Here is a 53,230-nt window from a genome sequence, read left to right as displayed (position 1 = left end):
GCGCTCGGCGATGTCGCTGGCCGTCCGCCGGTGCAGGAAGTCCGCCGCGCCGAAGCCGGGCGCCGCGCGGTCGAGACGCTTGCGGTGCAAGGGGCGGTCGAAGAGGCGGGGGATCTCGGACATGGGCGCGGAAGATGGCCTCTTGCGCACGACTTTGAAACCGGGGCCGCGTGCAAAAGCTCTATGGCGCGGCGCGCTGGACATGATCTTCCCGCCAAGGTCCATCGACGGCGGGCCCGTGCTGGCGGGCGGTCTGTCGGCCGAAGCTTGGAGCCGGATCCACTTCCTGGACGGTCCCGTGTGCGACGGGTGCGGTGCGCCGTTCGAATTCGACCAAGGTCCCGGCGTGCGCTGCGCGGGCTGCATGGCCCGGCCCCGCGCGTTCGACGCAGCGCGGGCGGCGTGCCTCTATGACGAGACGTCCCGTGAGCCGATCCTGAAGCTGAAGCACGCAGACCGGCTGGACCTGGCGCCGCTGCTGGCCCGCTGGATCTCCCGTTCGGCCAGCGAGCTGCTGGAGCAGGCCGACGCGATCGCGCCGGTGCCTCTACATCCGGGCCGCCTGCTGCGCCGGCGCTTCAATCAGGCGGCGGAGATCGCCCGGCCGCTGTCCAGACTGTCGGGCGTGCCCTATTTGCCGGACGCCCTGGTGCGGCGTCGGGCCACCGACACCCAGGGCGGGAAGTCGGGCTCAGGGCGCCGGCGCAACGTGGCGGGCGCATTCGAGACGCCGGCTGGGCGGCGTCATCTGGTGGCGGACCGGCGCATCCTGCTGGTCGATGACGTGATGACCACCGGCGCCACTCTGGAAGGCTGTGCGCGGGCGTTGAAGCAGGCGGGCGCATCGCGTGTGGACGTGGCGGTGGTCGCCCGGGTTAAAGAAGCGGCCGGACTCACCATATGAAGCTTTCGCGTCCGGTCTTCGTTTAGAGCGCCATGGCCCAAGTCACCATCTACACCAAGCCCTACTGCCCCTACTGCGTGCGCGCGCTGTCGCTGCTGGAACAGAAGGGCGTGCCCTTCACCGAGATCGAGGCTGCTTTCGATCCGGACAAGAAGGCCGAAATGGTCCAGCGCTCCGGCCGCATGACCTTTCCGCAGATCTTCATCGGCGAGCAGCACATTGGCGGCTGCGACGACATGATGGCGCTGGAACGGGCCGGCAAGCTCGATCCGCTGCTGAACGCCGCCTGAGGCTTCGGCGGTCGCAGAGCGGGCGACCAATCCCTATATGCTGACCTCATGAAGGTCGGCCTGATCCAGACGCGCACGCCCGCCACGCCGCAGGCGGCTCTCTCGCATGTCCTGCCGCTGGTCCGCGAGGCGGCGGGGCAGGGCGCACGCCTGATCGTCACGCCCGAGGGCACGAACGTCCTGCAGCGTGACCGGTCCGTGCTGTGGCCGATGCTCCGGGCGCTTGAAGATGATCCTGTCGTGCGGGGGCTGCGTGAGGCCGCGTGCGAGTTGGGCGTCTGGATCCTGATCGGCTCGGCCCTGGTGCTGCGGGCGGACGGCAAGGCGGCCAACCGGGCGGCCTTGATCAGCCCTGATGGCGCGCTCATCGCCACCTACGACAAGATGCACATGTTCGACGTGGACCTGCCGACCGGGCAGAGGATCCGCGAGAGCGAAGCCTACGAGCCTGGCGATCGCGCGGTGGTGGTCCAGGCCGGCGACCTGAAGCTGGGTCTTTCCATCTGCTATGACCTCAGGTTCCCCGCGCTGTTCCGGGCGTTGGCGGCGGCCGGGGCTCAGGTGCTGACCGTTCCTTCAGCGTTCACCCGCCCGACTGGCGAGGCGCATTGGGAGGTGCTGCTGCGGGCCCGCGCCATCGAGACCGGCAGCTTCGTCCTGGCCCCCGCCCAAGGTGGAGAGCACGAGGACGGCCGCGCCACGTGGGGGCGCTCGATGATCGTCGGACCATGGGGCCAAGTGGTCGGCCATCTTGACCATGACGAGCCGGGCGTGCTTGTGGCCGCGCTTGACCTGGAAGACGTCGCCAAGGCGCGCCAGGCGATCCCGGCGCTGAAGAACGCGCGTGAATTCCAACTCCCATGATCCGATACGCGCTGACCTGTGATCACGCCCATGAGTTCGAAGGCTGGTTCGGCTCCTCCGGCGACTACGACGACCAGCTGGCCCGTGGTCTGCTGGAGTGCCCGGTTTGCGCCTCCAAGGCGGTTCGCAAACAGATCATGGCGCCGGCGGTTTCCGGCACAAAGAAAACGGCTCGCGTCGAGGCGCCTGAGGGCCAGACGCAGGCCATGATGATGGAAGCCTTGAGCCAGGTCCGGGCCTACGTCGAAGAGAACTTCGACGACGTGGGGGACGCCTTCGCAAGGGAGGCTCGCGCCATCCACGAGGGGCGGTCGGAGCAGCGCGGCATCTACGGCCAGGCGAGCCAAAAGGACGTGCGCGAGCTGGTGCAGGACGGCATCCCCGTGGCCCCCATGCCGCCTGAGGCGCCGAAAAAGACCGACGTGAACTGAGCCCGGCTTGCGCGGCCCGCACGTCGGCTCCTACCGTGGCTTTGAAGTTCGGGGGAGCTCGCCGATGATCCACAAACTGGCCGCCGCCGCGGCCGTGGCCCTGTTCGCAACGTCAGCCGCCGCCCAGCAGGCCGTTCCGAACTATCCGGGGCAGGCGCAGTTCCGGGCGCTCTATCAGGAGCTGGTGGAGACCAACACGACCCTGTCCTCCGGCTCGTGCACCGAAGCGGCGCAGAAGATGGCGGCGCGTCTCAAGGCGGGCGGCTATGGGGAGGGCGACATCCAGATCCTTGCGCCCGCCGAGCGGCCCAAGGACGGCGCCCTTATCGCCGTCCTGCGCGGCTCCGACTCCCGGCTGAAGCCCTTGCTGCTGCTGGCCCACGTGGACGTGGTGGAGGCCAAGCGCGAAGACTGGGTGCGCGATCCGTTCAAGCTGGTGGAGGAAGACGGCTACTTCTACGCCCGCGGGGCTAGCGACGACAAAGCCATGGCCGCGGCCTTTACCGACGCCATGATCCGCTACAAGTCGGAGGGCTTTCGGCCCAAGCGCACCATCAAGCTGGCGCTGACCTGTGGCGAGGAGACGCCGGACACTTTCAATGGCGTCAGCTGGCTGCTGGCCCACCATCCTGGCGCCCTGGACGCCGCCTTCGCGCTGAACGAGGGCGCCGGCGGGCGGCTGATGGGCGACAAGCGGGTCTACCTGGGCATCCAAGCGGGGGAGAAAGTCTATCAGGACTTCACCCTCGAGACGACGAACCCCGGCGGCCATTCCTCGCGGCCGGTGAAGGACAACGCCATCTACCGGCTGTCGGCCGCGCTTTCCCGCATCGGGACCTATGACTTCCCCGTGGCGCTGAACGAAGCCACGCGCCTGCACTTCGAGCGGATGAGCACCATCCTCGGCGGCGAGACCGGCGCGGCCATGAAGGCGGCGCTCGCCACGCCGACCCCGGCCGAAGCCGTCGCAAGCATCAGCCGTGACGCAGGTTACAACTCCATGATGCGCACCACCTGCGTGGCCACCATGGTGGACGCAGGCCATGCGCCCAACGCCCTGCCGCAGCGGGCGGCGGCCAACGTCAACTGCCGGATCCTGCCGGACGAAAGCGTCGAAGGCACGCTCCAGCGGCTGACCGAAGTCGTCGCCGACCCCGGCGTGAAGATCACCCTCGGCGGCGCAAAGAGCCCTGTGTCCAGGCCGCCGCCGCTGAGCCGCGACATTCTCGGGCCCGCCGAGCAGACGGCCGCGGAGCTGTGGCCCGGCGTGCCGCTGGTCCCCGCCATGGCCACAGGCGCAACCGATGGACGGTTTCTGCTCGCCGCCGGCATTCCGACCTATGGCCTGTCGGGCATGTTCAGCGAGCCGGACGGCAGCGGGGTGCACGGACTGAACGAGCGCATTCGCGTCCGATCGCTCTATGAAGGGCGCGAGTTCCTCTACCGGGTGGTGAAGCGCTACGCCGCCCGCTGAACGGCGGTCCAGGACGTGCGTTAGCGGTCCATGTCGATCCGCTACCGTGCCGACGAGATCAAGCGCTACAGCCTGGAGTTCTACGGGCCGGGCGGAGCCGAGGACCTGTTCTGGAAGGTCGACTCCGACGATCCATTCACGCCCATGAATCGGGGCGATCGCGTGCTGCCCATGGATGCGCCGGGCGCCCGCCCCGACGTGGTGCACGAGATTACCGACATCGAGCACCTGATCTGGACCGCCGGCGAGAAGGTCCGCTACGTGACCCGCATCTACACACGGCCCGCCACGCCCATCGGCTGAAACGAAAAGCGCCGCCTGAAGCGAACCCAGGCGGCGCTCTCGTGGCTGACCTCCCCGGAGGAAGCTCGGCTTAGAAGCTGGTGCGCAGGCCCAGCGACATCACATAGCCGGTGCCTTGCACCTCGCCACGCAGACGCGTGGTCGTGGCCGCGGCCGTGCCGCCGTAGAAGGTGGTGTCGTGGTGGATCTCGGAGTCCTTGAAGTTGATCACCGTGAACGCGGCGTCGACGCTCAAGCGGTCATTGACCTTGCCCGTGGCGCCCACCGAATAGAGGTAGCGGTCGCCGTCCGGCACGCGTGCGGTGCGCTCTTCGTCCCGGGTCGGGGTCGGGTCGTACTGCACGCCGGCGCGCAGGGTGACGCGGTCGTTGACGGCGTAGTCCACGCCCACGCCGCCCGAGGTCACGTCCTTGTAGTTCTGGGCCAGGGCCTGGGTCTGGACGCCCGCGGGCGTCTCCTGGTTGACCGTGATGGCGTCGAACTCGCCCCAGCCGATGCGCTGGACCTGGGCGTTCAGGGTCAGCTTGTCGTTGAGGGCATAGCGCAGGCCGGCGGTGGCGATCCACGGGGTGGTGAAGCTGGCTTGGCCGTAGAAGTCGCCGTTCACGCCGGCGAGCGGGCCCACCAGGCCGCCCACGATCACGCGGCCGTCTAGCTCATGCTCGATAGCCGAACGGTAGCTCGCGCCGAGGGTCAGGCGGTCGAAGTGCGCCTGGGCGCCGGCCGACCAACCCCAGTCGAGGCCTTCGCCGCTGAGCTGGGAGACGCCCGACGGAAGCAGCGGCGACAGGTTCGGGTAGGCGGTCGAAAGCTTCGCGTCGACGTACTGGCCGTCCACCGACACGCCCAGGTCCAGCCAGTCGGTGACACGCATGGCGCCGGTCAGCTGCACGTCGCCGCTGGTCAGACGCGACTCCAGTGCGTCAAACCGGGTCCAGGCGGTGTTGCGGTATTCGGTGGTGAAGTTGAACGGCGCGGCCACCGATAGGCCGACGGCGAAGCGGTCGCCCACCGGCAGGGCGACGGCGAAGTTGGGGGCCACGCCGTCGTTGATCGGGTTGAAGGCGCGCGGCTCGCCGCTGACCGGCAGGGTCACGCCGCCCGGATAGGTGATGGTCGAGCCGGTGTTGGTCACGTCGGCGTCGACGAAGATGGCATGGGCGCCCACGTAGGCCTCGCGACCGCTGCGGGCGATAGAGGCCGGGTTCCACCACAGCGACGCGACCCCCTGGTCCGCGACTTCGCCCGAAAAGGCGCGGCCGGCGCCGCGGGCGGACTGCTCCTGCAGGTAGAAACCGCCGGCTTGAGCTTGGGACGCAATGGTCAGCACCGCCGCGGAGGCGGCTGCGAAAGCCACAACTTTTTTCATGCTACTTACTCTCCCTGGGTCCTCGGGGGAGGAGACCCGATCGCCGCGCAGAACCCCGGAAACAGTCCTCGGTTGCGACAGCTTGGCGCTTATTTCGGGAGGTGTGGCGCCTCGGTCAACGCGGCTTCACCATTAAGAAACGGCGTTTTCAAACAACCGTTGGTCTCTCATCGCGTCTTTTAGCTGATCAATGATCAGCTTAGGCCCGCAACCGCACCGGGTGGCGCTGATGAGGCAAAGTCGGCCACCGGCTCTTGTGTGCCATTTGGGTCACACTACATCGGGTGAGGCTGGGGTTGTGCTTGATCAAGGCGACCTCGGCCAATCCGCCTCCAGAGGGGACCTGATGAACATCGACATCTACACCGACCGCGCCAAACAGGCGGTCCAATCTGCGCAGAGCCTGGCGCTCGCCCGGCGCCACCAGCAGTTCGCGCCCGAGCACCTCTTGAAGGTTCTGCTCGAGGAAAAGGATGGCTTGTCTCGTGCGCTGATCCAGAGCGCCGGCGGCAGGCCGGACGAAGCCGACCAGGCGGTGGACGCTGCGCTCGGCAAGCTGCCAAAGGTCGAGGGCGGCTCGGGCCAGCTCTACATGAAGCCGGAAGCGGCCCGCGTGTTCGCCGACGCCGAGCAGGGCGCCAAGGACGCCGGCGACGCCTTCGTCACCACCGAACGGCTGCTGATCGCCATCGCCAAGGAAGGCGGCGAGGCTGCCAAGGCGCTGAAAAGCGCTGGCGTCACCACTGCGGCGCTGGAAGACGCGGCGCAGGCGATCCGCAAGGGCAAGACCGCCGACAGCGCCTCGGCCGAAGAAGGCTACGACGCGCTGAAACGCTACGCCCGCGACCTCACCCAGGCGGCGAAAGACGGCAAGCTCGACCCGGTGATCGGCCGGGACGAAGAAATCCGCCGCACCATCCAGGTGCTGAGCCGCCGGACCAAGAACAACCCAGTGCTGATCGGCGAGCCCGGCGTCGGCAAGACGGCTATCGTCGAGGGCCTGGCCCTGCGCATCATCAACGGCGACGTGCCCGAGAGCCTCAAGGACAAGAAGCTCCTGGCGCTCGACATGGGCTCCCTGATCGCCGGCGCGAAATACCGCGGGGAATTCGAGGAGCGGCTGAAGGCGGTGCTGAATGAGGTGACCGCGGCCGAGGGCTCGATCATCCTGTTCATTGACGAGATGCATACCCTGGTGGGCGCCGGGAAGTCGGACGGGGCGATGGACGCCTCGAACCTGCTGAAGCCGGCGCTGGCGCGGGGCGAGCTGCACTGCGTGGGCGCCACCACGCTCGACGAGTATCGCAAGCATGTGGAGAAGGACGCCGCCCTCGCGCGTCGCTTCCAGCCGGTGTTCGTGCAGGAGCCGACGGTGGAGGACACCATCTCCATCCTGCGCGGCCTGAAGGAGAAGTACGAGGTGCACCATGGCGTGCGCATCTCCGACAGCGCCATCGTGGCCGCCGCGACCCTCTCGAACCGCTACATCGCGGACCGTTTCTTGCCGGACAAGGCGATCGACCTTGTGGACGAGGCGGCCAGCCGCGTGCGCATGGCTGTGGACTCCAAGCCCGAAGAGCTGGACGAGATCGACCGCCGCATCGTGCAGCTGAAGATCGAGCGCGAGGCCCTTTCCAAGGAAAGCGATCCCGCGTCCAAGGCGCGCCTTGAAAAGCTCGAGGACGAGCTGGACGATCTGGAAGGTCAGTCCGCCGAGATGACTGCCCGTTGGCGGGCCGAAAAGGAGAAGGTCTCCTCGTCGGCTCAGACCCGCGAGGCGCTGGACCGCCTGCGCGCGGAGCTGGTGAACGCCCAGCGGCGCGGCGACCTGCAGCGCGCGTCCGAGATCGCCTATGGCGAGATCCCGCCGCTGGAGAAGCGGCTCGCCGAAGCCGAGGCCGGTGAAAAGGACGCCAGCCCCGAGGTCGTGGACGCCGAGCAGATCGCGGCCGTGGTGTCCCGTTGGACCGGCCTTCCGGTCGAGAAGATGCTGGAAGGCGAGCGCGAAAAGCTGCTGCAGATGGAAGACAGCCTGCGTCAGCGGGTGGTCGGCCAGGAAGAAGCCCTGGTCGCCGTCTCCGATGCGGTGCGGCGCGCCCGCGCCGGCCTTAAGGACCCGAACCGGCCCATCGGCTCGTTCCTGTTCCTGGGGCCCACCGGCGTCGGCAAAACCGAGCTGACCAAGGCGCTGGCCGAGTTCCTGTTCGACGACGAGAGCGCCGTGACCCGCCTCGACATGAGCGAGTACATGGAGAAGCACTCGGTCAGCCGGATGATCGGCGCGCCTCCCGGCTACGTCGGCTATGACGAAGGCGGGGCGCTAACCGAAAGCGTTCGGCGCCGGCCCTATCAGGTCGTGCTGTTCGACGAGGTCGAGAAGGCGCACCCGGACGTCTTCAACGTGCTGCTGCAGGTGCTGGACGACGGTCGCCTGACCGGTGGCCAGGGCCGCACGGTCGACTTCCGCAACACCCTGATCATCATGACCTCCAACATGGGGGCGGAGTATCTGGCGAACCTTGCGGACGGCGATGACGTGGAGACCGCGCGGCCGATGGTGATGGACGCGGTGCGCCGCCACTTCCGGCCCGAGTTCCTCAACCGGATCGACGAGATCATCCTGTTCAAGCGGCTGGGTCGTGCGGACATGGACAACATCGTCACAATCCAGCTGAAGCGGGTGGAGAAGCTGCTCGCCGACCGGCGCATGACCTTGAGCCTGGACGATGCCGCCCTCCACTGGCTGGCGGAGCGCGGCTATGACCCGGTTTATGGCGCCCGGCCGCTGAAGCGGGTCATCCAGAAGGAGCTTGTCGACCCCATCGCCCGCAAGCTGCTGGCGGGCGAACTGGAGGACGGGCAGGTGATCGACGTCGGCTCGGCGGGCGACGGTCTCGCTATCGCCAGGGCCAAGGTCCACTAAGGCCAGCTGAGAAGAACGAGACGCCCGCCAGGTCCGCCCGGCGGGCGTTTTCGCATCAGGTGGGCCAACATTCCCGGCGCGTGACCTGGCCCCGGTAATAAGGATCGTAGCTGCGGCGCAGCTTGCATTTGATCCGACGGCCGTCGGGTCCGATCATGCCGTTCGGGTCGGGACCATAGCGGTCGTGAGGGACCCCGCTCCAGCCATAGCCAGACCCGTAGCCCGGATCGCCCAGAAGGGCGCCCAACACGGCGCCGGCGGCGCCGGCGATCGAGCTGTCGCCCGGGTAGCCGTCATAGCCGTTGTAGTAAGGGCGGCCGGGCACATAACGGCCGTAGGGATCATACGCCCGCGGGGGATCGTACCTGTAACCGTAGCCGCCGGGGCCGGTGTAGTAGCCGTAGGGCTGAGCCTCAGCCGCGCCGAGGGCCGATAGGGCGCCGGCGGCGACAAGGGCGGCCATTGCGGCGCTCGCCATCTTGCGCATCGAACTCTCCGTTCGGCATCCCGCGGCAGGGAAGGCGTAACGGGCCGCCCGGTTCCAAACCTCAGAGTTCGCAGCGGCGCGTCACGCCGGGACGCACCTGGATCCGGTCCGTTCGCCAGTTGTAGTTCGGGTAAGTCGCCAGGCAGTCGGAGATGCGGCGCGCGCGCTCCGAGTAGCCGTGGCCGCTTTCGACGTAGGCGGCGGGCTGGGCGAACCGCTCGGCCGAGACCGCCACCGGACGGCGCTGTTCGGGCTTCTTTTCGGATTGAGCCAGGGCGGACGTGGATGCGGCGGTCAGAGCCGTCAAGGCCAGGGTCACGCAAACGATCGGGCGCATGTCGAAGGTCTCCACCGGAGCGGCGTTCCCGCGCTCCTCTCGCGGAGGAAACCCTCGGATTCCCGGCTGGTTGCTGCAGCCGAGCTTAGAGCTCGACGTTCGCCACGCGCCCGTTGCGGACCACCACGCGGCGCATGAGCGCCATGGTCTGGCCTGAATGGGCGACCGGCCGGGCGGTGGTGATCACGTACCACGCGCCATCGGGCACGCCGGTGAAGCTGAAGCGATCGGTGCTGTCGCAGGTCGCCCGGCGCACGAAGGCCGAGTAGTCGTCCGAGGGCCCCGCGGGCGTGCGCGCCCGAACGGCTTCCACCGGCTGGGCCGCCCGTTCAGGAGACTGGTAAAGCATGATCATGCGCTGGCGGGTCCAGGGCGTCTCCGGGGTCAGTACGACGCTGGCTCCTGAGCAGCCGAAACGGACCTGGCCTTGTCGATAGGTGACCTGCCCGACCACCCCGCCGCGACCCGTCCCGGAGGACCAGGCGAAATCATCAGCCCGGAACGCGCCGCCCGATGCGGGGGGCGGCGGACCCATGCGGCCGCCCGGCGGCGGCGGTCCCATAGTCGGGGCGCAGGCGGCCACGGCGGCGGAAACGGCGACGACGGAGAGTAGGGCGCGGGACATGGACCTCACCATAGGCATGGGGCGGCGGCTGGGCCAGAGCATGCCCCAATACCGGGCAATGGGGCGAGCGTGTGGCGTGGCCGACTTTTGTCTTAACACGTCTAATCGAGCTTGGGTTTGCCCCGCATGGCCTTGACCCCCGAACGCTTCGACTTGCCATCCAGCCGTCGCAGCTTCGAGGCGTAGGTCGGCTTCGTCTTCTTGCGCGGCGGCGGCGGCGGCTTTGCCGCCTCGCGGATCAGGTCCACCAGACGTTCGATGGCTTCCTGGCGGTTCATCTCCTGGGAGCGCGAGCCTTGTGCGACCAGAACCAGCACGCCGTCCTGCGTCAGCCGGCTGCCGGCCAGGCGATAAAGGCGCGCACGCACCGGCTCGGGCAGGGCAGGCGAGGCGCGAACGTCGAACCGCAGCTCCACCGCCGTGGACGTCTTGTTGACGTGCTGTCCGCCAGGGCCGGATGCACGCACCGCCTTCGACTGGATCTCGTCGTCCTGCAGCTGGATCTGGGGCGTGACCTCGATCATGCCGGCCAAATGCCACGTTCCGGCGCAGGTTGCGACGCCGCAGCAGGCGATGCAGCGCACGGCTTCCCTTGACCTTTTGGCAAAAAACCGCTGGAAAGCCCCCGCTTTGCTGCACCGCCGTTGCGCGGACTCAGCGCTTCTAACCTGTTCAGGAGAACAATCATGCGCGTCTACTACGACCGCGACGCTGACATTTCCCGCATCCTGGACAAGAAGATCGCGATTGTAGGCTACGGCTCGCAAGGTCGCGCGCACGCGCTGAACCTTACCGATTCCGGCGCCAAGAACGTCGTGGTGGCCCTGCGTCCCGGCTCGCCGACCGCCAAGAAGGTCGAGGCCGACGGCCTGAAGGTCATGAGCGTGGCGGAAGCCGCCGCCTGGGCCGACGCCGTCATGGTGCTGGCGCCCGACGAGCTGCAGCGCGGCATCTACAATTCCGAGATCGCCCCGAACATCCGTGACGGCGCGGCCCTGCTGTTCGCTCACGGCCTGAATGTGCACTTCAACCTGATCGAGCCCAAGGACACCATCGACGTGCTGATGGTTGCGCCGAAGGGCCCGGGCCACACCGTGCGCGGCGAATACCAGAAGGGCGGCGGCGTCCCCTGCCTGATCGCGATCCACAAGGACGCGACCGGCGGCGCCATGGACCTCGGCCTGGCCTACGCCTCCGCCATCGGCGGCGGCCGGTCGGGCATCATCGAGACCACCTTCCAGGAAGAGTGCGAAACCGACCTGTTCGGCGAACAGGCCGTGCTCTGCGGCGGCCTGGTGGAGCTGATCCGCGCCGGCTTCGAGACCCTGGTGGAAGCCGGCTACGCGCCGGAGATGGCCTACTTCGAGTGCCTCCATGAGGTGAAGCTCATCGTGGACCTGATCTACGAAGGCGGCATCGCCAACATGAACTACTCGATCTCCAACACGGCCGAGTACGGCGAGTACGTTACCGGCCCGCGGATCGTCACGCCTGAGACCAAGGCCGAGATGAAGCGCGTGCTGGAAGACATCCAGTCCGGCCGCTTCGTCCGCGACTTCATGCAGGAGAACGCCGTCGGCGCCCCGTCCTTCAAGGCGACCCGCCGCCGGGGTTCCGAGCACCAGATCGAGGAAGTGGGCCAGCGCCTGCGCGCCATGATGCCCTGGATCACCAAGAACAAGCTGGTGGACCAAGCGCGCAACTAAGCCGTCGTCCGACAGCTCGAAAGCGAAGGCCCGGGTTCACGCCCGGGCCTTTTTCGTGGCTAGGATGCCGGCGGTCAGAACAAGAGAGTCGTCCCATGTCCGAGAGCCTGTCGGTTCACCAGAATGAAGGCGCGATGCGCTTCGAAGTCGTGTTGGGCGGCGAGACTGCCTACGCCGAATACCGGCTGCGGGACGACGTGGTGATCCTGCCGCACACCGTGGTGCCCGAGGCGTTCGAGGGACGGGGCGTCGGCAGCAAGCTCGCCCGCGCGGCTCTGGACTGGGCGCGCGAGCAGGGGCTGAAGGTGATCCCCAGCTGCCCCTTCATCAGCGCCTACGTCGCCAAGCATCCCGAGTATCACGACCTGGTCGACGACAGCTATCGCGAGCAGCTCGGCCTGGAGCGCTAGAGCCAGGGCAAGGCGGCCTCACCGCGCAGAATGGCCTCGGCTTCTGCGCTGTGCTTGCCGCCGGCACGGTCGTGCATGACGAGTGGCGGCAGCAGCCGCAAAGGCGCCCTGCCGGTCTTTATGGCGCGCACGATCACCCGCTTGGCAGGCTGGTCGGCGAAGGGATGCACCGGCCGAATCTGAAAGGATCCCGCTTTGGGCGCCAGCAGCGCCAGGATGTCGGCCAGCCTGTCGGCTCTGTGGATCAGGGTAATGGCGCCGCCTTCCCGCACGGCCTTGGACAGGAACGCCGTCCAGGCGCCCAGCCCATCGTCAGCCATCCACGCGCCCTGCTTCGCAAGCGCAGGCGCGCGCAGGGCGGCAGGGTCGTCGAAGAACGGCGGGTTGGACATCGCCGCGTCGAAGGGCGCCAGACCAAGACTGCGGAAGCCGCTGGCGACGTCGCCCTCAAGGATCTCCACGCGATCAGCCAGTTCGTTGAGGCTGGCGTTCTCGCGCGCCAAGGCGGCGGCCGATGCGCTGCGTTCCACGCCCGTGAAGCAGGCGCCCGGTCGGCGAACGGCGGCGGCCAGCAGCGCGCCGCCCGCGCCGCAGCCGGCCTCCAGCACACGCATTCCGGGTCCCGAGTCGCAGGCTGCCGCCAGGAGCGCGGCGTCCAGGCCGGCGCGATAGCCGCCGACGGGCTGGCGCAGGCGCACCCTGCCGTCCAGAACGCGGTCTTCGGTGATCTCGTCCATTCCCGCCGGGCTTGGTTTGTGGTTGAACGCCTGCGCGCTGCGGTCGCTTGACCGACCCCTAGCCCGTCACCATTGTCCGCCGCAATGTCGCCGCCCCCTTGCGGCCTCATCGCCGCCAGGAGAGCCGAAGCCGCGTGGACGCCGCCCGCACCGCCATCGCCGAGAAAGAGCCGCCGTCGTTGGACGGTCTGATCGCGCTTGCGGCCCCCGACATGGCGCGTGTCGACGGCCTGATCCGGGAACACATGGACAGCCCAGTGCCGGTGATCCCGGCCCTGGCGGACCACCTGATCGCCGGCTCGGCCAAGCGTCTGCGCCCGTTGCTCACCGTGGCGGCCGCCCGCCTGGCCGGCGGGCGCGACGACGCGTGCCTGAAGCTCGCCGCGGCCGTGGAGTTCATCCACACCGCGACCCTGCTGCACGACGACGTGGTGGACTCCTCCCAGCTGCGGCGCGGCCGGGTGGCCGCCCACCTGATCTGGGGCGCGCCCTCCAGCGTGCTCGTCGGCGACTTCCTGTTCGCGCGCGCCTTCGAGCTGATGGTGGCCGCCGGCTCCATGCCGGCCCTGGAAATCCTGGCCCGGGCCAGCCGCGTAATCGCGGAAGGCGAGGTCCTGCAGCTGACCCGCTCGCACGACATGCACCTGTCGCAGGAGCTCTATCTCGAGATCATCAGGGCCAAGACCGCCGAGCTGTTCGCCGCCGCCGCCGAGGCCGGCGCGATCTCGGCCGGCGCTTCGCCCGATCGGTGCCGGGCCCTTCGCCAGTACGGGCAAGATCTAGGCGTGGCCTTCCAGCTTGTGGACGACGCTCTCGACTATTCGGGCGAAGCCGGCACGCTGGGCAAGAACGCCGGTGACGACTTCCGCGAGGGCAAGGCGACCCTGCCGTTGCTGCTGGCTATCCAGCGCACCGGGGCTGCCGAGCGCAGCTTCTGGGACCGCACGGTGGATCGGCGCGAGCAGGACGAGGCCGACTTCGACCGTGTCCGCGACCTGATGCGCCAGACGGGCGCTCTCCAGTCCACGCTCGATCTCGCCTCTGACTACGCCGCCAGCGCCAAGGCGGCGCTGCAGGCTTTCGGGCCCAGCCCCTGGCGCGGGCCGCTCGAGGATCTGGCCGATTTCGCGGTGATCCGGCGCTCCTGACGCGACTTGGAACGCGCTCCAGCGCCTACGCTTTCAGCGCTGCGCTAGGAACCTGCACCGGTTTTGTGCGCTCCTTGGCGACAAGGAGCACCCATGACTTCAGGGCTGAAACTCGCGCGCCTTGGCGCGTTCACGACCGAATTCCCTGACGCCGAGGCCCTGCACAAGGGGTTGGCGCACTGGAACCACCGTCGTCTGTCGCCCGCCACGCCGTACGCGCAATGGCGGGCCGAGCTGGACGAAGACTGCCGCATGCTGCGCGTCGAGGGCGCCTTCGTGGAAGCCTTCCGCAAGGTGGTCGCGCCCATGGTTGCGGAAGTCCCGAGCGATCCCGACGGCTTCATCGCCTGGTTCGAGGGGCTGAAGGACAACGGCCCCGGCCAGTGGGACCCGCTGTTCGCCTGGCTGGAGAACGAGGCCACCCTCGACCAACTGAAGTGGTTCCTCACCCAGGAAGCGGCGGGCGAGGCGGGCTTTGACGACCTTGTGGCCTACACCCAGGTGAAGCTGCCGGCCCGCCCGAAGCTCGAGTTGGCCCGCAACTATTGGGACGAGATGGGCCGCGGCCACATGGGCGGCATGCACGGGCCGATGCTGGACCGCACGGTCCAGGGCCTGGGCCTGACGCCGTCCATCGACGAAACCTGCTGGGAAGCCCTGGCCCTGGCCAACACCCTGACGGCCTTCGCCACCACCCGCCGCTACGTCTACCACTCCATCGGCGCCCTGGGCGCGGTGGAGCTGACCGCGCCGACCCGCGTGGGCGCCGTGGCCGAGGGCCTGAAGCGCCTGGGCTGCCCGCCGGAGCAGCGCAAGTACTTCCAGCTGCACGCCCACCTGGACGTGGAGCATTCCAAGGCCTGGAACGCCGAGGCGCTGATCCCGCTGGTTACCGAGACGCCGGAATGCGCGCGCTTCATCGCGGAAGGCGCCCTGATGCGCCTGATCTGCGGCGAGCAGTGCTTCGAGACCTATCGCGCCCACCTCTGGGCCGACTCCGCCGTCGCCTACGCGGCGGAGTAGAAGCGCGGACCAACGAAGAAGGGCCCGGAGTTTCCTCCGGGCCCTTTGTCGTATCTGCAGGCCTGCGCACGCTTAGCCCGGGCTGAGCATGTTCTCGGGACGCACGATGGCGTCGAACTCGTCGTTGGTGACATAGCCGCCGCCGACCGCTTCCTCGCGAAGCGTGGTGCCGTTCTTGTGCGCCGTCTTGGCGATCTTGGCGGCGTTGTCGTAGCCGATCTTCGGCGCGAGGGCGGTGACCAGCATCAGCGAACGCTCGAGGTTCGCCTTGATGTTGTCTTCCCGCGCCTCGATGCCCGCCACCATGTTGTCGGTGAAGGAGATCGCCGCGTCGGACAGCAGGCGCGCCGACTGCAGGAAGTTGTAGGCCATCACCGGGTTGAAGACGTTCAGCTCGAAGTGGCCCTGGCTGCCGGCGACCGTGATGGCGGTCTGGTTGCCCATGATGTGGGCGCAGACCATGGTCAGGGCTTCGGCCTGCGTCGGGTTTACCTTGCCGGGCATGATCGAGGAGCCCGGCTCGTTCTCCGGCAGGGCCAGCTCGCCCAGGCCCGAACGCGGCCCCGAACCTAGGAAGCGGATGTCGTTGGCGATCTTGAACAGGGCCGCGGCGGCTGAGTTCAACGCGCCATGGCTGAACACCATGGCGTCGTGCGCCGCCAGGGCTTCGAACTTGTTGGGCGCGGTGATGAACGGCAGGTGGGTGATCAGGGCGATCTTCTCGGCCACCTTCTCGGCGAAGCCGACCGGCGCGTTGAGGCCGGTGCCCACGGCGGTGCCGCCCTGGGCCAGCTCATAAAGGCCGTAGAGGCTTTCCTTGATGCGCCGCACCGACATGGCGACCTGGTGCGAGTAGCCGCTGAACTCCTGGCCCAGGGTCACCGGCGTGGCGTCCTGGGTGTGGGTGCGCCCGATCTTGATGATGTGGGCGAACTGCTGGGTCTTCTTGTTCAGCGCTGCGTGCAGGTGCTCCAGCGCCGGCATCACGTGGCGCGCCACCTGCTCGGCGCAGGCGATGTGCATGGCCGTCGGATAGGTGTCGTTGGACGACTGGCTCATGTTGACGTGGTCGTTCGGGTGGATCGGCTTCTTGGAGCCCATCTCGCCGCCCAGCATCTCGATCGCCCGGTTCGAGATGACCTCGTTGGCGTTCATGTTCGACTGGGTGCCCGAACCTGTCTGCCAGACCACCAGCGGGAAGTGGTCGTCCAGCTTGCCGTCGATCACCTCCTGGGCGGCGGCGACGATCGCCGCGCCGATGGTGGGGTCAAGCCGGCCGAGCTCGACGTTCGCTTCGGCGGCGGCGCGCTTGACGATGCCCAGGGCGCGGATCACCGGCTGCGGCTGGCGCTCCCAGCCGATCTTGAAGTTCTGGATGCTGCGCTGGGTCTGGGCGCCCCAGTACCGGTCGGCGGGAACCTCGATGGGGCCGAAAGTGTCGGTCTCGGTGCGCGTCGCAGTCATGAGCAACCTTCTCCAGCTAAGTGCCGGGCCGGTTTAGCGAGACGGCGCGAGACTGCAAGGCGCATCGCCGCTAAACGCCTGACGATGAGCGACGGCTGGACCCAGCACGGCAAGGTGCGCGCCCGCGAGAACGACGGCTCCCTGATTGTGGAGGTCGACGGGCTCACCACCCAGTCCAAGTACTACAAGCCGCTGATCTACGAGTTCTTCCGCAAGGTGTGGCGCGGCTCGCGCCCGGCCTGGGGCGAGTTCGCCGTCGAGATCCGCATGGAGTACATCGGCGATCCGCCGTGGCTCGACCTCGACAACCTGGCCAAGGCGATCCTCGACGCCATCAAGGGCTACGCCTTCCATGACGACGCCCAGGTCGCCCGCCTGCTCGTGGAGCGCGCCCCCGGTGATCGCGAGCGGATCATCGTCACGGTGAACCGGCTGCCCGGCGCCGGCTTTGCGGGGCGGCCCTCCCATCCCTGACGCAAAAAGAAACCGGCCGCGCCCTGGAGGGTTGGCGCGGCCGGTGTTCGTAGTAACCCTCGGGGGAGGGCGGAGGTCTTAGCGGTACTGTTGGATCCGGGTCGTGCGCAGGCCGGCCATGCCGTGGCTGTCGATCGACTTCTGCCACGCGCCGAACTCCTCCGCGGTCAACGAGTAGCGCGCCAGCGCGTCGTCGAGCGAGAGCAGGCCGCCGCGAACAGCGGCGACGACTTCCGCCTTGCGACGGATGACCCAGCGGCCGGTGTTGGCCGGCGGCAGATCCTTCAGAGTGAGCGGAGCGCCCGTCGGGCCGATGACGTACGCTTCGCCCCGGCTGTTGGTGCGCGTCTGCTGTTGTTGCAACATGGCTTTACGCCTTTCCCACCATCACTGTTGATGGGGACGATAAGCCGCGGCTCCTAACAGCCGCTGAATCGCGATAGTAAAGAAACAGCTAACCATCTGCTCCCCCGTGTACGAAAACGATACAAGTCTTAACGGGCGGGAAGCTTAGACTTCTCACCCGTTAATCATCACCGCTTCATGTTGATGAGTTCTTCCAACATCTGATCGGCGGTGGTGATGATCTTCGAGGAAGCTGAGTAAGCTTTCTGGGTGGTGATCAGGCCGGTGAATTCGGCCGAGAGGTCCACCGTCGAAGCTTCCAGGCTTGAAGGAGAGATCAAGCCAGCGCCTGCGCCGGGGCGCTTGATCACCATCTCGCCGCTGGGAATCGTCGGCGTGTAGGCGTTGCCGCTGACAGCCTTCAATCCATCGGGGTTGGGGAAGGTGGCCAAGCCGATCCGAGCGATCTGCCGCACTTCGCTGTTGTCAAAGGTGACCGAGACGATCCCGTCATCGCTCACCTGCACGCCGTTGACCTGACCGGGCCCAGTCCCGTCCTGCGAGATAACGTCCACGGTGGAGTCTGATGGTCTCTGGGTGAGGTTTCGCAGGTCGAAATGCACGTCTTGCGGCTGTAGGCCGAGTGCGGCGTCCCACTGGATCTGGAAATCCTGCAGCCCCGCCGCCGTCGCGGTTAGATCGATGTTGCCGTCCCCATCAAAGACCACGGCGCCCGCGGCGATCGGATTGACCGTGACGTCCGAGGCGGGGATAGCCCGGATTTCCGCAGTCCAGTCGTTCGCACCGTTCGCGGTCAGCTGAAGGCTCAGGGTGTGCGAACCGCCCGAACTGTCGATGATCTGCATCTCGATCGGGGGCACCGTGCCGATGGGTGTGCTCAGGGCTGCGCGCTTGTCGATATTGGCCGTGATGCCGATGTTTCTGGTGCCGGCGACCGCAGTGCCGAGCGAGCGGACGTTGATCGGCTCAAGCTTGGACAGATCCGACGGGCTGAAGTCGAAGGTGCCGTCAGGCAGCATCGGCCAGCCCTGGAGGTAGAGTTTGGCATCGTTCACGAGATAGCCATCGGCATCAACGCTGAACGAGCCAGAGCGGGTGTAGAGCCGCTGGTCGTTAGGCGTGAGGCCGGTCGGCTTGGCCGTCGTGATGAAGAAGCCGTCGCCAGCGATCGCCAGGTCGGTGTTGGAGTTGGCGGTCTGCACCAGGCCCTGTTGGCCGATGTAGTGCCGGACCACGCCCTGCACGCCGCCCGCCGAGTAACGGCCAGCGACGGCTTGCGACGTCACGACGTTGGCGAAGTTCACCTGGGCGCGCTTGTAGGCGACCGTGTTCACGTTCGCGATGTTGTCCGAGATGGCGGCGAGGGCGGAGGAGTTGGTGATCAGCCCCGAGACGCCCGCGGCCATGGCCGAGTTGATGCTCATCTTGTCGTTCCGTTCTCTCTGTTAGCGGCTCGCATCCTGCGAGCGCTCGGCGGGCCTTAGGCCTGCGCCGGAGGCGACGTTTCGTCGTCTGGGTTGTTGGGGTCGGTGGTCGGATCCGTGGTGGATCCGCCTCCGGCGGTTTCGGTCGGCGGCGTGGTCGTGCCGCCGGTGTTGGTGGTCGGCGTGGTGATGGTGGTGACCTTGGTCCACTCCACCTTGCCGCCGTTGATGGTCAGCAGCGTTTGGCCGCCGCTCTGCTCGACGCCGGAGACGACGCCGCGCACATAGGTTGTGGTTCCCACGGTCTTGCCGTCGGAACCCTTGGCCGTGATCCGCAGGGTGTATTGCCCCTCGTTCGCGTTGGAGCCTTCGGCCGTCTTGCCGTCCCAGGTGAAGTTGTGTTCGCCCGCGGTCTTGCCGGCGCCTGAGCGGGCCGCCACGACGTTGCCTTTGGAGTCCAGGATCTCGAGCTTCACGTCCTTGGCTTCGGCATCGAGCTTGTAGGTCCAGGTGGCCTTGCCTCCCGACAGCGCCGTGGTGTCGGTGACCGCCTTCACGTCCTTGCCGATCAGGCTGACGGCCGCCTGGATGCCGGTCGCGGTGTTGCTGACCAACTGCTTCAGCAGGTCGTTGGTCTGCAGCTGCTGCTCCACGCCGGTCATCTGGACGACTTGTTGCGTGAACTGGTTGGAATCCATCGGCGAGAGCGGGTCTTGGTTCTTCATCTGCGTGGTCAGCAGGGTGAGGAACATCTCGAAGTTCTCGGCCAGCCGCGTACGGCTGGCGTTGTTCGTCGTCGCGGTGGTCTGCCCGGTGTTGGTGACGTCTGTGACAGCCATGGTTGACCTCAGATCCTCACGTCGACGCCTGACGCCGCGGCGCGACGCAGGTAGAGGGCGCTGTTCACGGCGGCCGAGGCCGCTTCGCCCGCATTGTTGAGAGCCGCCTCGAAGGCGCGGCCGCGGAAAGTTGCGCCGCCTTGGCCGCTCTGGTCCTGGTTCTGGGCCTGGCGACCGGATCCGTTGGGATCGCCCGCAACGTCGAACGACAGTCCGCCCGACAGGTCGAAGCCGGCCTGCTCGAGAACCTTCTGCAGCTCCGACGCTCGGGCCTTCAGCTCGGCGGCGGCTTGCGGATTGTCGAACGACATAGCCGCGCTGACCTGGCCCTGTGCGCCGATCTCCAGCCGCACGTCCACGCGGCCCAGCCCGAGCGGATCGAGCTGCAGGTCGAAGCGGGTTGTCCGTCCTTCCAGCTTCTTGATGACCTGAGCCGCAAGGTTGGCGACGGTCTCAGGCGAGCCGCGAACCGGCGCCGCGGTGGGCAGAACTTCGGCTTCCGGGTGCGCCGCGGAGGCTGTCGTCATAGGCGCCGAGGCGAGGGGCTCGCTGACCACGGGTTCCGGCGGGAGCTGGTCCGCGGCGAGCGCCGTCTGGTCGCGGCTGGAGCGAGCGGCGACAGCGTCCACGCTCGGCGCGTTCTCGATGCTGCCGGGGCGAAGCTGTGGACCGCCGAGCGAAGCTTCGGCCGCGTGAGCCTCAACCCGACCCGGATGAGCGCTCCTGTCCTTACCCTTGGCGGGCGCGGAGGAGGGGGCGACTGGCGACGCTTCAGTTTGACGGGCGGCGGGTTTCGCCGCGGGCGCTGCGGCTTGCGCCGCGATGGCCTGGACGGGGATCGGCGGCGTGGCCTCTGCCTGGGCCGCTGGAGCGGCGGGTGGCGGCGCGGGTTGCGTTTGCGCTTGTGCTTGCGGCGGGGCGGCGGCCGTCGTGACCTTCGGGGCCTCAGCCTTCATATTGGGCGAACGAACGTTGGCCGTATCGGCTGCAGGCTTGTCGATCGGCGGCTTGGCGCCGGGCGTTTCCAGAGCAAGCTCGGACGGGGCGGCTGCTTCCGAAGGCTGCAGCGCCGCAAGAACCGTTTGCTCAGGCTCAACAGGGGGTGGAACACGCCCGCTGAGCGCGACCTGCTGGGCGGCGGCGGTTGGCTCCGTCTGCTTGGACGCAGCCTGTCCGTCCAGGGCAGCCCGCGGCGCCAGGTCCGCTGACGTTGTGGGCTCCGCCAGCAGGGGCGAGGCCGGCTGAGATGCGCCGCCGCCGGCCGCGTCTTCCGACGAGACAGTCTTGACCGTGGTCGGCTGCGGCGAGACCGGAGCCGCTACTGCGCCGGACAGAACAGCCAGCATGGCTGCGTCGGGGCCGACCAGGGGCTGCTCGACAGCCGCCGCAGGTGCTTCGCCATCGGCCAGGGCGCCCTCAGGTTGGGGGGGCTCCATCTGAGCGTCCAGCAGAGAGCCCGAAGGCGCTGTCGCACCCGTTCCCAGGATCCCTGCAGCGAGAGTGGCTTGGCCAGCTTCGCCCTCCGCCTGCGCGAACAGACTGGCGAACATCGCGTCGAAAACGCCCAGCACGCCGCTGCCGGCTCCGGCTGCGGGGTTCTGCGCACCAAGGCCCTGTTGGCTGGCGAGCGGGTTGGTGATGGACGCGGTGACGGACACTGCTGGCTCAAATCTGAAGATGAGAGCGCATCCTGCGCCGGGCTCATTCGAACGTTCCGCAGCAACCTTCGCGCCAACCAATTAGCTGCTGTTTTCATTGGGTAATCCGGATGATCCGCTGGCAGGACTTCGCGGTCTCGGCGGTTTTTGCCGGGCCCCCGACGGTGTGCTCGGCGCAGAATGCCGAGCGATCCGGGAACCAATCCGCTCGAAGTGGCCCAGCTCTTGCGCCTGCTTGTTCGGGTCAGCGACGCTCAGAAGCGGCGTCATTGATTTCCAACGGTTTTCTCCCGCGCTTTGCGCATGCGTTCCCGAAAGTTCCCGGCAGAATCCGCCGGGCCGCGCAGGCTTTGCCGGGCTGAGGATTGGTCCCATGTCGCTCACAGCGACGCTGAAGACGGCGAACTCCGGCCTCATGGCGGCCCAGACCGGGCTACGCGCGGTCTCGGACAACATCGCCAACGTCAATACGCCTGGCTACGTCCGCAAGACGGTCAACCAGCGCCCGGTCGTGGTCAACGGGTCGGGCATGGGCGTCGAGGTCACTGGCCTCAGCCGCGTCACCGACCAGTACCTCCAGCTCGCCACCCTGGCCGCCGGCTCCGAAGCCTCGCGATGGGACGTCGTCTCCAAGTACCTGGACAACGCCCAGAGCCTGTTTGGCGACCCGTCCAGCGACACGTTCTTCTTCAGCCGTCTGGACGACATCTATTCGGCGTTCAGCGCGGCCAGCAACGATCCCGCCTCCAGCCTGCGCCGCGGTCAGGCGCTGAACAACGTCCAGGACATGCTGGCCGAGGCGAAGCGGATCAACGGCCAGCTGACGCAGATCGCCGGCACGCTGGACTCCCAAATCAAGTCGGACATCGCGCGCGCCAACGATCTGCTCAAGGAGATCAACCGGCTCAACGGCGACATCACCCGCGCCAAGCTGGTGGACCAAGACGCGTCGGGCTCGGAAAACATCCAGGCTCAGCTGGTGGACGAGCTCGCCACCATGATCGACATCAAGGTGTCGGGGCGCTCCCAGGGCGGGATCGAGATCCGCTCGGCCGAAGGGGTGAAGCTCAGCGGCGACGGCGCCGCCACCCTGAACTATGTGCGCAACGACGGCGCGCGCGGCTACATCTCCGTGACCTCGGCCAGCGGGGTCAGCACCCAGCCCATCCTGATCAAGAGCGGCGCGGTACGCGGGCTCCTCGATCTCCGCGACGTTCAGCTCCCGGCGATCTCCGATCAGCTCGGCGAGTTCATGACCCGCGCCACGGATCAGCTGAACGCTGCGCACAACGCCGCCAGCGCGGTGCCAGCGCCCGCAAGCCTGACGGGCCGAGATACGGGTCTCGACATCGACACCGCCGTGGGTGGCTTCACGGGCAAGACGACGGTCGCCATCGTCAACGCCGCGGGCGTCCTCCAGCGCCGGGTCGACATCGACTTCGACAACGGCACGATGAGCGTCGACGGCGGGCCGGCCACCGGCTTCAGCCCGGCCAGCTTCCTGAGCACCCTGGACGGCGCGCTTGGCGGCATGGGCACGGCGACCTTCTCGGCCGGCGCCCTCAGCATCAGCGCCAGCGGCGGGAACGGCGTGGCCATCGACGAAGGCACGTCGATGAAAGCCGGCCGTGCGTTCTCGCACTTTTTCGGCCTGAATGACCTGATCCGTTCGGATGGCATCACCAACTTCGACACTGGGCTGACGCTGGGCGACGCCCACGGCTTCAATGGCGGCGACCAGATTACCCTGCGGCTGGCGCAGCCGGACGGGAAGCCCATCTCCGACGTGACGGTCACCATTCCGTCCGGCGGCACCATGGCGGATCTGCTGAACGAGCTGAACAGCTCGTCCACGGGTGTCGGCCTCTACGGTCAGTTCAATCTGGATGCGGTCGGCGCACTGAACTTCTCAAGTGGGCCCCCGCTGAACGCCAATGTGTCGGTGCTGCGAGACGACACTCAGCGCGGCGCGAGCGGACCGGCCATGAGCCAGCTGTTCGGCATCGGCGCGGCCGTCCGTTCGGCTCGGGCGAACAACTTCAGCCTTGATCCCGCGATCGCCGCCAACTCGGCGAAGCTGGCGCTGGCCAAGCTGAACCTCAACGTCGCAGCCGGCGCGCCGGCCCTCACCCCCGGCGACGGGGACGGCGCTCGCCTGCTCGCGGCTTCGGGCGACGTGATCACCCAGTTCCAGTCGGCGGGCGTGCTTGCCGGCGGCAAGATGAGCGTCTCGCGCTACGCCAGCGAAATGGGCGGCGCCATCGGCCGAGAGGCCGCCGCCGCCGAAACGCGCGCCGGCAGCGCCAACGCGGTGAAGACTGAAGCCAACAACCGCCGCCAGTCCGTCGAAGGCGTGAACCTCGACGAGGAACTGGTCCGGCTCACCACCTATCAGCAGGCCTTCAACGCCTCCGCCCGCATGATCCAGGCGGCGAAGGAACTGTTCGATGTCCTGACGAACACCGTCTGAGGAAGCCTTCGATGGTCGCGCGCATCTCAACCACCTCGTCCTACAACACGGTGCTAGCGAACCTGATGGTCGCGCAGCAGAACCAGCTGGAGGCTGGCGAACAGGTCGGCACCCAGAAGAAGGGCAAGGACCTCAAGGACTTCGCCACCAGCGCCGAGATGCTCACGGCCATGCGGACCGTGCAGGCGCGGGTGAAGATGTACCAGGAGCAGAACTCCATCGTCGCCGACCGGCTGGCGACCCAGGACGCGGCCCTGAACCAGATCACCGACGCGGCGGGCACGACGCGGCAGTCGATCGCCGACGCCATCGCCGCCGGCCGCGCGGACGCTTTGATGGAGGACATCAAGGCGCAGCTGCGCAATGCGATCGACGGGTTGAACACCCGCTACAACGGCAAGTTCTTGTTCGCTGGCGGTCAAATCGAGACCAAGCCGGTGTCCGCCCAGAGCATGGCCGAGCTGACGAGCGGGCCGGTCGCCAGCTTCCTGCATAACGACGAATACAAGGCGCAAGCCAAGCTCGACGACTCCACCACCGTGGGAACCGGCTTCCTGGCGTCCGAGCTCGGAGAGGACCTGCTGGCGGCCTATCAGGCGATCCAAGCGTTCGAAGAGGGGCCGGACGGGCCGTTCAACGGCAAACTGACGACCGCGCAGTCCAACTTCCTGCAGAGCCAGCTCGCCACCTGGGACACGGTGCGGACGGACCTGACCGCGCTGACCGCCCAGAACGGCCTGGCCCAGAAGCAGGTCAAAGATGTCGCCGAGCGGCTGGTCACCCGCGACGATGCGGTCAAGGGCATGATCGGCGACGTCACGGATGCCGACATGGCCATGGCCGCCACCCAGCTGCAGATGGCGCAGATCGCCGTCCAGGCCTCGGCTCAGGTGTTCATGACGCTGCAGTCCAGCTCGTTGCTGAACCTGCTGAAGTAGCGGGCTCAGCCCAGGCGGAGTTCGCCGCCCAGGCGGCCCACAAGGCGCTCGCCGTCCCACACCTCCGCGGCGTACTGGCCGGCCGAGAGAGCCTCGGCCCGCTCGAGCGCGCGCCGGTCGTTCGGCAGATCCTCTTCCAGAGCATCGGCGATGCGATCCTGCCGGTTGAGCACGTAGATCCGATATTGGTTCATCATGGTCTGCTCCCCCGTTGAGCAGTGGCGGAGTGGAGCGTGCGGTGCGCATCTCCCTCGCCGGTACTCGCGGACGATGAGCGCAGTTTACAGCAGGACTGTGACGCCGAAGATCACGCTTTCGCCATGGTAGCGCTCGCACCTGCGACGGGCCTGACCCTCGCAATCGGCCATCCGTGACTATAAATAGCCCGCCATGACTGCGCCCTTCGCCCTCGCCGAGGCTGACGCCGACTTGTCCGACCGCCTGGTCCAGGCGGCGCGAGAGGCTGTCGGCCTGCCTGCGGGAACGCGCATCGTGGCGGCCATGTCCGGCGGGGTGGACTCGACCGTAACCGCGGCGCTGCTGGCCAAGGCCGGCTACGACGTGGTGGGCGTCACCCTCCAGCTCTACGACCACGGCGCGGCGATCCAGAAGAAGGGTGCCTGCTGCGCCGGCCAGGACATCCACGACGCGCGTACGGCGGCGGACGCCATCGGCATCCCGCACTACGTCCTGGACTACGAAAGCCGCTTCAAGCAGCAGGTCATCGAGGACTTCGCCGACAGCTACCTGCGCGGCGAGACGCCGATCCCGTGCATCCGCTGCAACCAGACGGTCAAGTTCCGCGACCTGCTGGACGTGGCCCGCGACCTGGGCGCCGAGGCCATGGCGACCGGGCACTACGTGCGCCGCGAGGTTGGGCCGAACGGGCCGGAGCTGCACCGGGCGCACGATCCGGCCCGGGACCAGAGCTACTTCCTGTTCGCCACCACACCTGAGCAGCTGGCGTTCCTGCGCTTCCCGCTGGGCGGCCTGCCCAAGCCGCTGGTGCGGGCGGCGGCGGCGGAGCTCGCCTTGAGCGTGGCGGACAAGCCGGACAGCCAGGACATCTGCTTCGTGCCGGAAGGCCGCTACACCACCCTGATCGACCGCCTGCGCCCGCATGGGGCGGAGGCGGGGGACATCGTGCACCTGGACGGCCGGGTGCTGGGCCGCCACGAGGGGGTGACCCGCTACACCATCGGCCAGCGCCGGGGGCTGAACGTGGCGGTGGGCGATCCGCTGTTCGTCGTGCGCATCGACGCCGACAAGCGGCAGGTGGTGGTGGGGCCGAGAGAGGCGCTGCTGACCACGGCCTTGACCCTCAAGGAGACCAACTGGCTGGGCGAGGGCGCATCCATCGAGGCCGCCGAAGGCCGGCCGGTGCTGGTGCGCGTGCGCTCTACCCGCGAGCCGGTGCCGGGGCGGATCGCCCTGGTGGACGGGAAGGCCGGCGTGGCCTTCGACGTGGCCGAGGAGGGCGTGGCGCCCGGGCAGGCCTGCGTGCTCTATGCGCCGGAGGCGCCGAGCCGGGTGCTGGGCGGCGGCTTCATCGAGCGCACGGTCCGCAACGCCGACTGACGTCGCGTCAGGCTTGAAGCGGCCCCCGCCTGGGGTCATTTCAGGGCCATGAGCACGTCCGATCCTGTCGTCATCGCTTCCTACGCCCGCACGCCGATGGGCGGGTTCCAGGGCGTCTTCGCCGGCGTGAAGGCCACTGAGCTGGGCGCCGCCGCGGTGCGGGCCGCCGTGGAGCGGGCGGGCGCCAGCCCCGACGCCGTCGAGCAGATCGTCATGGGCTGCGTCCTGCCGGCGGGGCAGGGGCAGGCGCCGGCGCGGCAGGCGGCCTTGGGCGCCGGGCTGCCGACCTCGGTGGAGGCGACCACCGTCAACAAGATGTGCGGCTCCGGCATGCAGGCCGCGATCATGGCGCACGACGCCCTGGCGGCCGGCAGCGCCGACCTGATCGTGGCGGGCGGCATGGAGAGCATGACCGGCGCGCCGTACCTGCTGGCCAAGCACCGCGGCGGGGCGCGGATCGGCCACGACGCCATCCTGGACAGCATGTACCTGGACGGGCTGGAGGACGCCTACGAGCCCGGCCGGCTGATGGGCTCCTTCGCCGAGGAGACCGCGCGGCAGTACCAGTTCACCCGCGAGGCGATGGACGAGTACGCCATCGGCTCGCTGGCCAAGGCGCGGCAGGCGACCGAGAGCGGCGCCTTCGCCCGGGAGATCGTCCCCTTCGAGGTGGTCTCCCGCAAGGGCGCGGTGCTGGTGGAGCATGACGAGCAGCCGCTGAAGGCCGACCCGAACAAGATCCCGACCCTGAAGCCCGCCTTCGCCAAGGACGGGGCGATCACCGCGGCCAACGCCTCCTCGATCAGCGACGGGGCGGCGGCCCTGGTGATGACCCGCGCCTCGGTGGCCGAGCGGCTGGGCCTCAAGGTGGTGGCGCGGGTGGTGAGCCACGCGGCCCATGCCCACGAGCCCGGGCTGTTCACCACCGCGCCCGTGCCTGCCATGCAGAAGGCGCTGAAGAAGGCCGGCTGGAGCGTCGACGACGTCGACCTGTTCGAGGTCAACGAGGCCTTCGCCGTGGTGGCGATGATCGCCGAGCGGGAGCTGGGGATCGACCGGGCCAAGCTGAACGTCCACGGCGGGGCCTGCGCCCTGGGCCACCCGATCGGGGCGTCGGGGGCGCGGATCCTGGCCACCTTGCTCAGCGCGCTGGAGCAGACCGGCGGCAAGCGCGGGCTGGCCAGCCTGTGCATCGGCGGCGGCGAGGCGACGGCGATGGCGGTGGAGCTGGTGTGAGGCGAGGGTCTGAGCGGACCCCCTCCACCGCTTCGCGGTTCCCCTCCCCCAGAGGGGGAGGAACTGGGCCGTTGGGATCGGATCGGGCGGTTCCTAAGTTCTCCCATCATGAGCGAGCTGCGCAACGATCCCGCACGGTCACGGTACGAGATGGAGGAGCAGGGGGAGGTGTCCTATGCGGACTACCGGCTCACCGGCGACCGGATGTACATCGACTACGTGTTCTCGCCCCCGGCGCTGAGAGGCAGCGGGGCGGCCGGCCGGCTGATGTCGGCGGTGGCGCAGGATGCGAAGGACAAGGGGCTGAAGATCACGCCCATCTGCGGCTATGCGGCCGCCTGGCTGCGGCGCAGCCATGACTATCGGGATCTGCTGGCCTAGGCGGAACTTCGATGCTCCCCTTCAGGGGGAGCTCCGGCGAAGCCGGTGAGGGGGTTCAAGGGGCGTAGGCCGCGGGTGAAACCCCCTCCGTCGGCTTTGCCGACACCTCCCCCTGAGGGGGAGGATCTTCTGTCGTCCTCATCCTCATCGTCGTGCTCGTCGGCTTCGCCCGCGGGGGCAAGGCGGGAGAGCTTGTCGCAGAGGCGGTCGGCGATGGCTTCCAGCACGTCGTTGCGGAAGTGCTCGAACAGGGTGTCGTCGTCGAGGCCGAAGGGGCGGAAGGCTTCTGGCTGGAAGGCGGCGTCGGGCTCGGACGCGCAGCGCGGTTCGGAGGCGCGGGCCTCGATCTGGCGGGCCTCAACCGGGCGCGCCTCACGCTCGCGGCGGTCGCGGGCTTTCTCGCGGGCCAGGCGGTCCTGCAGGGCGATGGACTGGCCGACCACCCGGGCGGTGCGCTGGAAGGCGAGGGCGAGCTCGGCGGCCTCGTGGCTGTCTTCGGCTTCGAGCGCGCGGCGCTGCAGGGTCGTGGCGAGCGCCAGGCCGAGGTCGGCCAGGCGTCCCAGGACGTTCAGCTGCTGCTCGGCCAGGGCCGCGGGCTCGTTCATGAACGAAAGGAGAACACGCGTCCGGCTGTAAGGCAAATTTTGAGTTGGATTTCTTCAGCCGCAGAAGATCGGCGGCGGCCGTCGCTCCAGACAACGGCCGCCGCCGGGCCTGACGGGTTGGCGCTGGGCAAGCGCCGGGCGGCTGTGGGGCTCTCGTGTGCGAGCCGCCGTCCGCAGGCAGGGCATCTCTCAATACGAGCGGTCGGCTCGAACGGATGCTTCGCACCCTAACGAAAAGCGTCCTGAACGAGAAGGCGCAGCGGATTGGCCGAGTCGCTGAGCAATTTGACGGTCATGCCGATGCAAACGACCGCCAGCAGGGGGCGGATCAGGCGCGGGCCGAAGCGCATGGCGGCGTGGGAGCCGAGGCGGCCGCCGATGAACTGGCCCACCGCCATGCAGGCGCCCAAGGTCCACAGGACGTGGCCGCCCAACGCCAGCACGGCGACGGAGATGGCGTTGCTGGTCAGGTTCAGCGCCTTGGTGTGGGCGGTGGCCCGCGTCAGGCCCATGCCCAGCAGGGTGACCAGGGACAGGGCGAAAAAGGAGCCGGTGCCGGGGCCGAAGAAGCCGTCATAGAAGCCGATGGCGAAGGCCACGACGGAATAGGCGGCGGGGGTGAGGCGCGCGCGGATGTCCTCGTCCGAGGCCTTGGGGCCGAACAGGAAGTAGAGGGCGATGGCCGCCAGCAAGAGGGGCAGGGCCACCAGCAGCCAGCGGGTGGAGGCGAACTGCAGGGCAAAGGCGCCCAGGCCCGCGCCGACAAAGGTGGCGGCGATCGGCCAGGCGATGCGGCGAAAGTCGATCAGCCCGGCGCGCCAGAAGCTCCAGGTGGCGGAGGCCGTGCCGACGCTGCCTTGCACCTTGTTGGTGGCGATGGCGGCCACCGGGCTGATCCCGGCGGTCAGCAGGGCCGGCACGGTGATCAGCCCGCCGCCTCCGGCGATGGCGTCCACGAACCCGGCCGCCGCGGCCACGAGGGTGAGCGCGCCGATGGCGCCGAGGGAAAGGTCCATGGGGGTGGTGTAGATGATCCTCCCCCTCAGGGGGAGGTGGCCGAAGGCCGGAGGGGGGTTCAGCCGCGGCCAGCGCCCTATGAACCCCCTCAGTCGCTTCGCGACAGCTCCCCCTGAGGGGGAGCATCTGGCGCGGCGTTGCTCCTCCCCTTCAGCGGGAGGTGGCCGAAGGCCGGAGGGGCTTGCAGGCCGGGACTGCGCCCTATGAACCCCCTCAGTCGCTGCGCGACAGCTCCCCCTGAGAGGGAGCATCTGGCGCGGCGTTGATCCTCCCCTTCAGGGGGAGGTGGCCGAAGGCCGGAGGGGGTTTCAGCCGCGGAGCTGGATCGCGTTCTCGATCAGGGAGGCTCCGGCGTCGTGGGAGTCCAGGACGTCACGTGCGGAGATGCGGACCGTCTGGATGCCTTGCGCGGTGAGCCAGGCGTCGCGGGCGGCGTCGGCGTCCGTGCGGGCGAGGTGGGTGTCGCCGTCGATCTCCACCGCGAGCTGGAGCTGGTCGCAATAGAAGTCGAGGACGTAGGGGCCGATCGGGTGCTGTCGGCGGAAGTGGAGGCCGTGCAGCTGGCGGCCTTTGAGCGTGCGCCAGAGGAGAACTTCCGGGAGGCTCATGCGCCGGCGCAGGGTCCGGGCGAAGTCCTTGGTGGGGCGCGGCGCGTCCATTCGCAGATCAGGCGGGGAGGCTAGCCTGCGGTCAAGCTCCAAGATCCTCCCCTCAGGGGGAGGTGGCCGAAGGCCGGAGGGGGTTTCAGGCAGGGACTGCGCCTTATGAACCCCCTCAGTCGCTTCGCGACAGCTCCCCCTGAGGGGGAGCATCTGGTTAGGGTGCGGGATGGCTCGCAAGACACGTATCCGCATCGAGGACGTCGCGCCGGTGTTGGTGGGGCTGGCGTCGGGGGCCGGGGCCCTGTCGATGCTGATGCCAGGGTGGATGTTCGCCCTGATGGCGCTGACCGGCTGGGCGGGCAAGGCCTGGCCCTTGGTGTTGGGCATGGCGCTGGGGCCGGTGGCCGCGCCGGGAGCGGGCTGGGTGCTGATGAAGCACGGGCGGCCCCGGGCCGCCATCGTCATGGCGGTGCTGGGGTTCGCGCTCACAGGGCTGCTGCTGACCGTCTTTGCGGTGTCGCAGAGCAGGTAAGCTTAGCAAAGGCGGTTAACCGGAGAAGGCATGGGCCGGTTCGGGCCCGTGGCGGCCTGGAAGGCCGTCGGCGTGCGCCGTTTTGGCGCCGCGGGCCGGATCGGAAGCTCCCGTCCCGTCGCAGGAGGGCTCCGTCCGGTCGGGTGCGGTCGCCTTTCCCGTCTGAAGCCTGCGCCGGCCGGACCTTCGCGCCTGTCCCCTCTAGCAAAGGGGCGGGGCGGCGGGTCCGGCCTGGAGGCGCAGCGACTTGGGGCGCGGCGGCCGTTTGGAAGCGCAGAGCCGCTTAGTTGCGGGCGCTGATCGCTTCCAGGGTCTGGACGCGCATTTCGCAGTCTTCAACCAGACGGCGGGCCAGGTCGCGGATGCCCGGCGGATAGGCGTCGCCGCCTTCGGCGATCTCCGCGGCCAGTTCTTCCACCTGCATCAGCGAGGTGGTCAGAGCCCGGACGTGGTCTTTGGCCAGCGTCTTGGCCTCTTGCTGCAGGCGGCGGACGCGCTGCGCAACGGTCTCGGTCTTCTGGGCCGGCGACAGTTGGTTATTGTCGGCGACAACACTCAGCGGAGGTGACATTCGGTAATACCTCAAAATACCCAACCCAGGTTTCTTCGAAGCCCGCCGATCCACCGTGGTTCGGCTGAAGAGGCCTCTCGCCCTGCTGTGTCGATTACGGACGAACACAGCCCAGGTTCCATGAACGCAGCATGATCGGCGCCGCTCGAACCTAGGTGGGGATTTGCGGACACAGTGTGTAGTTAAGCTGGTTGCTTAACGGCCGCAGATTTTGAGCAGGTGGGGGTTAGAGGGGCTGGGGCGAAAGCGTTGCCTTGGGCTATGCAACGGCAGTCTCTTCGAGTGGTATAGCGCTGCTAGCTCATCCTGAAGATGATTGATTCTCATGCCTGAAACCCATCGCTACACCGCAAGTCTCGTCACCCAAGGGCGACATCGCTTCTACACCCTCACGGTGCCGTCAGACGTTCTCGCGAAGACATGCTTTGTCATAAGTCGCGATGAAGACCCTAAAGAAGGGTTCCAGAGGCTGCTTGACCGTGCTCGTGCTGAGCAGATCGCTGACTATATCGACAATGGGCTAGGTACGATTCCGAACTCAATTGTCCTCTCTGCGCAACCAGAGGCGGAGTTCCGCTATGAACGCGTCCGCAAGACTGTCGAGTTCGTCGCACACCCAAAATCCTTCTTGATCCTCGACGGCCAGCATCGGGTTTATGGCTTTTCACTGGCCACGTCTGATCTCCGAGTGCCTGTAGTCATTTACAACGATCTGTCTCGACAGGACGAAAGTCGCCTTTTCATTGATATAAATACAAAGCAGCGGCCAGTTCCTAATGAGTTGTTGCTGGATATCCGTAAGCTAGCGGCCTATCAGGACGACATAGAAACGCGTCTTGCTGAGGTGTTCGACCTTTTCAATGAGATGCCAGCGAGTCCGCTCGCGGGGATGCTCAGTCCTGCTAAGAAGCGCTCTGGCCATATATCTAGAGTGACGTTCAATGCGGCGTTGAAACCCTTGCTTGGGCTGTTCCAGGAGACTGAGTCCGAGGAAATATATCGCATCGTCGGCGGGTATGTCGCTGCTGTTCAGCGCGGGGTTGGTGAGTACGGATTACCTGTTGATGTCACGAACCCGATTACCTTTCGGGGATTCATGCTGCTTTTCCAAGACGTCGCGAGGACAGTCAAGGACCGTCACGGATCTGAGTATACGGTCGACAACTTCTACGAAGCGCTAAGGCCGATGTTCAAGAACGTCAAGGCGAGTGCTATCAAAGAGCCCGGCAATAGCGTAACCGCCTATCATAAGATCCTTACTGATGCCTTCCGGGCGAAATTTACGCTCTAGCATGTACACCGACGATGCTCTTCGTCAGGGCTGGGTTCGTGGCCTAAACGCGGTCTCTGGTAAGCAGTCTATTGAGCTGAAGCATTGGCTGAAGGTCGGCACCTATGCTGTGGAATCGCTAAGCACGCTGGACCGGATCGTGCTGCGACCTGCCGATATAGCTGTGCCGCTCGGGGCTTTGGCCTGTGACGTCAACAGAACTTGCATAAGCTCAATCGAGACCGCTCAGAGCATAGCGGAGGTGCAGGGCCTGCCGAAGTCTTTGGCCTGGATGCTGATCAAGCTATACTATTCGTCTTTTTTTGCGGCCAATGCGTTGCTGCGCATTCAGGGTGTGTCGTGTTCCTATCTCGACATAGAGGAGGTCTTGTCTCTGCGCCGCGTCGCCCATAGCTACGGGATGAGAGATGCCGCTAAGATATCATCGGGTCAATATTTGCTAACATTCGACATGGCGGCGAGAGAGATTGTGGTCGAAAAGAACTCGAGGCTAGCATCCCACGAGTTTGTCTGGAGCGTCTACGTAGCTAAGATTGGCGAGATCAGAGCCAAGCTATCGGGGGCGTTACTTGCCTCCGCCTACGTGAAGAAGGTGGACCTCGTCCTTGCGTCGTTGCAAGACGCGCTCAATGACCAAGGGCGGGTGAATGGGAACTGGCTTTCCCAGGTCCGCAATGCGGTAAACTACCGGCAAGAACTTGGGGTCTGGTATCCCTACCAAGGTAAGCGACAGGCTCCGCGTGGCGAAGCAAGATCTCGGCGGCAACGCGAACTGATCCCACGATGCTCCCACTAAACGGCGCGGACCGCTTAGAGGCGTTCGTCGCGACTTGCTTGTTGATCAACGGCATGTGTCGCGGAACGTTGTGGGACATGTCTGGCCGCTGCCCGGCTGGCAAGTCGTACCTCGAATTCGGGGCTGTCGCCTTCATGAGGCAGTTGGAGAAAAGTGCGCTCAGCGCCTCATGAGCGGCTCGCGTGGCCTACCGCTTCCCCTTCCGGAACCGCTCCTGAGCTTCGGCGCGGGCCTCTGACCGCACGCGTTTGACGGCGGCCTTGTCGCCGGTCTCGCCGTCGCTCGCGAGGGCGTCGGCGGCGAATTCGAGGTCGAGGAGCTTGAGGCGCTTGATCTCGTCGCGCAGGCGGGCGGCGGTTTCGAACTCCAGGTTGGCGGCGGCCTCGCGCATCTTGTTCTCGAGGTCGCGCAGGGTGGCCTTGAAGTTGTTGCCCATGAAGGGCTGGGCGCCGCCGTCGGCCACGCCGGCCGGGACCAGGACGTGGTCCTTCTCGTACGGGGAAGCGAGGATGTCCTTGATCTGGCTCTTCACCGTCTCGGGCGTGATGCCGTGGGCGGCGTTGTAGGCCTCCTGCTTCTCGCGCCGGCGCCGGGTCTCGGCCATCGCGCGTTCCATGGAGCCGGTGACGGTGTCGGCGTAGAGCACGACCTTGCCTTCCACGTTCCGGGCGGCGCGGCCGATGGTCTGGATCAGGGAGGTTTCCGAGCGCAGGAAGCCTTCCTTGTCCGCATCGAGGATGCCGACGAAGCCGCACTCGGGGATGTCGAGGCCTTCGCGCAGGAGGTTGATGCCCACGAGGACGTCGAAGCCGCCCAGGCGTAGGTCGCGGATGATCTCGATCCGCTCCAGGGTGTCGACGTCCGAGTGGAGGTAGCGGACGCGGATGCCCTGCTCGTGCATGTATTCGGTGAGGTCCTCGGCCATCTTCTTGGTGAGGACGGTGACCAGGGAGCGATAGCCCTTGGCCGTGGTCTGGTGGACCATGTCGATGACGTCGTCGACCTGGCTGAAGCCCTGGCCCTGGACGGGGCGGACCTCGACCGGCGGGTCGATCAGGCCGGTGGGGCGGATGACCTGTTCGGTGAAGACGCCGCCGGTGCGCTCCATCTCCCAGGGACCCGGGGTGGCGGACACGTGGACGGTGTCCGGCCGCATGGCGTCCCATTCCTCGAACTTGAGGGGGCGGTTGTCCATGGCGGAGGGCAGGCGGAAGCCGTACTCGGCCAGGGTCCACTTGCGGCGGTAGTCGCCCCGATACATGGCGCCGATCTGGGGCACCGTCTGGTGGCTTTCGTCGATGAACAGCAGGCTGTTCTCGGGGATGTATTCGAAGAAGGTCGGCGGCGGCTCGCCCGGGCGGCGGCCGGTGAGGTAGCGGGAGTAGTTCTCGATGCCGGCGCACGAGCCGGTGGCCTCGATCATCTCCATGTCGAAGGTGGTGCGCTGTTCCAGGCGCTGGGCTTCCAGCAGCTTGCCGTTGGCGACCAGCCAGTCGAGGCGCTCCTTCAGCTCGGCCTTGATGTCGGTGATGGCTTGGCGAAGGGTCGGGCGCGGCGTGACGTAGTGGCTGTTGGCGTAGATCTTCACGCCCTTGAGGTCGGCGGTCTTCTTGCCGGTCAGCGGGTCGAACTCGACGATGGTCTCGATCTCGTCGCCGAACAGGGAGATGCGCCAGGCGCGGTCCTCGTAGTGGGCGGGGAAGATCTCGATGGTGTCGCCCCGGCGGCGGAAGGTGCCGCGCTCGAAGGCCTGGTCGTTGCGCTTGTACTGGAGGGCCACGAGGTCGCCCATGAGCTTCTTCTCGTCGATCCGGTCGCCTGGGGTCAGCGAGAAGGTCATGGCGGTGTAGGTCTCCACCGAGCCGATGCCGTAGATGCAGGACACCGAGGCCACGACGATGACGTCGTCGCGCTCCAGGATCGCGCGGGTGGCCGAGTGGCGCATCCGGTCGATCTGCTCGTTAATCGAGGAGTCCTTCTCGATGTAGGTGTCGGTCCGGGGCACGTAGGCCTCCGGCTGGTAGTAGTCGTAGTAGGAGACGAAGAACTCGACCGCGTTTTCCGGGAAGAAGCTCTTGAACTCGGAATAGAGCTGGGCGGCGAGGGTCTTGTTGGGAGCCAGGATGAGAGCGGGACGCTGGGTCTGCTCGATCACCTTGGCCATGGTGAAGGTCTTGCCCGAGCCGGTGACGCCCAGCAGGACCTGATCGTGCTCGTTCTGGTTCACCCCGGCGACGAGCTCGGCGATGGCGTTGGGCTGGTCGCCGGCCGGCTCGTAGTTGCTGACCAGCTTGAACTTCTGCCCGCCTTCCGACTTCTGCGGGCGCGCCGGACGGTGCGGCTTCCACAGCAGGGGCATGGCGTTTTCGTCGTAGTCAAAGGCCGCCGACATGTCGGCGACGCCCTCCAGCACAGGGGCGGGCGCGCGGCTTTTCGTCGAGGAACGGGGCATGAACGGCAAGGTAGGGGGCCGGGCTGCCGAACGCCAGTCTGCGAGACGAGGCGTCGCACGGCTGCTGACAGGAGGCTGGCAGCAGGAGGGGCGTATTCCGGCGCGGCCTGTCGGGACGGCCGGGTGCGGCGCGTCTTCAGGTCAGGACGGGAGACCTGCCATGCGTCATGTCGTGTTCGCCGCCGCGGCGTTGGTCGGCTGCGTGCTGCTGTGGGTCAGCGCGGGCGGCGGGCTGGCGTGGCTCTAGATCCTCCCCTTCAGGGGGAGGTGGCCCGGAGGGCCGGAGGGGGTCGAAGGCAGGGACTGCGCCCTATGAACCCCCTCAGTCAGCTGCGCTGACAGCTCCCCCTGGAGCGGAGCATCTCACAACTAGGTGTGTGGCGCACAGTATGTGCTGGACAGTGTGTGCCGCACAGTGTACGACGCACAGCATGCCTGATGTCGACGTTTTCGAAACCCTGAAGCTGGAGCTGCGGCGCGGATCCCTGATCCTGGCGGTGCTGGGCCAGCTGCGCACCGAGCACTACGGCTACACGCTGCGGCGCGACCTTTCCGAGGCGGGGGTGGAGATCGACGAGGGCGCCCTGTACCCGATGCTGCGCCGCCTGGAGTCCCAGGGCCTGCTCGCCAGCGAATGGCGCGAGGAAGACAAGCGCAACAAGCGTTTCTACCGGCTCTCGCCGGCCGGGGAGGGCGTGCTCGCCCGCCTCGTCGAGGAGTGGGAGCGGCTCAACTCTTCCGTCGCCACCATCTTGAGGGAGACTCCGTGATGGAGCTCATCGAACGCTACCTGGCGGCCATCGCCCGCCAGATCCCCGGCCAGCGCCAGCGCGACGACGTGGTCGCCGAGCTGCGCGACGAGCTGTTGTCCCAGATCGAGGACCGCGAGGCGGCCCTGGGCCGGCCGCTGGAGAAGAAGGAGCTCGAGGCGCTGGTGCGCGACTTCGGCCCGCCGACGGTGGTGGCCGCCCGCTACTGGCCCATGCAGCGGCTGATCGGGCCGGAGATCTTCCCGTTCTATGTCCAGTTCCTGCGAGCGATCGCCCTGGTGGCGCTGGGCGTGCAGATCGTGGTGTGGGGCGTCGGCCTGGCGTCCGGTCCCGATCCGACGCTCGCCTTGCCGAGGCTGCTCAACGGCGTCTGGGGCGCGCTGCTGATGGTGTTCGCCTGGGTCACCCTGGTGTTCGTGGTCGGCGAGCACCTGGGCGTGCAGAAGGCGCTGGGCCGCAAGTGGAAGCCCAGCGACCTGCCGCCGGTGCAGGCCAAGCGCGGCTGCCGCCGCGGGCCGTTCGAGCTGGTCTTCGAAGCCGCGACCGGCGTCGTGTTCATCCTGTGGTGGACCGGGTTGATCCAGTTCGACAACGTGATGGGCGCGGGCGAGCGCAACATCGTGCTGTCGCTCAGCCCCGGGTGGGACGCCTTCTATTGGCCGGTGCTGGCCGTGGGCGTGCTGCAGCTGCTGGTCAACCTGATCGAGCTGGCGCGACCGGCCTGGAATCGCCTCACCGCAAGCGCCAACGTGGTGTTGCACCTGAGCATCGCGGCGCTGTCGGTGGCGCTGCTGAAGATGGACCGCTACGTGGTGGTCACGGGGCAGGGCGCCACCCCGCAGGTGGCCGACAGCCTGAACATGGCCCTGCACATCGCCTGCATCGCCGTCGCGGTGGTGTCGGTGTTCCAGGCGGGCCGCGAGGCGCTGCGGGCCCTGAACCTGCCCGAGCCGCGCCTGGGGCGGATGAGCCTCGCCTGAGGCGGATCGCAGATGAGCTGAAGCCTCCCCGCAGGGCGGACCTGCGAGGAGGCGAAGCCTTGTGCGGCTGGGCGCCGTCTTAGTTGTTGGTGGCCTTGCCGACCGCAGCGCCGGCCGCGCCGCCGACCGCCGCGCCCACCGGGCCGCCGACCACCGCGCCGGCGACAGCGCCCGAGGCGGCCTTCTGTTCGGTGCTGTGACCGCAGGCGGCCAGGGAAGCGGCCATGCCGGCGGCGGCGAGCAGCATGAGGGTCTTGCGCATTGTTGGGTCCTCCAGAACCGGATGTTGTCGGACCCAGAAACGGCGCTTGCGAAGGGTTGGTTCCGCTGAAGCTTGTTTCCCAAGCTTGACCAATGGGTTGCCTCTGTTTCCGGGAAAATTTAGGTAACTTTTGAGTATCGGCTGCGAATAGCGCTTGCAGCGCTTGCGAAGCCAAGTTGGCCGGAGTCTTGCGACGCTTGTCCCTGAGTGGATCAGGAAGGGACACCTGAGGCGCGACACCGAGTCTTCCGCTGCATTGCACAAAGGGGTTGACCTACCCCTCACAATGCATTCATAAAGCCTTCACCATTTGCCGTCGCCTGCCCCATTAACGAGTCCCGGGCGGGCCAGCCGGCGGGCCGCTTCCAGCATGAGCAGGGGCGATCCGCGGCGACAATTGTCGGGGGGCGCTGACGCCCTCGCGGAGTAGGACGCGAAAGTTTTGCAATTCGGACCTCACGCGCGCGCCGATTGGCGCGTGCTGGTGAGCGCCGCTGTCATCGGCTCGGGCGTCGGCATGGCCCTGGGCGCCGCCTATATGGCGGGCGGGATGGCGCGCGCCGCCGACGACCACAGCCGCGTCTCGCGGATCGCCGGAAGCGCCGATGGGCGCTTCTCGGACCAGGTGCTGCTCAGCCAGACCGCCGGCATGGATGCGGGCGTTCTGCGGCTGGCGCAGGCCCATGACCCCTTCTCTCGGCAGGGCGCCGAGCGCGGCCGCCAAGCCGCCATGTTCGACCTCGGCCTGCGCAAGGCCGACCTCAAGGAAGAGACCGCCAAGCCGAGCGCCGCGCGCGAGCTCGATTGCCTGGCCCAGGCCGTCTATTTCGAAGCCCGCGGCGAGACCCAGCAAGGCCAGGCGGCCGTCGCCCAGGTCGTGCTGAACCGGGTCAAGAACCCCAACTTCCCCAAGACCATCTGCGGGGTGGTGTTCCAGGGCGCCGCCAGCCGCGGCTGCCAGTTCTCGTTCGCCTGCGACGGCTCCATGCGCCGCCGGCTGGACGCGGGCGCCTGGAGCCGGGCCCGCAAGGTGGCCACCCGGGCGCTGTCGGGCGCCGTGGCCGCAGACATCGGCTCGGCCACCCACTTCCACACGACGGGCGTCGCACCGGCCTGGGGCGCGCACATGAAGCGTGTCGCCCAGGTGGGCCTGCACGTCTTCTACCGGTTCAATCCGCGCGGCGTGAACAACGCCCCGATCTTCGTCTCCAACCCGGTGGAGCACACCCCGGCCCTGCGCCTGACGCCTGCGCTGACGGAAGCGTCCGCCCCGGCGGCGGTGTCGGCGGGCTCTGCGGTGGCGGACGCTCCGGCCAGCGCGCCGGCGGCTCCGCAGGCTGACAGCGCCGCGCCGGCGGTGGCCAAAGGCTCGGACGCCGTGGCCAAGGTGGACGTCGCCCCGGACACCACCGCCTCCTAATTCCCGGCCGGCGGGTCATTGCACCCGTCAACCCGAACCTGCACCATGTCGGGACAGGCAGGAAAGGCGCGCCATGACCATCGAGAGCGAGGACCAGCTCGACAAGCTGAAGGCGGTCGGCGGCCTTGTGGCCCGGACCCTGGCGGCCATGGGCCAGGCCCTGGAGCCGGGGATGACCACCCGCGAGCTGGACGACCTCGGCCGCGCCCTGTTGGAAAAGGAAGGCGCCCGTTCGGCGCCGGAAGTGACCTATGGCTTTCCCGGAGCGACCTGTATCTCGGTCGGGCCGGACTGCGCCCACGGCATCCCCGACGAGACGGTGATCAAGGCGGGCGACCTGATCAACATCGACGTCTCGGCGGAGCTGGACGGCTTCTTCGGCGACACGGGCGCCAGCTTCGCCGTCCCGCCAACCAGCGCGCGCATCGAGCGCCTGTGCCGGGACGGGCGTCGGGCCATGTGGGCGGGCATCCGCGCGGTGAAGCCGGGCGGGGCGCTGAACGAGGTGGGGCGCTCCATCGAGAGCTTCGCCCGCAAGAACGGCTACAGCCTGGTGCGCAACCTTTCGAGCCACGGCGTCGGGCGCTCGCTGCACGACGACCCGGCCGAGATCCCCACCTGGTACGAGCCGCGCGACCGGCGGAAGATCCCCGAGGGCCTGGTGTTCACCATCGAGCCGTTCCTGTCGCTGGGCGCCGACTGGGTGGAGGAGCGCGACGACGGCTGGTCCCTGCGCCCGCCGGGCCGCGAGGCCACGGTGCAGTACGAACACACCCTGGTGGCCACCCGCCGCGGCCCGGTGATCCTGACGCTGGCGTGAGGGCGCGCGTCAGGCCAAGCGTGGAGAGACGTCCAATGAAGGGCGAGGCGAAGGCCAAGCATTCAGCGGCAGAGCGGACGCGGATCGCCGGTGCGATCAGCCTTGGCGTGCTCGCAGTGGCCGGCCTAATCAACGTGCTGGCCCGCGCCCACCCGCAAGGTGCAGAGGGCCTTGTGAAAGGCCTGGGATTGATGAGCGTGGGCGTGGCCATCGCCTGCCTCGGCGCATGGGCGGCCGCGAAGCGAGCCAAGCGCTAGCCGCCAGGCGACCTTACGGCGTCATGTCGGCTCCGGCAGGGAGGCGAGCAGGTCGTCCAGCTGAGCGAACTGCTCCGACATCATGACCTGCATGCCCTCGACGGCCTCTGCCGGAGGCTCAGCGGGATGGAGCTCGCTGAGGACCAGAAGCGTCTGTGCGCCGCGATCTTCGAAGGTCACGGTGGTGACCGGGCCGTCGGCGCTTTCCTCGTTGGTCCAGACCAGGCGGGAAGGCGGAGTCACTTCCAGGTACTTGCCAAAGAAGGTCGCCGACTCCGCGCCCGCGCCGAAGGTGATGCGATAGCCGCCGCCCGTACGCGCATCGATCTCGCAGCCGCTGAGCACCGCGCCCATCGACTTGGGCGCCCACCACAGCTTGAAAAGCTCAGGCCGGGTCCAGGCGTCGAACACCGCCCGCACCGGGCCCTCGAAGGTCCGTGACACGGTGACCTCGCGCTCGGATTTGCGCTGAACCGTGGTCGCATAGGTCGCCCGCTCGGGCTGATCGCTCTGGCGCATGGGGTGTCCTCTCTGTCGAATGGGTCCGATCCATCACAAGGACGAGCGAGCGTGTGCGAGTCCGACATCGGTCGTCCAGCAGGTAGCCGCGAGAGCGGATCTGGCCGATCAGCCCGTCCCAGGTTGTGACATGGACGCTGGCGTCTGGGCCAGGGCGTCCACCATGGTGACCAGGTTCTGGTCCTCGATGCGCTGGCGGGTGATGACGCTGACCGTGTTCGGCACGTCGAGGATCGACACCAACTCCTCGCCGCCGATGGTCACCGGGTCGGGCGCTTAGCCGCCGCTGGGAACGAAGCCGGCGTTGGTGAGGCGGACCGCGTCGAGGTCCAGGCCGAAGGCGCGGGCGCTCTGGCGGGCCATGCGGCCGATGGCTTGCAGTTGGGCGGGGTCGTTCTTCACCTGCTCGGTCACTGACGCCAGGATCACCGCCTGAACGAGCAGGCCCTCGGAGAACGCCTGCTTGGCCGCGTCGTCGTCCAGCGGCAGGCCTGGGGCCGCGAGGAAGGCGCGCTCGGCCTGGGCGCGGACCGCCTGCACCGCGCCCCGATCCGGATCGCCTGTCTCGCCGTGCGCCGCCTGCCAGGCGTTGATCCACCAGACGGTATAGGCGTCCGCCATGTCGTCGGCCCGCAGTCCAAAGCGGGCGAGCTCCGCCTGCAGGCGGGGGAAGAGCGTGGGGTCCTTGAGCACCGCTTCCAGCTGTCGGTAGCTCGTGGGATCACCGCCGCGGCGCTGGTCGAGGAAGCGCTTGAAGTTGGCGGCGCGACGTTACGGCGAAGGGGTGAAGCGCAGGGCGGCGGGAGCGCGCGCGGGCGCGGGCGGCGTTCTGGAGGACTGCTGATTGCGCAGCACCGTTCCGAGCTGATCCGTCCCGGTGACCGATGGGATGATGACGCTCCAGCCCCAGACGTCCTGCGCCGCGGCGGGAAGGGCGGCCACCCAGATGGCGGCGGCGATGACCAGGGCGCGCTTCATCCTATTGTCCCTCGTTGCATGTCGAGCAGGCTGGGCGAACATTTTGACGGCGGCTTGTGGTGACCTGAGGCCTCACCGGATGTTGGTGGACTGCCGCGCGATCTGCTTCCAACCGTCCGGCGACCTGCGCCACACGCTGGTGAAGCGGCGGGTCACCGGGCCGACAGCGCTGGATGCAGAGGGCATTACGGGCGCCGGCCCCACTCGTTCCTGCCCCATGAGCACGACGACGTCGCCGGACTGGTAGGCGGCCTCGATGTTCCGCTCGTAGGTGGCGAACCTCACAGCGCCGGAGGCGAACTGGGCCAGCACCCGATCGCCCGTCAGGATCTGGTTGGCGGAGTTCTGGAGGCGGAACTCGGGCGCGAAGAACGGCGCAATGCGCGCCGGATCCCCGCTTCGGATCGCCGCTTCGAGTTCGGTGTTGAGCGCCAGGACTTCTGTGACGGCCGGTGAGCTTTGGGCGGCTGCGGCGCTCGCCAACACCAGAGCCAAGCCTGCACCAAGTGATTGTCGCAGCATCAGCAGCCTCTCGACGCCCCCGGAGCGTGATACTGCGGCAGCTTCGATCCGCTTTCCACCTTGCACCCTAGCGTTTTGCGGAGGTGTGCTGACCACCCAACTTCGGCGTTGTTGAATGGTGCTAGGGTGCGAACCTAGCTCGCTATACGTCGAATGTTCCGGCGTTCCAGCCGGCTGAGGACCCCTTATGGACGACGCGACCGGGATCAGCGGACTGGATGACGTGCTGGGCGGAGGCTTGTCGCCTGGCCGGCTGTACCTCCTGGAAGGCTCGCCTGGGGCCGGCAAGACGACCATCGGAACCCAGTTCCTGATGCAGGGGGTGAAGCTGGGGCAGCGCTGCCTCTACATCACCCTTTCAGAGACGGAGGAGGAGCTGCGGCAGAGCGCGGAGTCGCACGGCTTCTCGCTTGAAGGGATCGAGATCTACGAGCTGATCCCGCCGGAGAACCTGCTGGACGAAGAGCAGCAGCAGAGCCTGCTCTATTCCTCCGATCTGGAGCTGGGGGAGACCACCAAGCGCATCTTCGAGACGTTTGAGCGGGTGCGGCCGGACCGCGTGGTGCTGGACAGCCTGTCGGAGATCCGGCTGCTGGCGCAAAGCTCCCTGCGCTATCGGCGGCAGATCCTGGCGCTGAAGCACTACTTCGCCCGGCAGAACGCCACCGTGTTGATGCTGGACGACCTCACCGCCGACGCCAACGACAAGACGGTCCACAGCATCGCCCATGCCGTGATCCGGCTGGAGGAAACCGCGCCCGACTATGGCGCCGAGCGGCGGCGGATGCGGGTCATCAAGTACCGCGGGCGCCGCTTCCGGGGCGGCTATCACGACTTCACCATCGTGAGCGGCGGGGTGCGGGTTTTCCCACGGCTGGTGTCCGCGGAGCACAAGGTCGACTTCGCCCGCGACACGCTGCAAACCCATTCGGCGGAGCTGAACAACCTGCTCGGCGGCGGAATCGATCGCGGCTCCAGCACGCTGGTGCTCGGACCAGCCGGCACGGGCAAATCGCTGCTGACGCTCACCTTCCTGAAGACTGCAGTAGAGCGCGGGGAAACCGTCGCCATGTTCGCGTTTGACGAGGAACGGGGCCTGCTGATCAAGCGCGCGCTTGGCCTCAACATCGACCTGCAGGCGATGATCGACAGCGGCCACATGATCCTGGAACAGGTGGACGCCGCCGAGCTCACCCCCGGAGAGTTCTCAGCCCGGGTCCGTCAATGCGTGGAAGAGCAGGGCGCGCGGACGGTCGTGATCGACAGCCTGAACGGCTACCAGGCGGCGATGCCCGGGGAGCATGCGCTGATCCTGCACATGCACGAGCTGCTGCAGTACCTGAACCGCAGGGGTGTCACGACCTTCCTGACGGTGGCGCAACATGGGTTGGTCGGCGACATGAAGACGCCGGTCGATATCACCTACCTAGCCGACACCGTCGTTCTGCTTCGTTATTTCGAGGACCGTGGGCGCGTCCGGCGGGCCATCTCCGTGGTCAAGAAGCGCACGGGCCACCACGAAGAGACGATCCGGGAATATCAGATCGACCGCAACGGCATCACGCTGGGGCCGCCGCTGACCGACTTCCAAGGCATTCTGCGCGGCGTGCCGGTGGTGCTCGAGCGACAGGCGGACGCGGGCTGATGCCCGGCAGCGTGTCCGAGCGCGCCCTTGTTCTGGCGCCCCGCGGACGGGACGCGGCCGTGGCGGTCGGCATGCTCATCGAAGCCGGGCTGGAGGCCGCCGCCTGTTCCAGCCTTCCTCAATTGGTGGCCGAGTTCGATCAGGGCGTCGGGATCGCGGTGATCACCGAAGAGGCGCTGGCGACGACGGATCTCAAGCCTCTCGCCGAATGGCTGCACGGCCAGGAGGAATGGTCGGACCTGCCGTTCGTGCTGCTCACCCACCGGGGCGGCGGGCTGGAGCGAAACCCGGCGGCGTCGCGGCATCTCGAGATCCTGGGCAATGTCACCTTCCTGGAGCGGCCGTTCCACCCGACAACCCTGGTCAGCCTCGCCAGGTCCGCGCTGCGGGGACGTCGGCGGCAGTACGAGGCGCGCAGCCGCCTGAAGGCGCTGCACGAAAGCGAGGCGCGCTACCGGCTGCTGTTCGAAACGCTGGATGAGGGCTTCGCGGTCATCAAGTTCCTGGACGGCCCGCATGGTCCGCTGAGCGACTACGTCCATGTGGAAGCCAACCCCGCCTACGAGCGGCATGCCGGCATCGCCAACGTCGTCGGCCAGAAGGTCCGCGAGATGGTGCCGGACGAGGCGGGAGGCTGGGTGGAGCTCTATCGGCGAGTGCTGACCACCGGCGAGCCGGTGCGGTTCGAGCGCGAGCTGGTGGCCACGGGCCGTCATCTGGATTTGGCCGCCTTCCGGGTCGAGCCGGCCAGCCGCAGGGAGGTGGCCGTCCTCTTCCAGGACGTCACCGCGCGGCGCCGGGCCGAGATCGCCCTGCGGGACCTGAACGAGACGCTGGAGCGACGGGTGCGCGACGCCCTGGGGGAGCGGGAGGCTGCGCTCGCACAGCTGCATGAAGCCCAGAAGCTGGAGACCATCGGGCAGATCACCGGCGGGGTCGCCCACGACTTCAACAACCTGCTGACGCCGATCACCGGCGCGCTGGACCTTTTGCAGCGCCGCTACGCCGCCGACGATGCGCGGGCGGCTCGGCTGATCGATAACGCGCTGCTGTCGGCCGACCGGGCCAAGACGCTTGTGCAGCGCCTGCTGGGCTTTGCGCGCCGGCAGTCGCTGCAGACCCGCGCCGTGGACGTGAGCGAGTTGCTCGACGGCATGACGGACCTGATCAACAGCTCGGTCGGGGCGCAGATCGAGGTCAGCATCGCCGCCTCGGACGGACTGCCGGCGGCGATCGCCGACATCAATCAACTCGAACTCGCGATCCTGAACCTGGCGGTCAACGCGCGGGACGCCATGCCGGGCGGCGGGCGGCTGACCATCGCGGCCACACACGAGGTCCTGGGGCCTGGCTCCGCCGCGGGTGCGGCGCCGGGGACCTATATCCGCATCTCCGTCGTCGACACCGGCTCGGGCATGGACGAGAGCACCCTGGCCCACGCGATCGAGCCCTTCTACTCGACCAAGGGCATCGGCAAGGGCACCGGGCTGGGGCTGTCGATGGTGCACGGGTTGGCGGCGCAGCTCGGCGGCGCCTTCCAGCTGACCAGCGTGGTAGGCGAGGGCACGCGCGCCGACCTGTTCCTGCCGACCGCCAAGGGCCAAGTCGCCGAGGGGCTTCGACGCCAGTCGCAGGACGCGCCGTTCATGCCGGCGATGCGCCTGCTGCTGGTGGACGACGAGGAGCTGATCCGCACGGGCACCGCCGAGATGCTGCGCGAACTCGGCCACACGGTGGTCGAGGCGACGGGCGGACGCGAAGCTTTGGCGATGCTGGAGCAGGGCCTCGCCATCGACGTCCTGGTGACGGACTACATGATGCCGCAGATGGACGGGGCGGTCCTGGCGCGGCGGGTGCTGGAGAGGCAGCCGGACCTGCCCGTGCTCGTGGTCACGGGCTATGCGGGCGGCGATCTGGACATCGGCCACACCCAGCTGGCCAAGCCGTTCCGGCAGGCGGACCTGGCCGCAGCGCTGCTGGAGGCGACGAACCCGCGCGTGGTGCGGCTCACCCGGCCCCACAAACCAAACTAGACCAGCGCTGCTCGATCAGGCCGGCGGCTGCCAGAGCTCGATGGCGTTGCCTTCGGGGTCGTGGATGCGGGCGAAGCGGCCCGTCTGCGGATTGTCCCACTCGTCCGGACGGGTCTCCACCGCGACGCCGGCGGCCGACAGCTTGGCGATCATGCCGTCGAGGTCATCGACCCGCAGGTTGATCATGAACGCCTTGTCCGCGGCGAAGTAGTCGCTGTCGGCCTTGAAGGGCGCAAAGACGGTAGGCCCCGCCTCCTGCGCCCAGAAGCCCGGCACGCCCAGGTGCTCCTCGTACCAGGCGGCCAGCGCCGTCGTATCCTGCCCGCGGAAGAACAATCCGCCGATCCCCGTCACCTTGGCCAAGACGCCCTCCGTTGCTGGCGCATCTAGGCATGTTGGAGAACGGCGTTCCAGCCCTTGTGCGCCGGACGGGGTTAGCCGCCCGGGTGCAGGCCCGGCGCTTCCTGACCGGTGCGGGCGACGTACTCGGTGTAGCCGCCGCCGTACTGGTGGACGCCCTCAGGCGTCAGCTCGAGCACGCGGTTCGACAGGGCGCCCAGGAAGTGGCGGTCGTGGCTGACGAACAGCATGGTGCCCTCGAAGTCCGCGAGGGCGGCGACCAGCATCTCCTTGGTGGCCATGTCGAGGTGGTTAGTCGGCTCGTCGAGGACCAGCAGGTTCGGCGGATCGAAGAGCATCTTGGCCATGACCAGGCGCGCCTTCTCGCCGCCGGACAGAACGCGGCAGGGCTTTTCCACGTCATCGCCGGAGAAGCCGAAGCAGCCCGCCAGGGTGCGCAGGGCGCCCTGACCCGCCTGCGGGAAGGAGCGGTCCAGGGACTCGAAGATGGTCTCCTCGCCGTCCAGCAGGTCCATGGAGTGCTGGGCGAAGTAGCCCATCTTGACGCTGGCCCCGATGCTGACCGCGCCCTTGTCGGGCTCGGCCGCGCCCGCCACCAGCTTCAGCAGCGTCGACTTGCCGGCCCCGTTGGCGCCCAGCACGCACCAGCGCTCCTTGCGGCGCACCAGGAAGTCGAGGTCCTGATAGATGGGCTGGGCGCCGTAGCCCTTGTGGACGCCGCGCAGGCTGATCACGTCGTCGCCCGAGCGCGGCGGGCTGCGGAATTCGAACTGAACCGACTGGCGGCGGCGCGGCGGTTCGACTCGCTCGATCTTGTCGAGTTTCTTGACCCGGCTCTGGACCTGGGCGGCGTGGCTGGCGCGCGCCTTGAACCGCTCGATGAACTTGATCTCCTTGGCCAGCATGGCCTGCTGGCGCTCGTACTGCGCCTGGCGCTGCTGCTCGCTCAGCGCGCGCTGCTGGTCGTAGAAGTCGAGGTCGCCGGAGTAGGTGATCAGCTGGCCGGCGTCGATCTCCACCACCTTGCCGATGATCCGGTTCATGAAGGCCCGGTCGTGCGAGGTCATCAGCAGCGCGCCGCCGTAGTCCTTCAGGAAGGCCTCCAGCCAGATCAGGCTTTCCAAATCGAGGTGGTTGCTGGGCTCGTCCAGCAGCATGGCGTCGGGCCGCATCAGCAGGATGCGGGCCAAGGCCACGCGCATCTTCCAGCCGCCGGAAAGCAGGCCGACGTCGCCGTCCATCCGCTCCTGGCTGAAGCTCAGGCCGGCCAGCACCTCGCGGGCGCGAGCTTCCAGCGCATAGCCATCCAACTCCTCGAACCGGCCCTGCACCTCCCCGTAGCGCTCGATGATGGCGTCCAGCTGGTCGGCTTGATCGGGATCGACCATCGCCGCCTCGAGGGTCGCCATCTCGGCGGCCAGGGCGCTGACGGGACCCACGCCGTCCATCACCGCGGCGACCGCGCTCTGACCCGACATCTCGCCGACGTCCTGGCTGAAGTAGCCGATGGTCGTGCCCGGATCGATCGCGACCAGCCCGTCATCCGGTTGTTCCTGGCCGGTGATCATGCGGAACAGCGTCGTCTTGCCGGCGCCGTTGGGGCCGACCAGCCCGACCTTCTCACCCTTCTGGAGGCCCATCGAAGCTTCGATGAACAGAATCTGGTGGCCGTTCTGCTTGGAGATATTGTCGAGGCGGATCATGGGGCGGTCCGCTACCCCGGGGGCGAGGAGAACGCCAGCCTCGGCGGGCGGGCTTTTCGTCCCAGCTGCGCCACGCGAGCGGGTGTAAGCGCCGAAGCGGCGCTTCAGACGGGCGGCGAGGCGCGGACGTCGTCGGCGGTCAGGTAGGCGGGGAGGGGCAGGGTCAGGTCGGTCTGCTCCAGCCAGGTCAGGCGGCCCGTGCGCCCGTGTTCCGACATCAGCAGCTTGATGTGGGCGCCCTGCAGCGCGTTGTAGAGCGCCTGAAGGCCGTCGACGCCCATGCCGTGGCCCTGGCCCTCGCCCGAAAGGCCCTCGATCTCGTAGTCACAGCGCCAGTCCTGTCCGTCGGGCTGCGGCGGAAAGATCTGCAGGCGCACAGGCCCGTCCGGGCTTTCGAAGATGCGTTCGGCGATGGCGGGCGTGGTCATGCGCGCCAAGCTGAAGGCGTCTTGCGACGGTGGTGTGGCGCCGGAACTCCCCAGGGACGGGTCTTGTTTGCGGGCTGAACCCAGACATGACGGAGCCGATCACCATGAACGAGCAGATTCCCGGAGGAGCTGGGCAAGGCGGGTCCGGCCCCAGCGGCGCGGCGGCGCCCAGCACGGGGCAGACGGGTCAGGGCGTCAGCGTCGCCTCGCCCGGCCATGACATCGGCGGCGTCGGCGGAAGCTCGGCGATCGGCGGCGGGCTTGGGTCCGGCGAGTCGCGCGGCAATGCGGCGGGGACGGGCCTTGGCGACGGCGCCACGGGCGGCGAGGCGCTGAACGACCTGGGCGTCGCTTCCGGCGGCATGGGAAGCGACGGCGACCAGGGGCGAACCGACTTGCCGGAGGATGCGCGCGAGCTGCCGCCTGGACCTGGCGCCAGCGGAGAGCGCGCCTAAGCGGCGTGACGGGCTGCGGCGTCCGTTGAGGCACGTCTGAAGGCGCGGGCTTCCAGGCGCATCTGCTGGCGGCCGGTGAGGACGCGGACGAGCGCGCGTTCGACGGCGTTCAGGCCGTCCGAGGTCCTGTCCTGGGCCCGGACGTCGAGGCCGTTCGGCTGGAAGCGCAGCGGGTTGCCGGAGACGCTGTGCCAGGTCGGGCTGTCGCCGGCGCGCCGGGCGGGCAGGCCGAGGCGGGCCATGATGGCCGGGAGCTCCGCCGAGGCGTCCCGGCGAAAGGCGTCGAAGTGGATCGTCAGGCTGCGGCCCTTGTGCTGGTCGAGGAAGTTGCTCGCCTGGGCGTTCCGAAACACCCAGTGGGCGATGGCGTGAGCCAGGGTGCGGGAGCGGGGCATCATGGCGTGGGCGGCGTCCCGCGCCTGCGGCCGCGGCTTGGCGGTGCGCAGGCTCTGGATGTTCGGGGCAGGGCTTCGAAACAGGTGCAGCGGCCGCACGCGAGCGCCGCCGGTCGCCGCGATCGAGGCTGCGAAATGGGCGGGCTTGCTGGAGTCCAGCAGGGTCTTGCCGCCGCCGACCTGATGAGCGGCGCGGTAGAGGGCGCGGGCGAGGTCTGCGAACAGCGGATCGACCGCGTGGGGGCGCCAGACCCTGGCCTCCACGTGGACGACGCCGCCTACGGCCGTGCGGAAGGCCGCATCGAAGCGGCGGGCGTCCGAGGCGTGGAGCTTGCCGAACGCGCGGGCGAGGACCTCCATCCAGAACTCGCACCGGGAGAAGGCCGCGCCGCAGCCGCACAGCTCGTCGCGCAGAAAACCACGGCTCCAAAGGTGGGCGACCTCCCCGAGCGCCGTGACGTCGGCCGCCTGCTGCAGCTTGCCTTCCAGCAGAGTGCTGCCGCTTCGGGCGCAGCCGATGATGGCGACGATGTCGGGCATGGGGGGCGCTCCGATCCGTGGCCCGCCGCGGGGTTCAAGCCGGCGCGCGCTTGCGCCACCCGTCGAGCTCCCGTTGCGCGGCGCGGGGACGATGGAGGCGGCGGTGGGCGGCGTAGACCTCGCCGAGCAGCGGTTCGGGACGGAAGGCCTCCATGCTCGCCGCGACACGGGCGGGATCGATCCGGCCGCCGCGGATGGCGGCGTAGAGCTGCAGCACCGCGGCGGCCATGTCCTGGGCCTGATCGGGAGAGCGGGCGACCAGGGCGCCGCTGACGCCGGGGGAGATGACGGCCTCCAGCTGGGGCAGGTGCAGGGCGGCGACGGGCCGGCCGCAGGACAGCGCTTCGAGCAGGGCGCGCGGCATGCCTTCGAACTCGGAGGTGAGCAGGCCGATGTGCGCCTTGCCCCAGACGGCGGCGATCTCGGCCGGCCGCAGCACGCCGTGGTCCACGACAAGGGGCGCGACGCGCTCGTAGCCGGGGATGGAGGGCAGGTCGCCGTCGCCGACGTAGTGGAGCTCGACCGGTGCGGGCGCGATCCGGGACAGCTCCGCCACCACGTCGAACAGCAGATCCAGGCGCTTGAAGCGGTCGGCGCGTCCGACATAGGCCAGCCGGATCCGGTCGTCCGAAAGGTCGAACGGGGCAGGGCGGTAGGTGGCGGGATCGGCCCAGGTGGTGAGCGTCGCCATCTTGCGGGCGGCCCAGGGGAAGGCGCGCCGGTACATGGCGGTCATCTGCGGGTTCACCGAGAAGAAGCGCGCGGCGGTGGTGGCGGCGAACGCTTCCAGCAGGCCGCGCAGGGCGGTGTGGCGGCCGAGGATCGAGCTCATCGGCTGATCCTTGCGACCCCAGACGTGCACCATCTGGATGAAGGGCCGGCCCAGGGACCAGGCGATGGGCGAGAGCTCCACGCGGCGGATCTCGACCGAATAGCGCCCGGCCTGGAGGACGCTGCGGAGGCGGGGCCAATGTCGAAGAAGGGCTCGGGCGAAGCGGAAGGTCTCCGATCCCGCGATGCTGTCCGGATAGTCGTTGTAGGCGGTGGGGGCCCGGTAGAGCGGCAGGAAGTCGATGGCCCGGCCGCGAAACGTCACCCGGTTGACCGTTCCAGGCTGCAGGTCGCCGATCTCGTCGGGCGCGACCACGAGCAGGCGGAGGTCGGCGGGGCAGTAGGTGATGAAGTCGCGGACGTAGGTGCTGGTGCCGCCGATCTTGCCGCCACGCGGATCGTCGCTGTTGAACAGGCAGACGTTCAGCTCGGGCCCTGGGCGGCGCGTAGTGGCTTGGCTGGCGCGGAGTTCGGACATCGGGCGCTCACATCAGCCCGTCGAACTCGCGCGCCGAAGCGCGGATGGCGCGGCTGTTGATGGCGTAGACGGCGTCCAGCACGCGCTCCCGCGCGCGGCGGTAGGCGGGGGAGCGCTCGGCCTTGTTGACGAAGGCGCGGCGGCCGTAGCGGGCGCTGGGCTCGCCCAGGCGGACGTCAGGAAAGGCGGCGGGCGAGCGGCTGATCTGGTCGTGGATCAACGTGCCCTCGTGCAGGGAGAAGGCGTTGAAGCGGACCCGGTCGATGTAGCGGTTGTGGCGGCCGAGGAACTCGGACGTCAGCTCCAGGTCGCGGGCCGTCTCGCCGGGATAGCCGCTGAACATGGTGCAGCGGACGCTGAGCCCCGCGTCATAGGCCGTGCGAATGAACTCGCTGTTGCCCTCGACGGTGCAGCCCTTGTCGAACAGGTCCAGCATGCGCTGGCTGCCGCTTTCGAGGCCGAAGCTGACGCGGCGCATTCCGGCGCTCACGGCGGCCTTCAGGTCGGTCGGGCTCAGGCCGTTGTCGGGGCGCTGGTCCACATGAACGGTGCCGATCCACTGCGCGCCGGGGACGTTGCTCTGCACGTTCTCGACGATGCCGCGCAGGAGGTGCGGGTTGGAGTTCAGCTTCAGGTCCAGGAACATGAAGTTGCGGGTCTGGTGGCGGCGAGACTGCTCGCGCATCTCGTGCATGACGCCTTCGACGGTCCGGTTGCGGAAGGTCCGACCGGAGACCGAGGTGATGTCGCTGCAGAAGGTGCAGCGGTCCCACTGGCAGCCGCGGCCCGCCATCAGGGGCACGATGCGGACCCTGTAGCGCTCCCACGGGAAGTCGGTGAAGTCGGGCACCAGCATCGGGTTGAGCGGGCGAAGCGGCCGGGCCTGCACGGTGCGCCGGCCGTCCGGCAGGGCGACGCCTTCGAACGCGGTCAGATCGCCGCCGCGGCACAGGGCGCGCACGATGTCCGGCAGGACCAGGTCGGCCTCCGCGCCAACGATGGCGCTGAGACCCGGTATGCCGCGCCAGGCTTCGGCGACGCTGGGCAGGTTGAAGACGGGCCCGCCCAGAAGCACCGGCGTCTTCGCCGCCGCGGCGAGCGCGGCCAGCGCCTGGACGGTGTTGAAGTGCTGCAGATAGGCCGAGAGCAGGATGGCGTCCGGCTTGTCCGCCAACGCTCGGGAGACCATCGACAGGACCTTCGGATGAGGCCGGTTCTGCCGCCAGTAGTAGGCGGAATGGGCGATGTCCCTGGCCATCTTCATGGGGCCGGTGGCGAAGTGCAGCCGCCTGGCGAGATGGTCGAAGTAGCTGTCGGGCCGCTCCCGCTCCACCGCCGGCACGTCGTCCGCGAGCGGGGACAGCAGGTCGGCTTTGATCCCTGCGTTGCGCAAGGACGCCAGGAGAATGCCGATGGCCAGGGTCGGGAAGGTGGAGAAGTTGTTCAGGTCGACAACGACCACGCGAAGCGGCTGCTGGGCCGGCCCCGAGACCGCTTCATCACGCGCTGCCGTTTGACTGCACGCCATGGCGAAGTTCCTTGCGGTGAGAAACACGCAAGCGATGAACTGAATGTCGGCAGATCAGGTCGGACCTGAGGTGCTGCACCTCAAGGTGGCGCCCGCCTGTTGGTCGGCTCAAGTCAACGGGGCGTGAGCCGGCTAACCTACGACACTTCCGGCCCGAACTTCGACGAGCGATCCTGGCCCGGGTTGCAGCGGCAGGTGGGCTCTGGCACGACATCAAGAGCGGGTGGGGGCTCGCGACCAGGAGGCGCCGTGCGAATTCTGCTGGTGGATGACGCCGCCGCCGACGTGGAGCTGTTGGAGGAATGGCTGCGGCGCGGCGGCGCGACCGTCACCCGGGCCCACACCGACCTCGGCGCCTACCATGCGCTGGAAGCCGACGAGCCGCTGGACGCGATCATCACGGACCTGAACCTGGGCTTCGGCACGACGGGCTTCGACGTGGCCCGTGCGGCCCGGCGCCTGCGGCCCGACATCGCCGTCGTCTATGTGAGCGGAGAGCCGATGGCGATCGCCGAGCACGCGGTGGAAGGCGCGGTGTTTGTGCGCAAGGGGCGCCCGTCCGAGACCGCCATGCTGGTGCT

59 protein-coding genes (2 of these 59 running past the window's edge) are annotated in these 53,230 nt (G+C 68.1%); 29 read left to right on the top strand and 30 right to left on the bottom strand.

The features are described from left to right. Positions 1 to 123 carry the beginning of a methyltransferase domain-containing protein gene (locus DJ018_RS16380; RefSeq protein WP_111516042.1) on the bottom strand. Its footprint begins 786 nt before the window's first position, so only the first 123 of its 909 coding nucleotides appear in the window; its start codon is at positions 121 to 123; the stop codon falls past the left edge of the window. On the opposite strand from DJ018_RS16380, the gene DJ018_RS16375 reads away from it, so the two are divergent. The 6 genes from DJ018_RS16375 (at position 122) to DJ018_RS16350 (ending at position 4,266) form a co-directional block, all read left to right on the top strand. Further along, positions 122 to 904 (top strand): ComF family protein, encoded by a 783-nt coding sequence (locus DJ018_RS16375; RefSeq protein WP_111516041.1) that lies wholly within the window; start codon positions 122 to 124, stop codon positions 902 to 904. The two genes, DJ018_RS16380 and DJ018_RS16375, sit on opposite strands and share 2 nt — an antisense overlap. Positions 905 to 936: 32 nt before the next feature. Further along, positions 937 to 1,194, top strand: coding sequence for a glutaredoxin 3 (grxC, locus tag DJ018_RS16370; protein WP_111516040.1), 258 nt, complete (start codon positions 937 to 939; stop codon positions 1,192 to 1,194). A gap of 48 nt (positions 1,195 to 1,242) precedes the next feature. Beyond that, positions 1,243 to 2,058, top strand: coding sequence for a carbon-nitrogen hydrolase family protein (locus tag DJ018_RS16365; RefSeq protein ID WP_111516039.1), 816 nt, complete (start codon positions 1,243 to 1,245; stop codon positions 2,056 to 2,058). Next, positions 2,055 to 2,489 (top strand): DUF1178 family protein, encoded by a 435-nt coding sequence (locus DJ018_RS16360; protein ID WP_111516038.1) that lies wholly within the window; start codon positions 2,055 to 2,057, stop codon positions 2,487 to 2,489. Before DJ018_RS16365 ends, DJ018_RS16360 begins: the two co-directional genes overlap by 4 nt. 64 nt (positions 2,490 to 2,553) lie before the next feature. Further along, entirely contained in the window at positions 2,554 to 3,963 is a 1,410-nt protein-coding gene (locus DJ018_RS16355; protein ID WP_111516037.1) for a M20/M25/M40 family metallo-hydrolase, read from the top strand. A gap of 30 nt (positions 3,964 to 3,993) precedes the next feature. Further along, a complete protein-coding gene (locus DJ018_RS16350) occupies positions 3,994 to 4,266 on the top strand; it encodes a hypothetical protein (RefSeq protein ID WP_111516036.1) in 273 nt (90 codons plus the stop codon). Positions 4,267 to 4,336: 70 nt separating this feature from the next. Here the strand turns inward: DJ018_RS16350 and DJ018_RS16345 are convergent, their stop codons facing one another. After that, complete coding sequence (locus tag DJ018_RS16345) at positions 4,337 to 5,635, bottom strand: OmpP1/FadL family transporter (protein WP_111516035.1); 1,299 nt, start codon at positions 5,633 to 5,635, stop codon at positions 4,337 to 4,339. Positions 5,636 to 5,981: 346 nt separating this feature from the next. Between DJ018_RS16345 and clpB the strand changes: the two genes are divergently transcribed. Further along, complete coding sequence (gene clpB, locus DJ018_RS16340) at positions 5,982 to 8,558, top strand: ATP-dependent chaperone ClpB (RefSeq protein WP_111516125.1); 2,577 nt, start codon at positions 5,982 to 5,984, stop codon at positions 8,556 to 8,558. Positions 8,559 to 8,613: 55 nt separating this feature from the next. Here the strand turns inward: clpB and DJ018_RS16335 are convergent, their stop codons facing one another. From DJ018_RS16335 to arfB, 4 genes are all read right to left on the bottom strand, one after another. Next, positions 8,614 to 9,045, bottom strand: coding sequence for a hypothetical protein (locus DJ018_RS16335; RefSeq protein WP_111516034.1), 432 nt, complete (start codon positions 9,043 to 9,045; stop codon positions 8,614 to 8,616). A 61-nt stretch (positions 9,046 to 9,106) separates the two neighbouring features. Next, positions 9,107 to 9,382, bottom strand: coding sequence for a hypothetical protein (locus DJ018_RS16330; RefSeq protein ID WP_133254320.1), 276 nt, complete (start codon positions 9,380 to 9,382; stop codon positions 9,107 to 9,109). Positions 9,383 to 9,467: 85 nt separating this feature from the next. Continuing rightward, positions 9,468 to 10,007: a hypothetical protein gene (locus DJ018_RS19020; protein ID WP_133254319.1), complete on the bottom strand. Its 540-nt coding sequence runs from the start codon at positions 10,005 to 10,007 to the stop codon at positions 9,468 to 9,470. Positions 10,008 to 10,108: 101 nt separating this feature from the next. Continuing rightward, positions 10,109 to 10,531, bottom strand: a complete 423-nt coding sequence (gene arfB / locus DJ018_RS16320; protein WP_111516124.1) for an alternative ribosome rescue aminoacyl-tRNA hydrolase ArfB — start codon at positions 10,529 to 10,531, stop codon at positions 10,109 to 10,111. Positions 10,532 to 10,693: 162 nt separating this feature from the next. Between arfB and ilvC the strand changes: the two genes are divergently transcribed. Both ilvC and DJ018_RS16310 read left to right on the top strand, forming a co-directional pair. Further along, positions 10,694 to 11,713, top strand: a complete 1,020-nt coding sequence (gene ilvC / locus DJ018_RS16315; RefSeq protein WP_111516031.1) for a ketol-acid reductoisomerase — start codon at positions 10,694 to 10,696, stop codon at positions 11,711 to 11,713. A gap of 95 nt (positions 11,714 to 11,808) precedes the next feature. After that, entirely contained in the window at positions 11,809 to 12,123 is a 315-nt protein-coding gene (locus DJ018_RS16310) for a GNAT family N-acetyltransferase (protein WP_111516030.1), read from the top strand. Here the strand turns inward: DJ018_RS16310 and DJ018_RS16305 are convergent. After that, positions 12,120 to 12,860: a tRNA1(Val) (adenine(37)-N6)-methyltransferase gene (locus tag DJ018_RS16305; RefSeq protein WP_111516029.1), complete on the bottom strand. Its 741-nt coding sequence runs from the start codon at positions 12,858 to 12,860 to the stop codon at positions 12,120 to 12,122. The genes DJ018_RS16310 and DJ018_RS16305 overlap by 4 nt on opposite strands. Before the next feature lie 179 nt (positions 12,861 to 13,039). Between DJ018_RS16305 and DJ018_RS16300 the strand changes: the two genes are divergently transcribed. Beyond that, a complete protein-coding gene (locus DJ018_RS16300) occupies positions 13,040 to 14,008 on the top strand; it encodes a polyprenyl synthetase family protein (protein WP_111516123.1) in 969 nt (322 codons plus the stop codon). A gap of 93 nt (positions 14,009 to 14,101) precedes the next feature. Continuing rightward, a complete protein-coding gene (locus DJ018_RS16295; protein ID WP_111516028.1) occupies positions 14,102 to 15,031 on the top strand; it encodes an iron-containing redox enzyme family protein in 930 nt (309 codons plus the stop codon). Positions 15,032 to 15,103: 72 nt separating this feature from the next. Here the strand turns inward: DJ018_RS16295 and fumC are convergent, their stop codons facing one another. Next, positions 15,104 to 16,495, bottom strand: coding sequence for a class II fumarate hydratase (fumC, locus tag DJ018_RS16290; RefSeq protein ID WP_111516027.1), 1,392 nt, complete (start codon positions 16,493 to 16,495; stop codon positions 15,104 to 15,106). Between the two features lie 84 nt (positions 16,496 to 16,579). On the opposite strand from fumC, the gene DJ018_RS16285 reads away from it, so the two are divergent. Further along, a complete protein-coding gene (locus tag DJ018_RS16285; protein ID WP_111516026.1) occupies positions 16,580 to 16,969 on the top strand; it encodes a RusA family crossover junction endodeoxyribonuclease in 390 nt (129 codons plus the stop codon). Positions 16,970 to 17,047: 78 nt separating this feature from the next. Here DJ018_RS16285 and sciP read toward each other — a convergent pair whose 3' ends face one another. The 4 genes from sciP to DJ018_RS19505 all read right to left on the bottom strand — a co-directional run bounded on the left by sciP (position 17,048) and on the right by DJ018_RS19505 (position 21,256). Further along, on the bottom strand, positions 17,048 to 17,335 hold the full coding sequence (gene sciP, locus DJ018_RS16280) for a CtrA inhibitor SciP (RefSeq protein ID WP_111516025.1): 288 nt from the start codon (positions 17,333 to 17,335) through the stop codon (positions 17,048 to 17,050). Positions 17,336 to 17,502: 167 nt separating this feature from the next. Continuing rightward, complete coding sequence (locus DJ018_RS16275) at positions 17,503 to 18,759, bottom strand: flagellar hook protein FlgE (protein ID WP_111516024.1); 1,257 nt, start codon at positions 18,757 to 18,759, stop codon at positions 17,503 to 17,505. A gap of 56 nt (positions 18,760 to 18,815) precedes the next feature. Further along, complete coding sequence (locus DJ018_RS16270; RefSeq protein WP_111516023.1) at positions 18,816 to 19,598, bottom strand: flagellar hook assembly protein FlgD; 783 nt, start codon at positions 19,596 to 19,598, stop codon at positions 18,816 to 18,818. 8 nt (positions 19,599 to 19,606) lie between these two features. Continuing rightward, a complete protein-coding gene (locus DJ018_RS19505) occupies positions 19,607 to 21,256 on the bottom strand; it encodes a flagellar hook-length control protein FliK (protein ID WP_111516022.1) in 1,650 nt (549 codons plus the stop codon). Positions 21,257 to 21,629: 373 nt separating this feature from the next. Here DJ018_RS19505 and flgK point away from each other — a divergent pair, with 373 nt between their 5' ends. Then, a complete protein-coding gene (gene flgK / locus DJ018_RS16260) occupies positions 21,630 to 23,726 on the top strand; it encodes a flagellar hook-associated protein FlgK (protein WP_111516021.1) in 2,097 nt (698 codons plus the stop codon). An 11-nt stretch (positions 23,727 to 23,737) separates the two neighbouring features. Next, on the top strand, positions 23,738 to 24,664 hold the full coding sequence (locus tag DJ018_RS16255) for a flagellin (protein WP_111516020.1): 927 nt from the start codon (positions 23,738 to 23,740) through the stop codon (positions 24,662 to 24,664). A 5-nt stretch (positions 24,665 to 24,669) separates the two neighbouring features. On the opposite strand, the gene DJ018_RS16250 is transcribed toward DJ018_RS16255, so the two are convergent. Next, positions 24,670 to 24,861 carry a hypothetical protein gene (locus DJ018_RS16250; RefSeq protein WP_111516019.1) on the bottom strand — a complete coding sequence of 64 codons (192 nt, stop codon included), beginning with the start codon at positions 24,859 to 24,861 and terminating at the stop codon, positions 24,670 to 24,672. Between the two features lie 193 nt (positions 24,862 to 25,054). Between DJ018_RS16250 and mnmA the strand changes: the two genes are divergently transcribed. The 3 genes from mnmA to DJ018_RS16235 all read left to right on the top strand — a co-directional run bounded on the left by mnmA (position 25,055) and on the right by DJ018_RS16235 (position 27,859). Then, a complete protein-coding gene (gene mnmA / locus DJ018_RS16245; RefSeq protein WP_111516018.1) occupies positions 25,055 to 26,242 on the top strand; it encodes a tRNA 2-thiouridine(34) synthase MnmA in 1,188 nt (395 codons plus the stop codon). Positions 26,243 to 26,290: 48 nt separating this feature from the next. Continuing rightward, complete coding sequence (locus DJ018_RS16240) at positions 26,291 to 27,478, top strand: acetyl-CoA C-acyltransferase (protein WP_111516017.1); 1,188 nt, start codon at positions 26,291 to 26,293, stop codon at positions 27,476 to 27,478. Positions 27,479 to 27,586: 108 nt separating this feature from the next. Further along, positions 27,587 to 27,859: a GNAT family N-acetyltransferase gene (locus DJ018_RS16235; RefSeq protein ID WP_111516016.1), complete on the top strand. Its 273-nt coding sequence runs from the start codon at positions 27,587 to 27,589 to the stop codon at positions 27,857 to 27,859. On the opposite strand, the gene DJ018_RS16230 is transcribed toward DJ018_RS16235, so the two are convergent. From DJ018_RS16230 to DJ018_RS16220, 3 genes are all read right to left on the bottom strand, one after another. Beyond that, complete coding sequence (locus DJ018_RS16230; protein ID WP_133254318.1) at positions 27,856 to 28,464, bottom strand: hypothetical protein; 609 nt, start codon at positions 28,462 to 28,464, stop codon at positions 27,856 to 27,858. The two genes, DJ018_RS16235 and DJ018_RS16230, sit on opposite strands and share 4 nt — an antisense overlap. A 227-nt stretch (positions 28,465 to 28,691) precedes the next feature. Further along, positions 28,692 to 29,480 (bottom strand): TSUP family transporter, encoded by a 789-nt coding sequence (locus tag DJ018_RS16225; RefSeq protein WP_111516014.1) that lies wholly within the window; start codon positions 29,478 to 29,480, stop codon positions 28,692 to 28,694. A gap of 309 nt (positions 29,481 to 29,789) precedes the next feature. Then, positions 29,790 to 30,140 (bottom strand): endonuclease domain-containing protein, encoded by a 351-nt coding sequence (locus DJ018_RS16220; protein WP_111516013.1) that lies wholly within the window; start codon positions 30,138 to 30,140, stop codon positions 29,790 to 29,792. Between the two features lie 169 nt (positions 30,141 to 30,309). Between DJ018_RS16220 and DJ018_RS16215 the strand changes: the two genes are divergently transcribed. Beyond that, the gene (locus DJ018_RS16215) at positions 30,310 to 30,615 is read left to right on the top strand and encodes a hypothetical protein (RefSeq protein ID WP_111516012.1); all 306 of its coding nucleotides are present in this window, start codon (positions 30,310 to 30,312) and stop codon (positions 30,613 to 30,615) included. 283 nt (positions 30,616 to 30,898) lie between these two features. Here the strand turns inward: DJ018_RS16215 and DJ018_RS16210 are convergent, their stop codons facing one another. Beyond that, positions 30,899 to 31,186, bottom strand: a complete 288-nt coding sequence (locus tag DJ018_RS16210) for a hypothetical protein (RefSeq protein ID WP_111516011.1) — start codon at positions 31,184 to 31,186, stop codon at positions 30,899 to 30,901. Between the two features lie 325 nt (positions 31,187 to 31,511). Between DJ018_RS16210 and DJ018_RS16205 the strand changes: the two genes are divergently transcribed. Together DJ018_RS16205 and DJ018_RS16200 are read left to right on the top strand one after the other, a co-directional pair. Continuing rightward, positions 31,512 to 32,477, top strand: a complete 966-nt coding sequence (locus DJ018_RS16205) for a DGQHR domain-containing protein (RefSeq protein ID WP_111516122.1) — start codon at positions 31,512 to 31,514, stop codon at positions 32,475 to 32,477. A gap of 1 nt (position 32,478) precedes the next feature. Then, entirely contained in the window at positions 32,479 to 33,273 is a 795-nt protein-coding gene (locus tag DJ018_RS16200) for a hypothetical protein (RefSeq protein ID WP_111516010.1), read from the top strand. Positions 33,274 to 33,460: 187 nt separating this feature from the next. On the opposite strand, the gene uvrB is transcribed toward DJ018_RS16200, so the two are convergent. Continuing rightward, positions 33,461 to 35,725: an excinuclease ABC subunit UvrB gene (gene uvrB / locus DJ018_RS16190; RefSeq protein WP_420849534.1), complete on the bottom strand. Its 2,265-nt coding sequence runs from the start codon at positions 35,723 to 35,725 to the stop codon at positions 33,461 to 33,463. A gap of 431 nt (positions 35,726 to 36,156) precedes the next feature. Here uvrB and DJ018_RS16185 point away from each other — a divergent pair, with 431 nt between their 5' ends. Then, positions 36,157 to 36,495, top strand: coding sequence for a PadR family transcriptional regulator (locus DJ018_RS16185; protein ID WP_111516008.1), 339 nt, complete (start codon positions 36,157 to 36,159; stop codon positions 36,493 to 36,495). Further along, a complete protein-coding gene (locus DJ018_RS16180; RefSeq protein ID WP_111516007.1) occupies positions 36,495 to 37,475 on the top strand; it encodes an HAAS signaling domain-containing protein in 981 nt (326 codons plus the stop codon). The genes DJ018_RS16185 and DJ018_RS16180 overlap by 1 nt, the downstream gene beginning before the upstream one ends. 79 nt (positions 37,476 to 37,554) lie before the next feature. On the opposite strand, the gene DJ018_RS16175 is transcribed toward DJ018_RS16180, so the two are convergent. Next, on the bottom strand, positions 37,555 to 37,737 hold the full coding sequence (locus DJ018_RS16175) for a hypothetical protein (RefSeq protein WP_111516006.1): 183 nt from the start codon (positions 37,735 to 37,737) through the stop codon (positions 37,555 to 37,557). Positions 37,738 to 38,221: 484 nt separating this feature from the next. Here DJ018_RS16175 and DJ018_RS19595 point away from each other — a divergent pair, with 484 nt between their 5' ends. The 3 genes from DJ018_RS19595 to DJ018_RS16160 all read left to right on the top strand — a co-directional run bounded on the left by DJ018_RS19595 (position 38,222) and on the right by DJ018_RS16160 (position 40,234). After that, positions 38,222 to 39,157, top strand: a complete 936-nt coding sequence (locus DJ018_RS19595) for a cell wall hydrolase (RefSeq protein ID WP_133254317.1) — start codon at positions 38,222 to 38,224, stop codon at positions 39,155 to 39,157. Between the two features lie 73 nt (positions 39,158 to 39,230). After that, a complete protein-coding gene (gene map / locus DJ018_RS16165) occupies positions 39,231 to 39,977 on the top strand; it encodes a type I methionyl aminopeptidase (RefSeq protein ID WP_111516004.1) in 747 nt (248 codons plus the stop codon). Between the two features lie 35 nt (positions 39,978 to 40,012). Then, the gene (locus DJ018_RS16160) at positions 40,013 to 40,234 is read left to right on the top strand and encodes a hypothetical protein (RefSeq protein ID WP_111516003.1); all 222 of its coding nucleotides are present in this window, start codon (positions 40,013 to 40,015) and stop codon (positions 40,232 to 40,234) included. A gap of 21 nt (positions 40,235 to 40,255) precedes the next feature. Here the strand turns inward: DJ018_RS16160 and DJ018_RS16155 are convergent, their stop codons facing one another. The 5 genes from DJ018_RS16155 to DJ018_RS19255 all read right to left on the bottom strand — a co-directional run bounded on the left by DJ018_RS16155 (position 40,256) and on the right by DJ018_RS19255 (position 42,253). Next, positions 40,256 to 40,753 (bottom strand): SRPBCC domain-containing protein, encoded by a 498-nt coding sequence (locus DJ018_RS16155; RefSeq protein ID WP_111516002.1) that lies wholly within the window; start codon positions 40,751 to 40,753, stop codon positions 40,256 to 40,258. Positions 40,754 to 40,861: 108 nt separating this feature from the next. Further along, positions 40,862 to 41,017 carry a TonB-dependent receptor plug domain-containing protein gene (locus DJ018_RS19260; RefSeq protein WP_165842952.1) on the bottom strand — a complete coding sequence of 52 codons (156 nt, stop codon included), beginning with the start codon at positions 41,015 to 41,017 and terminating at the stop codon, positions 40,862 to 40,864. 12 nt (positions 41,018 to 41,029) lie between these two features. Beyond that, positions 41,030 to 41,446 (bottom strand): DUF6683 family protein, encoded by a 417-nt coding sequence (locus tag DJ018_RS16150; RefSeq protein ID WP_111516001.1) that lies wholly within the window; start codon positions 41,444 to 41,446, stop codon positions 41,030 to 41,032. 78 nt (positions 41,447 to 41,524) lie between these two features. Beyond that, complete coding sequence (locus DJ018_RS16145; RefSeq protein ID WP_111516000.1) at positions 41,525 to 41,731, bottom strand: hypothetical protein; 207 nt, start codon at positions 41,729 to 41,731, stop codon at positions 41,525 to 41,527. 72 nt (positions 41,732 to 41,803) lie between these two features. Next, positions 41,804 to 42,253, bottom strand: coding sequence for a nuclear transport factor 2 family protein (locus DJ018_RS19255; RefSeq protein WP_165842951.1), 450 nt, complete (start codon positions 42,251 to 42,253; stop codon positions 41,804 to 41,806). A 187-nt stretch (positions 42,254 to 42,440) separates the two neighbouring features. Between DJ018_RS19255 and DJ018_RS16135 the strand changes: the two genes are divergently transcribed. Continuing rightward, a complete protein-coding gene (locus DJ018_RS16135; protein ID WP_111515999.1) occupies positions 42,441 to 43,898 on the top strand; it encodes a DUF7125 family protein in 1,458 nt (485 codons plus the stop codon). After that, positions 43,898 to 45,931 carry an ATP-binding protein gene (locus DJ018_RS16130; RefSeq protein ID WP_111515998.1) on the top strand — a complete coding sequence of 678 codons (2,034 nt, stop codon included), beginning with the start codon at positions 43,898 to 43,900 and terminating at the stop codon, positions 45,929 to 45,931. Before DJ018_RS16135 ends, DJ018_RS16130 begins: the two co-directional genes overlap by 1 nt. A 15-nt stretch (positions 45,932 to 45,946) precedes the next feature. Here the strand turns inward: DJ018_RS16130 and DJ018_RS16125 are convergent, their stop codons facing one another. The 3 genes from DJ018_RS16125 to DJ018_RS16115 all read right to left on the bottom strand — a co-directional run bounded on the left by DJ018_RS16125 (position 45,947) and on the right by DJ018_RS16115 (position 48,422). Continuing rightward, a complete protein-coding gene (locus DJ018_RS16125) occupies positions 45,947 to 46,285 on the bottom strand; it encodes a VOC family protein (RefSeq protein ID WP_338066151.1) in 339 nt (112 codons plus the stop codon). Positions 46,286 to 46,365: 80 nt separating this feature from the next. Beyond that, positions 46,366 to 47,994: an ABC-F family ATP-binding cassette domain-containing protein gene (locus tag DJ018_RS16120; RefSeq protein WP_111515996.1), complete on the bottom strand. Its 1,629-nt coding sequence runs from the start codon at positions 47,992 to 47,994 to the stop codon at positions 46,366 to 46,368. Positions 47,995 to 48,098: 104 nt separating this feature from the next. Further along, on the bottom strand, positions 48,099 to 48,422 hold the full coding sequence (locus DJ018_RS16115; protein WP_111515995.1) for a DUF6968 family protein: 324 nt from the start codon (positions 48,420 to 48,422) through the stop codon (positions 48,099 to 48,101). A 104-nt stretch (positions 48,423 to 48,526) separates the two neighbouring features. Between DJ018_RS16115 and DJ018_RS16110 the strand changes: the two genes are divergently transcribed. Further along, a complete protein-coding gene (locus DJ018_RS16110; protein ID WP_133254316.1) occupies positions 48,527 to 48,877 on the top strand; it encodes a hypothetical protein in 351 nt (116 codons plus the stop codon). Here the strand turns inward: DJ018_RS16110 and DJ018_RS16105 are convergent. From DJ018_RS16105 to DJ018_RS16095, 3 genes are read right to left on the bottom strand one after another with little or no spacing between them, the layout of a single operon-like run. Beyond that, the gene (locus DJ018_RS16105) at positions 48,874 to 49,812 is read right to left on the bottom strand and encodes a sulfotransferase (protein ID WP_111515993.1); all 939 of its coding nucleotides are present in this window, start codon (positions 49,810 to 49,812) and stop codon (positions 48,874 to 48,876) included. The genes DJ018_RS16110 and DJ018_RS16105 overlap by 4 nt on opposite strands. A 34-nt stretch (positions 49,813 to 49,846) precedes the next feature. After that, the gene (locus tag DJ018_RS16100; RefSeq protein WP_111515992.1) at positions 49,847 to 51,121 is read right to left on the bottom strand and encodes a glycosyltransferase family 4 protein; all 1,275 of its coding nucleotides are present in this window, start codon (positions 51,119 to 51,121) and stop codon (positions 49,847 to 49,849) included. Between the two features lie 7 nt (positions 51,122 to 51,128). After that, positions 51,129 to 52,649, bottom strand: coding sequence for a B12-binding domain-containing radical SAM protein (locus DJ018_RS16095; protein ID WP_111515991.1), 1,521 nt, complete (start codon positions 52,647 to 52,649; stop codon positions 51,129 to 51,131). 249 nt (positions 52,650 to 52,898) lie between these two features. On the opposite strand from DJ018_RS16095, the gene DJ018_RS16090 reads away from it, so the two are divergent. Beyond that, positions 52,899 to 53,230: the 5' portion of a response regulator gene (locus tag DJ018_RS16090; protein WP_165842950.1), read on the top strand. Its footprint extends 37 nt past the window's final position; only the first 332 of its 369 coding nucleotides appear in the window; its start codon is at positions 52,899 to 52,901; its stop codon lies off the right edge, out of view.

Source organism: Phenylobacterium deserti (assembly GCF_003254705.1).
Taxonomy (GTDB): Bacteria; Pseudomonadota; Alphaproteobacteria; order Caulobacterales; family Caulobacteraceae; genus Phenylobacterium; species Phenylobacterium deserti.
The sequence above is the reverse complement of the archived record's forward strand: the minus strand, read 5'-3'. Positions and strand labels throughout refer to the sequence as shown.

Bases quoted from the DNA above. Each gene is read 5' to 3' on its own strand.
- DJ018_RS16135 (WP_111515999.1), top strand. From the start codon at position 42,441: ATGGACGACGCGACCGGGATCAGCGGACTGGATGACGTGCTGGGCGGA.
- DJ018_RS16105 (WP_111515993.1), bottom strand. From the start codon at position 49,812: ATGCCCGACATCGTCGCCATCATCGGCTGCGCCCGAAGCGGCAGCACT.
- DJ018_RS16235 (WP_111516016.1), top strand. From the start codon at position 27,587: ATGAGCGAGCTGCGCAACGATCCCGCACGGTCACGGTACGAGATGGAG.
- DJ018_RS16275 (WP_111516024.1), bottom strand. From the start codon at position 18,759: ATGAGCATCAACTCGGCCATGGCCGCGGGCGTCTCGGGGCTGATCACC.
- DJ018_RS16225 (WP_111516014.1), bottom strand. From the start codon at position 29,480: ATGGACCTTTCCCTCGGCGCCATCGGCGCGCTCACCCTCGTGGCCGCG.
- DJ018_RS16120 (WP_111515996.1), bottom strand. From the start codon at position 47,994: ATGATCCGCCTCGACAATATCTCCAAGCAGAACGGCCACCAGATTCTG.
- DJ018_RS16155 (WP_111516002.1), bottom strand. From the start codon at position 40,753: ATGCGCCAGAGCGATCAGCCCGAGCGGGCGACCTATGCGACCACGGTT.
- uvrB (WP_420849534.1), bottom strand. From the start codon at position 35,725: ATGCCCCGTTCCTCGACGAAAAGCCGCGCGCCCGCCCCTGTGCTGGAG.
- DJ018_RS16180 (WP_111516007.1), top strand. From the start codon at position 36,495: ATGGAGCTCATCGAACGCTACCTGGCGGCCATCGCCCGCCAGATCCCC.
- DJ018_RS16360 (WP_111516038.1), top strand. From the start codon at position 2,055: ATGATCCGATACGCGCTGACCTGTGATCACGCCCATGAGTTCGAAGGC.
- DJ018_RS16240 (WP_111516017.1), top strand. From the start codon at position 26,291: ATGAGCACGTCCGATCCTGTCGTCATCGCTTCCTACGCCCGCACGCCG.
- DJ018_RS16175 (WP_111516006.1), bottom strand. From the start codon at position 37,737: ATGCGCAAGACCCTCATGCTGCTCGCCGCCGCCGGCATGGCCGCTTCC.
- DJ018_RS16210 (WP_111516011.1), bottom strand. From the start codon at position 31,186: ATGTCACCTCCGCTGAGTGTTGTCGCCGACAATAACCAACTGTCGCCG.
- DJ018_RS16200 (WP_111516010.1), top strand. From the start codon at position 32,479: ATGTACACCGACGATGCTCTTCGTCAGGGCTGGGTTCGTGGCCTAAAC.
- DJ018_RS16335 (WP_111516034.1), bottom strand. From the start codon at position 9,045: ATGCGCAAGATGGCGAGCGCCGCAATGGCCGCCCTTGTCGCCGCCGGC.
- DJ018_RS16110 (WP_133254316.1), top strand. From the start codon at position 48,527: ATGAACGAGCAGATTCCCGGAGGAGCTGGGCAAGGCGGGTCCGGCCCC.
- DJ018_RS16285 (WP_111516026.1), top strand. From the start codon at position 16,580: ATGAGCGACGGCTGGACCCAGCACGGCAAGGTGCGCGCCCGCGAGAAC.
- DJ018_RS16230 (WP_133254318.1), bottom strand. From the start codon at position 28,464: ATGAACGAGCCCGCGGCCCTGGCCGAGCAGCAGCTGAACGTCCTGGGA.
- DJ018_RS16270 (WP_111516023.1), bottom strand. From the start codon at position 19,598: ATGGCTGTCACAGACGTCACCAACACCGGGCAGACCACCGCGACGACG.
- fumC (WP_111516027.1), bottom strand. From the start codon at position 16,495: ATGACTGCGACGCGCACCGAGACCGACACTTTCGGCCCCATCGAGGTT.
- DJ018_RS16345 (WP_111516035.1), bottom strand. From the start codon at position 5,635: ATGAAAAAAGTTGTGGCTTTCGCAGCCGCCTCCGCGGCGGTGCTGACC.
- DJ018_RS19255 (WP_165842951.1), bottom strand. From the start codon at position 42,253: ATGCTGCGACAATCACTTGGTGCAGGCTTGGCTCTGGTGTTGGCGAGC.
- DJ018_RS16100 (WP_111515992.1), bottom strand. From the start codon at position 51,121: ATGTCCGAACTCCGCGCCAGCCAAGCCACTACGCGCCGCCCAGGGCCC.
- DJ018_RS16205 (WP_111516122.1), top strand. From the start codon at position 31,512: ATGCCTGAAACCCATCGCTACACCGCAAGTCTCGTCACCCAAGGGCGA.
- DJ018_RS16220 (WP_111516013.1), bottom strand. From the start codon at position 30,140: ATGGACGCGCCGCGCCCCACCAAGGACTTCGCCCGGACCCTGCGCCGG.
- DJ018_RS16130 (WP_111515998.1), top strand. From the start codon at position 43,898: ATGCCCGGCAGCGTGTCCGAGCGCGCCCTTGTTCTGGCGCCCCGCGGA.
- DJ018_RS16255 (WP_111516020.1), top strand. From the start codon at position 23,738: ATGGTCGCGCGCATCTCAACCACCTCGTCCTACAACACGGTGCTAGCG.
- DJ018_RS16295 (WP_111516028.1), top strand. From the start codon at position 14,102: ATGACTTCAGGGCTGAAACTCGCGCGCCTTGGCGCGTTCACGACCGAA.
- DJ018_RS16350 (WP_111516036.1), top strand. From the start codon at position 3,994: ATGTCGATCCGCTACCGTGCCGACGAGATCAAGCGCTACAGCCTGGAG.
- ilvC (WP_111516031.1), top strand. From the start codon at position 10,694: ATGCGCGTCTACTACGACCGCGACGCTGACATTTCCCGCATCCTGGAC.
- DJ018_RS16375 (WP_111516041.1), top strand. From the start codon at position 122: ATGGGCGCGGAAGATGGCCTCTTGCGCACGACTTTGAAACCGGGGCCG.
- sciP (WP_111516025.1), bottom strand. From the start codon at position 17,335: ATGTTGCAACAACAGCAGACGCGCACCAACAGCCGGGGCGAAGCGTAC.
- DJ018_RS16330 (WP_133254320.1), bottom strand. From the start codon at position 9,382: ATGCGCCCGATCGTTTGCGTGACCCTGGCCTTGACGGCTCTGACCGCC.
- DJ018_RS16145 (WP_111516000.1), bottom strand. From the start codon at position 41,731: ATGAAGCGCGCCCTGGTCATCGCCGCCGCCATCTGGGTGGCCGCCCTT.
- mnmA (WP_111516018.1), top strand. From the start codon at position 25,055: ATGACTGCGCCCTTCGCCCTCGCCGAGGCTGACGCCGACTTGTCCGAC.
- DJ018_RS16365 (WP_111516039.1), top strand. From the start codon at position 1,243: ATGAAGGTCGGCCTGATCCAGACGCGCACGCCCGCCACGCCGCAGGCG.
- DJ018_RS16115 (WP_111515995.1), bottom strand. From the start codon at position 48,422: ATGACCACGCCCGCCATCGCCGAACGCATCTTCGAAAGCCCGGACGGG.
- DJ018_RS16305 (WP_111516029.1), bottom strand. From the start codon at position 12,860: ATGGACGAGATCACCGAAGACCGCGTTCTGGACGGCAGGGTGCGCCTG.
- DJ018_RS16355 (WP_111516037.1), top strand. From the start codon at position 2,554: ATGATCCACAAACTGGCCGCCGCCGCGGCCGTGGCCCTGTTCGCAACG.
- DJ018_RS16250 (WP_111516019.1), bottom strand. From the start codon at position 24,861: ATGATGAACCAATATCGGATCTACGTGCTCAACCGGCAGGATCGCATC.
- DJ018_RS16215 (WP_111516012.1), top strand. From the start codon at position 30,310: ATGGCTCGCAAGACACGTATCCGCATCGAGGACGTCGCGCCGGTGTTG.
- grxC (WP_111516040.1), top strand. From the start codon at position 937: ATGGCCCAAGTCACCATCTACACCAAGCCCTACTGCCCCTACTGCGTG.
- arfB (WP_111516124.1), bottom strand. From the start codon at position 10,531: ATGATCGAGGTCACGCCCCAGATCCAGCTGCAGGACGACGAGATCCAG.
- map (WP_111516004.1), top strand. From the start codon at position 39,231: ATGACCATCGAGAGCGAGGACCAGCTCGACAAGCTGAAGGCGGTCGGC.
- flgK (WP_111516021.1), top strand. From the start codon at position 21,630: ATGTCGCTCACAGCGACGCTGAAGACGGCGAACTCCGGCCTCATGGCG.
- clpB (WP_111516125.1), top strand. From the start codon at position 5,982: ATGAACATCGACATCTACACCGACCGCGCCAAACAGGCGGTCCAATCT.
- DJ018_RS16185 (WP_111516008.1), top strand. From the start codon at position 36,157: ATGCCTGATGTCGACGTTTTCGAAACCCTGAAGCTGGAGCTGCGGCGC.
- DJ018_RS19020 (WP_133254319.1), bottom strand. From the start codon at position 10,007: ATGTCCCGCGCCCTACTCTCCGTCGTCGCCGTTTCCGCCGCCGTGGCC.
- DJ018_RS16095 (WP_111515991.1), bottom strand. From the start codon at position 52,649: ATGGCGTGCAGTCAAACGGCAGCGCGTGATGAAGCGGTCTCGGGGCCG.
- DJ018_RS16310 (WP_111516030.1), top strand. From the start codon at position 11,809: ATGTCCGAGAGCCTGTCGGTTCACCAGAATGAAGGCGCGATGCGCTTC.
- DJ018_RS16160 (WP_111516003.1), top strand. From the start codon at position 40,013: ATGAAGGGCGAGGCGAAGGCCAAGCATTCAGCGGCAGAGCGGACGCGG.